This window comes from Methanofastidiosum sp. (assembly GCA_013178285.1).
In the GTDB taxonomy this organism is placed as follows: Archaea; Methanobacteriota_B; Thermococci; order Methanofastidiosales; family Methanofastidiosaceae; genus Methanofastidiosum.
Window position 1 is genome coordinate 1 of record JABLXD010000015.1, and the last position, 45,104, is coordinate 45,104.

Genomic DNA, 45,104 nt, shown 5'->3' on the forward strand with positions numbered 1-45,104 from the left:
GATCATTGAAATTATTTCTTGTGATAAGACCGCATCGAGTGAGCTCATAAATCATTTGTTTTATTCCTTGCAGACTTCTATCATATCCCGTCTTATTAAAAAGGTCCAGCAGTCCGTTATCGTCCTAAATATACTTATTTTGAATGATAATATCCAATGCGACGTGTGTATTAGTATTTTTAAATAAAAATGACATGAATAAGCTTTTACTTTTCACATATTTAAGGATATGGAAAAAAATATGGAAAATAGGGAAAAATAATTCTTTTCCATTTTACCCTAAAAATAATGCCAACATTATTGTTTAATAGTAATCTTTTGGATTAATAGTAAATTTTATATTATTTCTTATCTCTTTTTATGCATGTCCTTAGAATTAAGGCAATGGCAAATTGAAGCATATGAGAAATTTATTGAAAATGATTGTCGGGGCATAATCAAAGTTGCAACAGGAAAAGGTAAAACACGATTTGCCATACATTGTATTCAAGAATTGAAGAAAATACAAGAAAACTTACGGACATGCATTGTTGTTCCTACAATTGATTTGATGTACCAATGGAGAAGGGAACTTGTAAGTCAAGGAGTCTATTTTCACGAAATAGGATTTTATTACGGCGAAGAGAAACAAGCAGATAGGAATATAGTTATTTTTGTTCAAAATTCTGCATCTACTTATCTTAATGATGTGCATTTTTTTAATAGTTTTAATTTCATGATAGCAGACGAGTGCCACCATTACGGAACAACAAATGCAAATGAAATTTTTAAAAATAATATCCCTTTTAGATTAGGACTTAGTGCAACACCTGAAAGACATAACGATCCTGACGGAACAAAAAGAATTGAAGATGGAATTGGTCCAATTATCTACAAAAGAAGTCATTTTGATGACCCGGATGAAGTTCCGCCTTTGATTATTAATAGTATATTTGTAGAATTAATGCCTAAAGAATTAGATGAGCATAAGAAATTAACTACAAATATTAACGATCTTAATTATAGAATTGAAAAAATAACTAGAGGTAGAATAAAAAGAACCCATAAAGATTATTTGGAGAAAATACAGAAACTTGCAAAATCTGAAGAATCTCCAGGACATAGTAAAGCAAATGCATTGATGTGTTTGTGGACAAAAAGATTGGACATCTTATACAAAGCAGCGAACAAGAAGCCGTTGATAAAAAATTTAGTGGATATGGAATTAGATAATAAAATTATAATATTCAATGAAAGAATTGATTTTTGTGAAGATCTAAAAGAAATGCTTGAAATCGCTTATAGTCATATACCTGATTTTAAGGTATTTATGCTTCATAGTAAATTAAGTGGCCGGGATTGGATTCTAAGTCAATTTAATAAAGCAAGTAGAGGAGTATTAATAGCACCAAGATTGATAGATGAGGGAGTTGATGTTCCTGATGCATCCACTGCCATAATTTCTGCGTTCTCCGGATCACCTCGACAAACAATTCAAAGATTTGGGAGGATACTGCGCAACTCTCCAGGTAAGGATTTGGCAACTATCTATTATTTAGTTATCGATGACATAGAAGAAAAAAAATATTTTTATGTATTAAAAAAATCTGATTATCTTGATCTTGCCAAAAGAGGAGAGTGGCTAACTTATAAAAATGGAAAACTAAATAAAAATCCTTTTTATAAGATGTCAATAAACAAAGACCCTAATTATAACGAAACGCCTAGAGACCAATCTTTCGAACAGATAGATAAATTTGATGAAGAAGAATTAGACAAAAAATATATTTTGTATATAGAATTAAAAGAAAAGGAACCTAACTTTAAAGGTAATAAATATCTAAAAAGTATATACGAAACTATTCTAAATTTTATTGAAACTAATCAGCTAGATTTGTCAAACGACGAGGGGAACAAAAATACATTTGATTACTTAACAAAACTTACTGACCCAAAGTATCCAAAGCACAATTTTTCTAAGGAACTATATAATTTTTTAAAAGAGGAATTATTGAAAAATAATCTTAAACCATACTATGGTCATTTTCAGAATGAAGGGTTAGATGAATTATTAGATAATCCAGAAGAGGATGAAAGCAGATCTGAGGAGTATGATGGCCGGGGATTTGATAAAGAAGGAATTCATAAAATAACAAAAACAAAATATGATGAATATGGTTACGATAAGAATTGGATAGATAAAAAAGGTTTTGATTGGAAGGGCATTCATGTAAAAACAGGAACAAAATATGATCTAGAAGGATATGACAAAGAAGAGTATGATAGATACGGTTTCAATAAAGAAAATAAGCATAAACATACTAATGAAAGTTATGACTCGTTATATAAATCAAGAGAACAATGTATTGAAGATGAAGAGAAACTATTACATGAGTATAATCTAAAAAAGAATAATCAATAGAAATCTGAATTAGAAAGAATTATGGCCCTAATTTTAAGGTCAAACGAATTGGCCCTATCTTTTAATAGAAGTTGGGAATGTTAAAGGATTGTATAATGGTACAAGTGAGTTATTATACCTCACCTTTTCTCTGTAACTCAAATATCTTTTGTTTCATTTCAGGATTTGAATTAATAATTTCCATCATTTCCATGAACATGTTTACTCCCTTCAGCATTTCGGGGTTTTCCGCTGCTAGTTCAAAGAATTCTTTTCTTAATTCCTTACTATGTTTTTCCAACTCAAAGATTTTTTCTTCTTTTAGAGGCATTCCACAACGATAACAATACTCCGAAGTTGGGCCGCAGGCCTCCTTGCATCGAGGGCATGCTACCGGTTTTATAGTGTCGTCTTTATTGGCGTCCTCAATTTTAAGGCCATAGACCTTGTTGTAGATGGCATTGTCTATGTCTCTCCCGGATAAATGAACATAAACTCGGGGCATATCCGAGCCAAGCTGCCAGCCAAGGTAATGGCACATCTCAGATTCGGTCAATTTTGAGGCCAGATGAGTTGCCCTGGTATGCCTTAGAATGTGGGGCGTTACCTTCTTTTCAATCCCGGATTTTTTTATCGCCCTTTTGATAAGATTCTGATATGATTCGTAAAACAGGGGTTTGCCAAAGTTCTTGTTTCCAGTTCCAACAAACAATGGCTCATTAACATTTGGATTAGGGTGAATTTGAATCCAGTTTTTGATGTATGGCTCGGCCATTACAAATGGCACCAATCTTTCCCCGGTTTTTCCCCTGACCTTGACCTTGCCACCATAGTCGTTAAATGTCAGGTCTTTGAAGGTGATTGATGCAAGCTCACCAATTCTAAGGCCACAGTCATACAAAAGAGCAATAGCAGCCTTATCTCTGGGGTGTTTGGCACCTTCAAGTAGCTTAAGCACCTCTTCTTTTGTTAAGACCTGTGGTTTTCTTGAATGCTTTCTATCGCCTTTCAATGCTTTGAGGTCTGCCCAATTCTCCCCTTTCAGCCACTTGAAGAATTTATTAAAAGTTCTCCTGTACTCATTCTTGGACGAATCAGATAGATCTTCAATCTCTATTTTCTCCAAAACTTCAATTATGTCTTTGGAAGTCCAAGTAGTGAAATCTTTATCCTTGTATTTTTGGCAGATTATCCTTAAATCAATCATGTAGCGGACTGTCCTCAATATTCCGATTCTGCTGGCAATTAGATATCTTTTGAATTCTCTTATTATATTGACATTGGATTCAGATATGTCAGACTTTATCAAACGCCCTTCTTCGTTTGAAAGCAAAACCTTTTCTTTGTAAATTCCCATAAATTGAGAATAGGTAGTTGTGATATATACATTATCCATGCGCATTAGTAATAAAAAAATACGCCCAGCTCCCGCACCATTTGGATTTCTTGGACTGTTTTTGTTGGGGTTTTGGCGTAGATTTGATTGAATAATAAAATTAAAAGATTATTGAGATTCAATTTTTCCAATAATCAAGAAAGCCAAGAAAGAAACAGCTAGAGTTATTATAGGTATTGGAATGCCAAAAGGTGTTATTTTTAGAAAGGTCAAAGCTACAGAGACAACGAAACCACTTATAATTGTCAATACTCCAGTTAGATCCTTTCCAATTTTAAAGTGGAATAGTCCAAATACGAGAGGAAGTAGACATAAAAGTATTGTAGAAGACAGAACTGACAATTCTACAATATAACTTACCTTTCTAACTGCAAACAGCGCAATTATAACAGTAAGCAAGACTATGGCAATTCTGCCGTAAAAAATGCCTTTCTCCTTTACAATATCTCTTGAGACCATCGATGATAGGGTCAAAACTATTGAATTAGCAGTTGTAACTGCAGCAGCAAGTATGCTCAAAGCCAATAACAGGGATAGCCATTCCGGCATTATCGAAAGAAGAGTTGGGGTGACGTTGTCTCTGTATTCTACCAAGGGGAAGAGTCCTTTAATTGTTAAAATTTTTAATTCAATTCCGATCAATGTGACTATTACTGCGTATAATACTCCAAAGAAGCCAAAATATACTATCATCTTTCTAAGTGCAGAAATGTCCTTTGAAATAAACATTCTTTGAAACACTTGTGGATTTGTAAGGGCAAAGAAAAACCAAGGTATTGTTAGCGATAGAAAGAACTTTGGGGTCCATACAGAATTTGGAACGTACATCGACTGGCCCAATAAAGAAACTGCAGAAAAATCAACCCTCAGAGATACCCAAACTAAAGCAATTATTGAAACAGAAATCATCAAAATTCCTTGAATTGAATCTGTCAATGCTACGCCTCTAAGACCTCCTAGAAAAGCCCAAAGAGATACTAGAATTGCAACGATTAGTATACCAGTTGAGAAATTAAGATTGGCATTCTTTTCGATTATTAAGGCCACGCCTGTAAGTTGAACTGATGTGTATGGTACAAGTGCAACAAGAGACATTATGGCAGCTGCTTTAGATGTTTTTAACCCAAACCTGTGCTCTAAAAGACCAAATGGGGAAACAACACCCTTTTCCTTAGCAATCTTCCAGACTTTTGGACCGTAAAAGGATAGGAAGAATAATGTTCCCACAAGGTATACCAATTCAAATCCCAATGCACCCACGCCAGTTGCATATGCCAGTCCCACCAAACCTACCATCATGAATGCCGAGTAGGTAGTAGCTGCGTAAGTGAGAGCGGAAACTATTCCACCTATATTTCTATCTCCAATAAAGAAGCTCTCTTGAGTCTTTGCACCTCTTGAATATAATGCTATGATAGTTCCTATTACCGCATATATTCCAATTAATATGATCATGTTATTCATTTGCCCACGCCCTTGTAGAATATGCGATGTAAATAAGATAGCCGATTGTTACAACAGTCCAGTATATGTAAGTCGTGAAATCAATGCTTCTAATCAAGAAAAACGGCAAAGCCATTAAAACAACAATTATTATTAATTCAATATTTTTCATCAATGCACCCCATCGACTGTTAAAAAACGCTTTATAAAGCTAATGGTGATATTTATAAAAAAATCAGATGAAAAATGTCTGAAACAGAACATCTTTAATCTTAATGTTTTTCTTACCAATAGTATTATATTTGAGAAGGCCCATTATTAATTGATTATTATGGGATTTGAGTTGCCTGAAATATTAAAGATATCAAAACAGATGGGAGATATTTTAATTGGTAAGAAAATTAATAATATTGTTTTAACAGAATATTCAAGCTCTATAATAAAACAGGGTATGTCAAATCTTGACACTAGGCAGAAAGATATTTTGAATAGTACTATACAGAAAATTACACCAAAAGGTAAATGGATATTCTTTGAATTTGAAAATAATAATTTTTTAATGTTTGGAGAAATTATAGGTAAATTCCTATACTTTGAAAACGAAAAATCTTTACCTCAAAAATTCCATGTCCTTTTTCAGTTTGATGATGGAACCAAGATGAGTTTTCAATCTTCACTTTATGCATTTTTAACAGTTGCAACAGAAGAAGAGAAAAATTTACATAAATATGCAGGAAGTATTGGTCACTCACCAAATGAGGAAGAGTTTACCTCTGATTATTTTAATAGTATACTTTTACAAAACGAAAAAAAGCCAATCAAAGCATTACTTAATATCCAAGAACAAATATCGGGACTTGGAAATGTTTATATAAATGATATTTTATTTGAAGCTCAAATTCATCCAAAAAGAAAAGTTTCTAATCTTACCCAATTAGAAAAAGATAATCTTTACAATTCAATTATTAAAATAACCACTACTGCAATTGAACTTGGTGGTAGTGCAGACGAATATGACCTTTATGGAAATCCCGGAAAATATGCTAGAATAATGGATAAAAATAGCCCCATCTGCAGAAAATGTGGGGATAAAATTGTAAAAGAAAATGTGCTCGGCTCTTCTTCATATTACTGCCCAAAATGCCAAAAGATATAATTATACAGCTCTATCTTTAATCCCAAATAGTCTGAGAATCATGTCGAGTATTCCAATTCTTCTTTCGACAGAATACCCTTTATTTTCTACCATCTCTTGATTGGGAATATTCTTATTTGAATTTTCTTCTTCATTTAGGTAATATTTGGAGATGTCAAATTCTTTTTTTTCACCTGTACTAAATAGAAATACCTTTTCTCTTGAAGTTGTGACTACACTAGAACTATCTAAGGATAAAACTAAGGAATTAATTGAATACATATAATTTGGGTCATTAAATGTTTGGTAACTCCATAATTCTTTTCCTTTGTTGGATAGCGCATAGATTTTGTCCATAGAACCTGCGGCAATGATACTCCCATCGCTATTAATAGAAACTGAGTATATTCCTTTATCCTCAAGAGCTTTCCATAATTGTTGCCCTTCATTTGAAATAAGATAAGTTCCTCCTTCTCTTGATCCCGCAACAATAAAATTCCCCTCAGGATTTATTTTAACATTAATTACTCCATCATTCCTTTTTGATTGATATATAATTCTTCCTGAATTTGAGAGGATATATATCCAACCATTTTTTGTACCTGCAGCAATATACTTTCCTTCATAACATATATCAACTGAAGTAACCTCTCCTAAAGTTTTTACACTCCAAACTATTTTTCCATCTTTAGACATGAGATAAATATTTTGATTATTTGAACCAACAACAATATATGCCCCTTCAGGAGTAATAGCTACCGTCGTGACAGGAGAATTAGTTTCAAGTTTCCAATTAAGATCTCCACTTTTTGATAAATAATATGCTGAGCCGTCATCTGATCCTGCAATTATACCAGAGCCATCGAACGAAATTGCAACTGCTTCAACCGTATCCAAAGTTTGATATTTCCATAAAAGCTCTCCCTCTTTTGAAAATAAGTAAACGTTTTTATCTCTTGATCCTCCGGCAATATAGTTTCCATTAGGGGTCATATCAACTGCCAAGGCTCTATCTCCTGAGTTATATTTCCATAAAAGCTCTCCCTCTTTTGAAAAAAGATAAAAATTATTATCAAGAGAACCTACGGCAATGAAGTTACCCTCTTGACTTATTTCTACTGAATATACTGTCTTTTCAGTATTAACGTTCCACAAAACATTGGAAGACATTACTGCCCCAATTAATAAAAAAAACAAAGCAAAAAATGTACCTACAACTAATTTTCTCATAGAATAAATAATAAAATCCTTTTTTTAAAGTTAATTCAATTAATAATAATTTAAGATAAATTATTGCGTATTTTTTATTTATTTATTTTCTGTTATATTATAATTAAAATATTATGTCAATAAAGATGCGATATTCGCAATATTTTATTTTTTAGAATAATATTGAATATTATTTTTATCTTAGTATTATTAAATTATTTTTTCCATATTTCTGTTTAGTTATTAGCCCATTTTTCTCCATCTCTGTAATTATCTGACTTATTTTAGATTTTGACATGCGAGATCTAGAAACAATATCGTTTTGGAAAGATTTACCTCCAGAAGATTTTAATAAATTTATTACTTTTTCTTGGTCAGACAGTAATATTGGTACATTTTTGTTTTTTCTAAGAATACAATAAACGATAAGTCCTAATATAATAAAAACTGCAATTATCCCAAATATCAAGGGATTAATAGAGCTTATTAATGAATTTTTTTCCAAAACAATTTTTGGCTCGTTTTCTAGTAATATTTTGGGGCCATGCCAAAATAATATATTCTCTCTTTTTTCAGTAGGCTCTGGATTAATACTATTTATTGAATAGTCCTCAGGGAATTCTATTACTAGAACCTCCCCATCTTTTATATGACTACCGTCCTTAAATGAATCTCCGATTATAATATGATCTTTATCCTTTAGGCCAAAGCCTTTCCACAAGAATTTAAAATTAACAACACCATACTTTTTATTAATAGAATCTACAATTTGATAGTTCAAAGAAATATTTTCAATATTCATTTCTCTTCCTGAAGAGTAGGCTACAGTATTGATTATGTTTTGAAGGGATTCTTTCTTTCTTTGGATGGTGAACTCTTTGTCCATATCTAATGCTTCCATATATTCATTGAAGAAATCAATATCCTCTTGAGTTTTTAGTTCAAATCTTGTTTCAAGATTCCATAATGCACTTCCATCTTCATAAACTTTAATGTAAATACTATTTGTTTCCTCGGAAAATGCGCAACTTACGGTAGATAAAAATAAAATTGCGAAAATCCCAAATATTAGCACGAATTTATTTTGCATAGTATCTTTTTGTTGAAGAATATTTTAAACTTTACTATAAAGCTATGTTCAAAAGGTATATAAATGATTTTTTTATTCTCAATCTGATGGTAAACTATAACATATCATTCAGAAAACCTTTTTCTGACTTCAGAAAACTCCTTATTGGGATAGTAATTAACATAATCCCTATTGTGAACTTAATTTCGTATGGATACATACTTGAAAGTTCGGATATAAAAAAAGGAGAACAAAGTGAAAAAATGGAAGAATGGGAGGATTTTGGAGGATTCTTTGTCAAAGGTCTCTTAGGCCTAATAATATCATTCATATATGCAATACCTGCTTTGATCGTAGGAATAATTGCTTTCGTCGTTGCACTTGGTCCATTATTTGGAAAACTTGCTTTTATGGGCCCTCAAAGAGTTCAAACCATGAATCCAGAAGAATTTTTTCCTATGTTTCTTCCATATTTAGTTGCAGCTTTGCCGTTAGTCGTTGTCTTTGCCATATTAATACTAATAGCCACATATGTGGCGCCAGTTGCAGTTTTGAAGTACATTAAAACAGATAAATTCTCTGAAGCTTTTAATCTCAATGATATTGCCAAATACATTTTCACTGGAGATTACATTGTAGCCTGGGTATTGGTCTTAGTCTTAAACTTGGCCTTAGTTGGAATATTATCAAATGTACCTTTCATTGGAACTGCTATCGCGTCTTTCATAACTGGGATGATAGGCTTCTCTCTTTACGCTGGAGTCATGATAGGAATAGATAAAAAGAATTAATTTTTTATTTTATCTTTTTTAACCGAAAATTATCTATATTAGAATAATTAGTGACTTTAAGGTGTAGTTTTGATTCAAAGCGAAAGAATAAAATATTTGAACAATAATAATGAAAAAAATGGAGATTACGTTCTATACTGGATGCAATCTTCTCAAAGAACAGAGTACAATCACGCTTTAGAATATTCAATTTTAAAAGCAAATTCTCTAAATAAACCCTTAATCGTATTTTTCGGATTAAATGAAAATTTTCCAAATGCAAATACAAGAAATATTTCTTTTATGCTTGAAGGATTATACGAAGTTGAAAAATCTTTAGGGGATAGAGAAATTAAATTTGTTACATGGAAAAAAAAGGCCGAAATTGGGGCAACTGAAATTTCAAATGGCGCCTCAGTTGTAGTTGTCGATAAAGGGTATCAAAGATTTGAACAAGATTGGAGAAAATATGTAGCAAAAAATATTGAGTGCCCCCTAATTGAAATTGAAACTAATACCGTTGTTCCAGTAGAAGAAGCATCAAAAAAAGAAGAATACGCAGCTGCAACCATAAGGCCAAAAATAAATAAACTCTTAAATTATTACCTTTCACCGTTGAAATTAAGCAAACCTACTATAAGTTCCCTCTCCTTTAGAATAGATTCTTTAAATATGGATGAAATAGAAGACATAACTAAATCCCTTAAGATCGATAAAAGTGTACAACAATCACCTTATTTATTTGGAGGAACTTCAGAAGCTAAAAATAATCTTGAATATTTTATCAAACATAAACTTGATAGATATGAAGATTTAAGAAATAATCCAAACCTTGACTATTTATCAAATATGAGTCCGTATCTTCATTTTGGTCAGATATCTCCTTTGTACATTGCCTTGAAAATTCAGCAAACTGATAGTCCTGGAAAGGAAGCATTCTTAGAAGAACTAATTGTTCGAAGAGAACTTTCAATGAACTACGTTTATTATAATACTCAATATTCCTCCTTTGGGGGGTTACCTGATTGGTGTAAAAAAACTTTAGAGTTACATGAAAAAGACTCAAGAGAGCATACCTATTCTCTCAAGGATTTTGAAAATTCAAATACCCATGACCCTTACTGGAATGCCGCTCAAAACGAAATGATCTATACCGGTAAAATGCATGGATATATGAGGATGTACTGGGGGAAGAAAGTCATTGAATGGACTAATTCCCCAAAAGATGCTTATGAAATATTGATCTACCTGAACGATAAATACGAATTGGATGGCCGCGATCCAAATGGATATACTGGGATTGCATGGTGTTTTGGAAAGCATGATAGGCCTTGGGTAGAAAGGAAAATTTTTGGCAATATACGTTATATGAATGATAAAGGGCTTAGGAGAAAATTTGATGCTGATGCCTATGCGAAAAAGATAAATGATTATACTTCTAATATTTAGTCATGGAATCAAAAAAAGCGATAGGAAAAAAATTTCCAAAAATTGCCGCCTATTCTTTAGCAAAAACAGAAGTGATACTTCCAGATATGGTAAATGGAAAAGTAACTTTAATTGCTATTGCATTTGTTCGTGAAGCTCAAGAAATAATTGATTCTTGGTCAATACCATTTGAAAATAAATTTTCCAATATAGAGGGATACTCCTATTTTGAAGTTCCAATGTTGGATGGGCTCTGGAAGTTTTTTAGAGGTTCAATCGACGGAGGAATGAGGTCAGGTATTCCACTTGAAAAACATAAGAATGTAGTAACCTACTACGGTAATTACAAAAATTATACTAATTACCTTTTCATTGAAGATATAAAAAACGGTTATGTTTTTCTTTTAGATAAAGAAGGCATAATAAGATTTATAGGATGGGCTTAGCATCTGATAAAGATGTAGAAAAAATGATAGAGATTGCAAAAAATCTTGGTGAATGATTTGAAAGACTTTTTGAAACCCAAAATTGTTGTAAGTAAATGTATAGAGTATGACAGCTGCAGGTATAATGGTCAAATGATATCAAGTGATTTTGTAGAAAAGTTAAAATCATTTGTAGAATTTGTTCCAGTTTGTCCAGAATTTGAAATAGGTCTTGGGGTTCCAAGAGATCCAATAAGAATTGTTTCATTCAGTGGAGATTTAAAGTTAATACAACCAAAAACAGAAAAAGATGTCACTAAACAAATGATTGATTTTTCTAATTCCTTTTTGGATAATCTTATTGATATTGATGGATTTATCTTAAAATCAAAATCACCTTCTTGTGGCATCAAAGATGTTAAGAGATATTCTGGATCCGGAAAACCACCAAAAGAATCAAAAGGACCGGGATTTTTTGGTAAAGTAGTCCTAGATAGATATCCCAATCTTGCAATAGAAGATGAAGGAAGATTGACTAATTCTAGGATAAAACAGCATTTTCTTACTAAGATATATGCTTTAAGAAGTTTTAGAGAAGTTAAAAAATCAATGTCAAAGAAAGATTTAGTCGAATACCAATCGTACAATAAACTGCTATTTAGTGCTTATAGTCAAAAAGAAACAAAAGAACTTGGGAGGATTGTTGCACATATGGACAAAGCTTCTCTTGAAAACATATTTCAAAATTATGAAAAACATCTATATGCTCTTTTTTCAAAGCCTCCTAAATGTTCTCCTAACATAAATACGCTTTCACATGGATTTGGATACATATCCAAAAATCTAAATAAAAAAGAGAAAGAATTTTTCTTAGAGATAATAGATAAGTATAGAAAAGGAAACGTATCCTTAAGTGTTCCTACAAATATTTTAAAATCTTGGATTTTGAGATTTGATGAAAAATATTTAGAAAATCAAAGTTTCTTTGAGCCATATCCGGATGGGCTGTTATCTGTTGAAGATATTAATGCGTGTGAAGTCAGGGACTATTGGGAATAAATTAACTCTTTTTAAATGCTTTAATCTCTTTAACATCAATCAATTTCCAAACTATACTTCTTTTTTCATCAACAAGGGATTCCAGGGGATCTTCAGGTGAATGGCCAAGAGCAATCATTATATTTTTAGAAAGCCTTCTTTTCTTGATCATATCAACAAAATCTTTCCTTATATTCTCATCCTTTTTTTCATCATTGATTTCAATAAGTTTTCCAGAAAGAACCACGAAACTAAAGTCAGAGAAATCCTTCTCATATTCTTCTATTTCCACTAGGACATATGGATACTCTCTAAAATAAGAGATTTTCTTTCCATAATTAGTTGATAAAAAAAACATATGCCCTTCTTTAAAAATATATAGGAGCGGTGCAATATAAGGATATTTATTTCCTCTAAAAGCAACTCTGCAGAGGTATTGTCTTGAGATTAGTTTATCGTATTCTGGCTTTTCCATTTTAGGAAGTTTAACTATACTGTCGTTATTCATAATTATTTTTAAAATTAAAACTATTAAAATCTTTTCATAAAATGTAGTATAAACTATTTAATTTTTTGCTTCATAATTATGGATAGATTTATAAAAACAATTTAGATTTGGAAGTCTATTAATTCTATAGGTCGGACTATGTCTAATGAAATTGTTAATGATCAAGAAATAAAACATACTGAAGGAATAAAGACACTTTTAGGGGATCCCAAAAAGGCCATACTCAAACTATCAATGCCAATGATAATTGCAATGCTTGTTCAAACGCTATATAATTTTGCAGATGCATTGTGGGTTTCTTTCCTGGGTCCTGATGCCCTTTCAGCTGTTGGATTTTTCTTCCCTTTCTTTTTCATGATTATGTCCGTAGGATCTGGCATAGGTATGGGAGGTAGTGCTGCAATATCAAGATTTATTGGCGCCCATAAGAAAGAAGAAGCCGATAATGTTGCAGCCCATACTATCGTATTAATGGCCATTCTTGGAATTATTATTACTATACCTTTTTTTGTATTCTCAAGAAATATATTTGAACTAATGGGCGCAGGAAATGTAATTGAAGATGCAACAATATATGCCCAGATTATGTTTGCTGGAACCTTACTCATCTTCTTTTCAAATGTCGCGAATTCAATTCTTAGAGGAGAAGGTGATGCAAAGAGGTCAATGTATGCCATGGCGTTTGGCTCTATTTTGAATATAATTCTTGACCCTATATTCATATATCCTTTAAAGATGGGCGTTGCAGGAGCTGCCTGGGCATCAATTATATCACTCGCAATATCTTCAGGGATACTTTTCTATTGGCTTTTCATCAAAAAGAGTAGCTATGTATCAATTAATCTTTCTAATTTTAGATTTCATAAATATATTTTGATAGATATTCTAAGAGTTGGCATACCATTTTCATTATCTCAATTATTAATGTCATTTTCTTTTTTGGGATTAAATCTAATAGTGGTCTCTGTTGGTGGAACTGACGGTATAGCAGTTTATACTACTGGTTGGCGAATAGTAATGTTTGGAACATTACCTTTAGTGGGGATGGCCACGGCCGTCACTGCCGTTTCAGGTGCTGCATACGGCGCAAATCAAATAAAGAAGTTAGACATCGCATACATCTATTCTGTAAAGTTAGGACTCTTAATTGAAGTTTTTGTTTCAATATTTGTTTTTTTATTTGCGCCACAAATCGCTGCCATATTTACTCAATCTGAAGGGGGAATTAGAATCTTTAGTGATATTGTAAGCTTCTTGAGGATTTCAGCAATCTTTTATCCTTTAGTTTCATTTGGGATGTTCTCTTCAGCAATGTTTCAAGGAACTGCAAAAGGAATTAATTCTCTTATAGTTACACTCTTTAGGACACTAATATTCATAGTTCCATTTTCCTATTTATTTGCTCTAACTTTCAAAATAGGTCTTAATGGTGTTTGGTGGGGTCTTGTAGCAGGTAATATTCTTGGTTCTGTTATTGCATTTATTTGGGCAAGAGTATATATTAAGGGATTACTTAAGAAATATTCTAACTAAGAATATTTAATAAAATTCTAAGTATCTTTAATTTCTTTAGTTACAAATGTTTCTATAGAAAGACACTTAAATTATAAAATTTAAAATATATTGGTGTTTCTTAATGAAAAAAATATTGGTTAGCTCAATTGGGCTTGTAATGGCCCTAATAATGACTTTGGCTATTACAACTGTTTATTCTGAAGATGAAACAGAAAGTACTTTTTGTTATCAAGTGCCAGACACAGTAAGAAGTCTATCTTTAGTTACGAATGGTTACTACACTGCAGCAGCAGGAGTTGGAGAGCAGCCAGAGATATTCATTTGTGATAAAGACGGAGTTAGATGGGGTTGTTTAAAACGTGCTTTAGCAATACTTCTCACACCTGATGGAAGATATACTTTGGTAGGAATGAATGATGGCGTAGAGCTTTATGATAACGCTCAAGCAGTTGATATAACAAAGAGCAGTTCTAGAGAACTTGTAGGTGGCCACTGGGAGCCATATCTACCCGGAGATCCCGATACCAGATACAGGTGGGTATGGGACTACCATTCAACGGAAAGCACAAGTTATACATGTAATCCTCTTTGGAAATACACTACGAAAATGGAAACAAGAATCCTTGCAATTAATGAAACTGCATCATATATTCCTGTAGGTGCCGAAGACAAGTTATTTGTATTAAACAAACAGGGAAAATTGGCTTGGGAATACCAAACCGATAGCGCAGTGAATTTTATTAGCATTGTTGAAAATTATATTGCAGTAGGATCACAAAAAACTGTTTATCTATTTAAAACAAATGGGGATTTAATTTGGACTTATTCAGTTAGTGGAGTGCCTGCAACAATAGACATAAGTAGAACTGGGCCATACGTTAGCGTTGGAACAAGCACTGGTAATATATATTTATTTGACGGAGAAGGTAATGTTAAATGGAGCTATAAAAATAAATCGGCCGTCAATACAATATCAATGACAGGATTGGGAACTTACATAGTTGCAGGTAGTACAGACGGTTCAATACTCTACTTTAATAGAGAAGGAACTAAACTTTGGGCATACAAGACTGGCGGGGCTGTAAATCAGATAGATATTTCTTCACAAGGGCAATATGTTGCAGCAGGTGCAGATAAAGATGGATATTATCTATTTGATTGGAATGGAAAGAAACTTTGGAATCGAGTAAATAGAGAAATATATTTCTGGGCCATTCACGTAGCAGATGATGGAAAGTGGCTTCTTGGCGGATCTGGGAAATTCATGGGAGGCAGCACGGAAATGAGAATCAGTAACAACGTATGTTTTTTCAATACCGTTAATTTTGCCAATGCAGGAGACCAACCAGATAAAAATACTGAAGTCACAACAATCCCAACAGAACCTACAACTCCAACTCAAACTTCAAACAAATTCCCAAATGCCAACGCCGGAAGTGACTTCGAAACAAAAGTTGGAGAAGCCATTCATTTTGACGGAACAAAATCTACTGATGAAGATGGAAACATCGTTAGTTACAAATGGGACTTTGGAGATGGTAAATCTTCAATAGATCCAGAACCGCTTCATCAATACACAACTACTGGCGTTTACAAAGTAACTTTGACTGTTACAGATGATAAAGGCGATACCGGAGAAGATATAATGTATGTCACAGTAAAAGACTCACAGCCCGAATCTCCAGTCAAAGGTGTTCCGGGATTTGAGTTGCCTGCATTACTTGGTGGTTCTGCAGTTGCATACTATATATTATCACGAAGAAAAAGAAAATAATAGTTAACTTTATATTTTTTCTTTTATTTTAAATTTTAGGTGATGCAATGTACCCAAAGATGGATCAAAGAAAGATGCAGAAAATGATGAAGCAGATGGGAGTATCAACTAAAGATATCCCTGCAGAGAAAGTTATTATTCTCACTAAAGATAAAAAAATAATATTTGATAAGCCCCAAGTCACTGAAACTACAATGATGGGCCAGAAAACATATCAACTTGCAGGTAACTACATAGAAGAAACAAAAGAAATTGAGATAAAAATAAATGAAGATGACATTGAATTAGTAGTTGCCCAAACAGGCGTAGATAAAGAAAAAGCAAAAAATCTTTTAGAAAAAAATAAAGGAGATATCGCTGCAACTATTCTTGAGCTACAGAAATAATTAAATTGATTTTTTCATTATTTCTAAAGCTTCGTCAATCTCATTTTTTGAAACAATTAATGGCGGAACAAGTCTAATTACTTTATCCCTTGTGCAATTAATTAGTAGATTGTTATCAAAGCATTTTTTTACAAAATCACTACACAAATCTTCAAACTCAATTCCTACCATTAGACCTATGCCTCGTATGTCTTTAACATTTTGCAAGTCTAACATAAACTCAAGATTTTTAATCAGATATTCTCCCATTTTTTTTGCATTATCAATCAATTTCTCCGATTCAATTGTATTCATTACTGTTAATCCAACAGAGGTTGCAAGAGGATTTCCTCCAAAAGTAGTTCCATGATCTCCTGGCTTTAAAACATCAGAAACTTCTTTTTTAGCAACAATTGCACCTATTGGTACTCCACTACCAAGAGCTTTAGCTAAAGTCATAATGTCGGGCATAATATCATAGTGTTGGAATGCAAACCATTTTCCTGTTCTTCCCATGCCACATTGTACTTCATCAAAAATTATCAATATTCCCTTATCTTCCCTAAGGTCCGAAAGCGTTTTCATAAAATCTTTTGAGGCTATATTAATTCCGCCTTCTCCTTGTATAGGCTCAACTAAGAATGCAGCTGTTTTGCTATTTACTTTCTCAACAATGTCATTTACATCGTTAAACTCTGCCTTAACAAAACCTGGGGGAAATGGACCAAAGCCAGCCCTATATTTGTCTTTATCTGTAGTCATTAAAGTTGCGATAGTTCTCCCGTGGAATGAATGTGAAAAGTATATTATTTCATCTTTACCTTTCTGAGATTGAAAACGTCTAGTTAGTTTTATTGCACCTTCATTTGCTTCAGCACCACTATTACAAAAGAAAGCCCTATCAAGTTCAGATGCCTCACATAATTTTTTCCCTAAAAGATATTGAGAAGGGATATGGTAAAAGTTACTGACATGAATCACCTTTTTTGCCTGTTCAGATATACATTTTACTATTTGTGGGTGGGCATGGCCAAGTGAATTAACAGCAATACCTGCCAAAAAGTCAAGATATTTTTTACCATCTGTACCGTATAAGTAACATCCTTCCCCTTTTTCAACAACCAATGGGAATCTTCCATAAGTATTGAATACATAATTACTTTCCATATTTTTTGCTTCTTCCAAATTCATTTTTATCCCTCTAAGTGTGATATTGAGCATTTATCTTAACATAATCATAGGAGAGGTCACAACCCCATGCTTTTGAAGAAAACTCTCCCAAGTTCATATCGATTTTAATTTTTATAAATTCTTTTTGTAACTCTTTTCTAGATTCTTCTTTGGAAACTCCTTCACCCTTACCTTTATTTACTATTCTCAACTCCCCTAGATAAACTTCTATTTTGTCTAACTCCATATCTGCTCCAGAATACCCGGCAGCGGCCACAATTCTTCCCCAATTGGGGTCTTCACCAAATATGGCAGATTTGACCAAGCTTGATGAAATAATTGATTTAGAAATTGCATCTGCATCAATTTGGCTCTTTGCACCTATGCATTCACATTCAATTAGTTTTGTTGCGCCTTCTCCATCCCTTGCAATTTTTTTGGCAAGTTCAATGCAAACTAAGTCTAGTGCTTTCTTGAAACTATCTAATTTTTCTGCCGTATCAATTTTAACTTTTGAAAGTCCATTAGCTAAAATGACAACAGAATCGTTTGTGCTTGTATCACCATCAACAGATATTCTATTAAATGATTTGGCAACTGAGGCTTTTAAACAATCATTTAAAATATTTGAATTTACATCCGCATCAGTAAAAATAAAACAAAGCATTGTAGCCATATTGGGATGTATCATCCCACTGCCTTTTGTAATCCCTGATATTATATATCCTTCATTTTCAACAGTAATTTCTTTTTTTACTAAATCGGTAGTTAGTATGGCGTTTGCTATATTTTCAGATGTACTAGTAGAATTATCTAATATTGGGATAGTCTTTTCAATGGCACTTTTCATAATATCCATGGGTATAGGTATTCCTATAACTCCTGTAGAGAATACAAGACAATTTTCTTTTTTAATGCCAAGTTTTTCGCTTGTGTATTCTGCAGTAAATAAAGCATCTTTTATACCCTCTTCACCAGTACAAGCATTTGCATACCCGCTATTACAAACAATTGCCTGTGCTTTTCCATCAGAAAGGAACTCCCGATCAACAATAACTGGGGCTGCAGCAGCCTTGTTTTTTGTGAAAACTCCTGCTGCATTAGACAATTGTTCCGAATAAATAATCGTGAAGTCTAATTTTTCTTTTTTAAATCCTGCATGAACTCCTTGGCCTTTAATTCCTTTAACTTTTGTGATACCACCATCAATAATATTCATTAAATCCCCTTTAATAAAGTGTAATGAAAGATATATAAGATTAATGTTAATTTACTAACATTTTGAATATAAAAAATAAAAAAATGGCCTTAATTGAAATAATTTCTATGAATTAGTTTGTTAAATGTTTTATTTTATACGAAATACTGTTTTATAAAATAAAAATATAACAAATATGGGTATAAAATGAATTGTATTAGTAGGATACTTTTAGTAATATTATTTTCTTTAATAATATTTGCAGCAGGGTGTGCAACTCAAGATAAGATTAAAGAACTGCAGTCTGTTGAAATAAGAGAATACGAAGGAGAAAATCTTTCTTCTTTTATAGAAGTAAGAGACGTTTCAATTAAAGGGCCGCAGAAGATAGAAATATCGGATTACAAATTAGAAATATCTGGATTAGTTAAAGAACAAAAATATTATACATATGATCAAATTATTAATACCCATCAAAAGTACCAGAAAGTCGTGCAAATAAATTGTGTTGAAGGCTGGAATTCAAAAAACCTTTGGGAAGGGATATTACTAAATGATATTTTTGAAGAGGTAGGTCTTGACCCAAAAGCAACAACAGTTATTTTTTATGCATATGACGGATATTCAACCTCTCTTCCCTTAGATTATATTGTAAAAAATAATATCTTAATTGGTTATAAAATAAACGGGATAACTTTGACTCAAGCAACAGGCTATCCTTTTATTTTAGTGGCCGAAGATAAATGGGGTTACAAATGGATTAAATGGATTACTAAAATTGAATTATCTGAAAACGAAGATTTTAGAGGATACTGGGAAAGCAGAGGTTATAGCAATATTGCAGATTTAAATAGATCCTTTTTTGACTAGATAATTATTGGAAACCTTTATATTTCTATAAATTTATTAAATAATATGGCAGAATATAAAAATAAATCCTTATTCCAAATTCTTAATATATTGGCTGTAATAGGAACACTTTTTGTTAATTATCTTTCTAACGCTTTACCTTTAAATGGGAAGACTGCAGGTCAGCTTTCTGATGAAATTCCAAATCTTTTCGTGCCTGCTGGATTAACCTTTTCCATTTGGGGAGTAATATATATTTTGATAATTCTTTTTGCGGCTTATCAAGCGAGAGATCTATTTAGTAAGAAAAAAATTGAAATGCCATTCTTAAAGAAAACGTCTTACTATTTCTTCTTAGCTGGTCTTGCAAACATGGGGTGGATATTTGCATGGCATTACCAACAAGTACTTTTATCTTTGATTATAATGCTAGTTCTCTTGTTCTCCCTCATTAAATTGTACTTAAATCTTGAAATAGGTAAAGAAAAGATACCTAGGAAAGAGAGGTTATTTGTCCAGATACCAATTAGCGTTTATCTTGGCTGGATAACAGTAGCAACAATTGCGAACATTACTGCATTTCTTGTTACAATTAACTGGGATGGCTTTGGTATAAGTGAAGTAATCTGGGCAATGTTTGTGATTATCGCTGCATTAGCGATTACATTAATAATGTTAATAACAAGAAAAGATGTAGCATACAGTCTTGTTGTAGTATGGGCTCTATTAGGAATTTACATTAAGAGGACAGATATAACATATGGACTTCAAAATGAAGTTGCATTAACTGCTATAGCTTGTGCAGCAATAATAGTATTGGCTATAATTGTTGAAGTCGGGATGGATTTATTTATTCGCAAATAAATCTTAATTTTATTCTTTTTTCCTGGCCTATTGGTACAATATATAAGAGTATTTCATTATTTTATCTATCAAACATTTACCTATTCAATATAGCTTAATAAGGAGTAAAAAGCTCCGTCCGACAGAACTGTTTATATGGGCCATTATTCTAAGTCTGTATGAACCAAAAAGAAGATTATCTCTTGTTGTAAAGATCTTTTGGAAGAATCAAAATTCCTTAATGATTTTTCTCTATAATAGAACTCAAAAGATTTTCACAGTCAATTTGGTAATTAAGTTTTATCATAGTAATTTTCCCAAGTGTAAAGAGAATTATCTTGTACTTTTTTCTTTTTTCCACCAAACAGTTTTATTAAAACTACCCCCGCTCCAAATCCGCCAAGGTGGGCCATATATGCAACTCCACCATAAGGATCAGTGAAACTAAATAGTAGTTGTATAACAAACCAAATGATAAGATAGTAAAGCGCCTCTACTTTATAGATTCTAATAAATCCAAAAGGGATTATTGTGCTAATTTTATTTTTTGGATAAAGAACTATGTAAGCACCTAAAACTCCAGATATGGCACCTGATGCACCAACAGTAGGTATAATTGAATCAAGATTAAAAGCCATATGTGAAAGTGCTGCAATAACACCACACAATAAATAAAAAATAAGATATTTTCCTTTTCCAAGGGTAGCTTCGATATTGTCTCCGAATATTATTAGAAACCACATATTCCCTAGTAGATGCCCCCATCCACCGTGCATAAATTGATGGGTTATAATTGTCCAAGGCTCAATCCCCATAAGGAAATCTTTCGGAACAAATGCAAATATGGTGTTCAATGAATCAGATGTAAAAAAATTAATTGCATAAAGGACAATATTTGTGATTATTAAACTATATGTAATATAGGGCCTTTCTACTGAAAAATTTTCATCTGCAATAGGGAACATATTACTCTTGTCGTTTCTTAATATTTATAAGGTTTTAGAATATTTTAATATAATAATTTTATTTAATTTTAAAGAGTCAAATTAAGCTTAAAATTTCAATTAAAGTTAAATTATAGGTTTATTTTGAATTTAAGACTTAAATTAAGATTTTTTAATTTTTTAATTAAGTTATTAGTAATCAATTTCATTAAAACTTTCTATTAAAGGATTAAAGGGGCATTTGTCTATTAATAGCGTTCCAAAACGCTTAAATATCAATTTAATAGTTTTAAATCATGGTGCCTAAAAGGGTGTTCTTTGTTAAAGGAAAAGGAGTTCATAAAGATAAACTTCAATCTTTTGAACTTGCACTAAGAGAAGCTGGAATAGAAAAATGTAATCTTGTTTATGTTTCAAGCATTCTTCCCCCATATTGTGAGATTATACCTCGGGAAGAAGGACTTAAATGCATGAAAGCGGGTCAAATTACTTTTTGTGTAATGGCACGGAATGCAACAGATGAACCAAATAGGCAGTTATCTGCTGCAGTAGGACTTGCAGTCCCGGCTGAAAAAGGTAACTATGGATACTTAAGTGAAGTGCATATGTTTGGTTACGATGAAAAGTTTTCTGGTGACTATGCCGAAGATCTTGCTGCAACAATGTTAGCAACTACTTTAGGTATAGATTTTAATCCAGATACTGCTTGGGATGAGAGAAACGAGATATACAAAGCAAGCGGTAAAATAATTGACAGTGAAAGTATTGCTATTGCAACCAAAGGGGATTCCTGTGGGAAATGGACAACTGTCATAGCTGCTGCTATATTCTTGTTGGATTAATATTTTTTCATAATTATTATTTTTATAAATTATATACTATTCTTTGATTTTTGTTTTATTTTTTTTACATTAACTATTTAAAATTCTACCCCCTATAATATTTTATTATTGGAGGTGTCAAAATTCCCAAAGAATCAGATCTAATGGAGTTTTATGGCGCAGAATGTCCAACTTGTAAAGAAATGGAAAAACATCTGCTAAAATTAAAAGAAGTAGAAGGAATTGAAGTAACTCAATTTGAGGTCTGGCACAATTCTATAAATCAGTCAATAATGATGAAATATGCAAAATCAAGGTGTATGGGCGTGCCATTTTTGTTCAATAAAAAAAATGAAACTTTTCTCTGTGGATTGCACGATTACGAATCTGTAAAAAACTGGGCCAAAGGAGTTAAAGAATAATATTATTTGAGGTGTTTAGATTATATTAGAAAAATATAACCCAATCAAAGGAGAAATGTTCCAAATACTTGACATTAAGGGGGGTCTAGTAAGTGAAGATCCAGATTTAGATAAAGAATTGTTAAAAGAAATGTATTGGTGGATGGTATATGCCCGAATGGCCGATGATAAGGCTTTGAAGCTTCAACGTCAAGGAAGAATGGGGACTTTTCCACCAACAACAGGTCAAGAGGCGGCACAAGTTGGGAGCGGTTTAGCGCTAGATAAAGAAGATTGGGTATTCCCCGCTTTTAGAGAACTTGGAACTTATTTATTACGCGGAATACCTTTAGAAAATATGTATCTATATTTTATGGGGGATGTAAGAGGGAATATTATTCCTAAAAATATAAATAATTTACCTATGTATGTTCCAGTAAGTACTCAAATTCCTCAAGCGGTAGGCGCGGCATATGGGATGAAATTGAGAAATAAAAAAAACGCAGCAGTTTGTTATTTTGGTGACGGAGCTACTTCTAAAGGAGATTTTAGTGAAGGCCTAAATTTTGCAGGCGTATTTAATACACCAAATATATTCATTTGCCAAAATAATCAATGGGCCATCAGCGTTCCAAGAAAAAAACAAACAGCATCAAAAACAATAGCACAAAAAGCTATCGCATATGGGATTTCAGGTATTCTTGTTGATGGAAATGATGTTTTAGCAATGCATGTTGCAACAAAAGAAGCTCTTGAAAAAGCAAAAAAAGGAGAAGGTCCTACTTTAATTGAGGCATTTACATACCGATTGAGGATGCACACTACTGCAGATGATCCAACTAGGTACCGAAGTGACGAGGAATTAAAGGAATGGGAGTCAAGAGACCCCTTAATTAGATTTAAAAATTATCTAAAAAACAAAGGGATTTGGTCTGAAGACTGGCAAAAGGAATTAGAAACAAAAGCAGAAGAAATGATAAAAAAAGCTATAGAAAAAGCAGAAAATATAGATCCTCCTAATCCAGAAGATATGTTTATCTATATGTACTCAGATATTAATCCCGTTTTAAAAGAGCAACTGGAGTATCTTAAGAAGATGATTTCTACCAAGGAGATAGAAGAAGATTCAGAAAAGATAGAGGGGGGATTCCCATAACTCAGATGAACATGGTAGAAGCAATTAACAGTGCATTGAAAGCCGAAATGGAAAAAGATGAAAGCGTATTGATTTTAGGAGAGGATGTCGGTAAAGATGGGGGAGTTTTCAGAGTCACTGATGGCCTAATTCAAAAATTTGGCGAAGAAAGAGTTATAGACAGCCCTCTTGCAGAATCTGGCATCGTTGGATTTGCAATAGGTCTAGCATTATATGGATTTAAGCCTATTGCAGAAATACAATTTATGGGATTTTTATGGCCTTGTCTAGACCAACTTTCTTCCCATGCTTCTAGAATCCGAAATAGAACTTGGGGGCGATATTCTGTACCCCTTGTTTTAAGAGCACCATACGGAGGGGGTGTCAGGGCTTTGGAGCATCACGCCGAAAGTTTTGAATCTATCCTTGCGCACATACCAGGACTTAAAGTGGCAATACCCTCAAATCCTTATGATGCAAAAGGTCTTTTGATTGCATCAATTAGAGATCCAGACCCAGTAGTATTCCTAGAACCAAAAAGGCTCTATAGGGGAATTAAAGAAGAAGTTCCAGAAGAAGACTACGTTGAAGAAATAGGTAAAGCCAAAGTAGTAGTTGAAGGGGAAGATCTGACATTAGTTGGATGGGGATCTATGATTCCAAAGATTCTCAAGGCTAGAGACTTAATGTTTGAAAAAGGGATAAGGGCTGAAGTTATTGATATAAGATCTATTTCACCTTATGACTATGCAACTGTTCACAGCTCTGTTGAAAAAACTGGGAGGGCAGTTGTGATTCAAGAAGCCCCTAGAACTTTAGGATTTGCATCAGAGATAATTGCAAGATTAAACGATAACGAAATGCTTAATTTAAAAGCTCCAGCTTTTAGAGTCACTGGCTTTGATATTCCCTTCCCTTACTATAAAATGGAGCACTGGGCAATGCCAGACGTTGATAGAATAATAAAAGCTTCTAGGCAGGTTTTAAAATGGTAACAGAGTTTAAGTTCCCTGATGTTGGGGAGGGTATAAAAGAAGGAACCATAAAAAAATGGCTTGTAAAAGAAGGAGATTATGTAAACGAGGATCAAGTTTTGGGAAACGTTGAAACTGATAAAGCAATAGTTGAAATCCCCTCTCCGGTCGCTGGCAAAATTCTTAAATTAGTGATGCCAGAAGGAAGCAAAGTTAACGTTGGAGAAACAATGGTAGTAATCGGTGATGAAGGGGAAAAAATACCCACAATAGAAAAGAAAGCTCAAATCAAGGAAAAAGAAGTTAAAGAAACAAAAAAAGAAGAATTAATCCAAACAATTAATGAAAAGAAAATCCAGGCCCCACCTTGGATTAGAAAACTTGCTTCAGATAGGGGCGTCGATTTATCCTTAGTAGCTCCAACAGGACCGCATGGTAGAATTACAGAACAAGACGTGCTTAATTCTGTTAAATCAGAACCAAAAATTAAAGTCAAACTTAATTACGATTTCTATGGCCATATAGAGCATATTCCCTTTGGAGGCGTAAGAGAAGTAATAGCTAATAGATTATCTGAGTCACTATATACGGCCCCTCATGCAGTTGCTATTGATGAAGCAGATGTAACTGAGCTCTGGAATCTTAGAAAAAGTATGAATGAAAAAAAACAAGAAGATGGAATAAAACTTACATTCTTGCCATTTATAATGAAAGCAGTAGTTCATTCTTTAGAAAAACACCCCCTTATAAATTCAGAATTGGACCTTGAAAATAAAGACATTATAGTAAAGAAGTACTATAATTTAGGTGTTGCAGTTGATACAAATGACGGTCTTAAGGTATTGGTTATAAAGAAATGCGAAGACAAAAACTTATTACAAATTCAAAAAGAGCTAGTTGACTTATCTGAAAAAGCAAGAAATGGAACAATAGACCTTGCTGAATTAAAAGGAAGTACTTTTTCAATAACAAACTATGGATCAATAGGAGGTATGTATGGTATGCCTATTATTAATCCTCCAGAAGCCGCAATTTTGGGTATAGGAAAAATAAAAGAATTGCCTAGAGTCATTGATAATAAAATAGTTCCAAGAAGGATAATGGGCCTGACAGTTTCTTTTGATCACAGGGTTTTAGACGGTGCCGAAGTAGCAAGATTTATTAACACACTGACAGAATTTCTTGAAAATCCTTGGATGATCATTATTGATTAAAAATCCACTCTTTTTTTATATATTTTTTTTCAACTAAGTCTCTAGCCTTTTTTATTTCGTTTATGGTCCAATAATTAGCTTCAAATTGCTTATTTTTAAGAAAAGAGTTTTTTAGTTCATTATATGCATCACAGTATGATATGTTTGCATGTTCTTTTATGCATGTAACTGGATTATAAATAGATTTTATACCTCCAGACGAACCACTATTATTAACAGTTAAATATGAGAACATTTCGTTTTGATCAATTTTATATAAAATAGTTCCATGTTGAATGCTAAGACTAACTTTATTCAGTTTACTATTACCCGATATTTTTTTTCCATTTACTTGAATATTGCTCGGAGGATCTATAGAAGAATTTATTCCTATTGATTTTAATCCCTCCATAATCCAAGTAAAAATAACCTCGTAAGATTTTTTAATATCTTTTGGCATTATTCCATAAGGCGTAATGACACTGTATACAATCTCTCCAGGGGAATTAAATACTGCCCCCCCTCCAGATATTCTACGTAGCATAATGATTTTATTTTCTATGCACTTGTCAACATCAATTTCATCTTCAAGAACTTGAAAACGTCCTATAGAAACAGCCTTTTTATCCCATCTCCAAAATCTAATTAGGGGTATGTTTGTCCGTTGCACATATTCAAGAGCAACTTCTTCAAAAGCCATGGCCATAAGAGGATCTAACTTTTTTAATTCTATAAATCTCCAAATCATTAAATCCCTAATTTTTTATTTCACATGAAACTATTCAAAAACTCTTTTGTATCCTCTGTATCTATCCATCCCTTGTCCAATCCTTCTATCAAACTTTCGATTTTATCTACTTGATTTAATATTTTTCTATTCATTTTTTCATCTTCTATTTTTAATTCAGCATAGCCACTTATAATAGAAAGAGGATTTCTAATATTATCAATTAAAAAAGCAATATATTGTATATTTTCTTGAAGTTGTGTATATGCCTTTTTCTTATCTGTAATATCCATAATTGTTATAATGTTGCCCCTTTCGGGATTTGAAACGTTTAACGGGCTGCCCCTTAGGTGGCAATCAAAGATAGTTCCATCTTTTCTTTTCCATCTAGTTTCTATGTCTAAAATTTTATTTTCTTGATTGCTAAGGTCAAATTCTCTCCCTATTCGACCATATTCTTTTTCATCATCGTAAAATATTTTTGTATCATTTTTTAAAAGTTCTTCATGAGAATATCCTGTCATTTCACACATTCTTGGATTGCACCACTGTATCCTTCTCCCATTTAAAAGTCCAATACCTACTGGAGCCGCTGCAAATATCCCATTCAAAGTATTTTCTCTTGTTTGAAGTTCTTCTTGAATTTTTTTTCTATCTGTTATATCAATACCCATCTCGACAGTAAGCATTGTTCCATCGTAATCTTTGAAAGGGAAATCATAGATTTGATAGATTTTACCGTTTACTTGAGTTCTTTCATTAATATTTATTTTTTTAGTTGAAAATACTTCTAGTACCGGGCATGATAAACAAGGTTCTCTGTTTCTATCTTCAAATCCATGGAATATTTTGTAACAACTTCTTCCATCGGCCAAATCAAAATTATCCCTTAAATAACGATTAACAAATTTTATTGAAAGGTCTGAACCAAAAACACAAACATATGCTGGCAATTCTTCCAACAATGAATATAATCTTTTTCTACTGGCAGTAATAGCTTCTAAGACTGCTCTTTTTTCTTTAATATCATTTAAAATAAAATGGCCTTTAACGTAATGACCTTTACTATCATATACTATTTTACCGTTAATAGAAAACAATGCCCTAGTTTTATCTTTCTTTATGATTTCAAATTCTACGTCTTTTGCAATACCCTTTTCTAGAAAATCTTCAAAAAAATAATTAAAATCTTCACGGTATTCTGGCGGGATATAATTTATAAAAAAATCCCCTATGATATCCTCTTCTGAATATTTTAAATAATCAAGGCAAGTTTTATTTAATTTAAGTATTTTCCCATTCTTATCTATAGAAATATAACTAAGTGGAGCATTATCAAAGAGGAACTTATAGCACTGATAATTTTCTCTGAGTTGAGATATTTCTTCTAGTAGCTGTTCTTTTGATTTTTCTTTGTCATCCATCCGTCTTCCTCATTTTTATCAAAATAGTTGAAATTATCCTTAAATTCAATATTTGTTCAAAAGACTAATATCATTATATATTTATTTTATTTAATTTAACTATTTATTAATTTTTCCCCAAGGGCAAACTTTTAAGCATATTCCACAGACCATTACCCCTATATCTGGATCTTCTGAAAATTCCTGGAGTTTTGAAACGCACTTAGTAATGTCAAGAGAAGTTTCTCTATCTTCTGGATAATCTTTGAAATTAGCATTTTTTAATGCACCAACAATACACTCATCAATACATTTTTGGCATTCCCCACATTTATTTTCAAGAGGCGTTCCTGTCTTTAAAGGTGCATCAGTAAGTATTGAAGCAAAACGAATACGCGGGCCATAATCTTCAGTTATTAAATTTAAAGATTTACCAATCCATCCAATCCCTGCTGCCCTTGCAATTGCCCGGTGAGATATAAAACTTCGCCAAATTTTATCTTTAAGAGGTTTGGACGCAAGTATTGGAAAAGCTTTATATTTTTTTGATTCTAAAAATTTTGTAATTTCATAAGCTATAAAATCTAATCTATCATTTATCATGATATAATGTTTAGCATAAATTGGTCTACTTCCAGGAAGTTTCTCAAGGATTTCATCCGGTACCTTTAACCCTATGCTAATGCCTCGTGAGTAATTATCAAGAAGATCTTTTGGATAAGTTTCATATTCTCTTAGTAAATCAAGATCTGCAACCCCAAAAGTATCCACCCCAAGATTATATGACTTTTCTATTAATTCACAAGTTAAATCAGATTCAATTTCCTTTGAATCATTTATTTTTTTCATGTTTTAAATTAATAATGATTTTTTATAAATATATTGTAAAATTAGTTTACTCTTTTATTGCCAAATAGTTTGATACAAGAATCAACCCTCCGCCTAAAAAAATACTTGAACTGAGATATTGGCTGAATAAAACAATTCCCAAAATTGAAGCCACAACTGGTTCTAAAATCAGAATAACTCCTGCTTTTGACGCTTCTACGTTTGTAATTCCTTTATAGAAGAAATAATTGGGCAAGAATGCACCAACAAGAGAGAATAAAACAAAGAACGCCCAATATTCAATTGGAAATTGATACGATAATCTTGTCAATGAACCATTTTGATAAATTAATTTAGCCGCTGGCCATAAAATTATCAGCCAAAGAAATGATATAAGTGAATAAGCCGATAATGTATTTATGTAATAGACTTTATTGATGCTAGTTTTCCTAGCAAAAACAACCCACAAAGATAAGAATATGCCTGCAATCAAAGAGGAAACTATTCCTTTTGAACTGCCGATATTACTAATATTCCAAGGAGACAGAAGGAAGATTACTCCAAGAAATGCAATAGATACAGGCAATAATTTTTTTCTAGATATCTCTTCATTAAGGAAAACACTGCCAAATAATGTAGTCCAAATTGGTTGAGTATAGAGAAGAAGAGCAACTATTGCCACAGGAGTTCCAAATACGACACCCCCAAATTGAGTCAATTGCAATAATGCACCAATAAAGCCATATACTATAAAAAAAACAAGGGTGTTCTTGGATAGGGGCATTGTTTTTTTAATGGCCAGAATAGGCAACGTTATTAAGAAAAGAAATAATAAGGAGTAAGCAGATATTTCATATAAAGAAAATCCTAAATTTGAAAAAAACTGTCCCCCAGGGATTATTAGACCACAGAATATTGCAGAAATGATTATGTTCCAATATTCCTTCTTCATGAATTCCTGTGCTGTATTTTACTTATTAATCTATTTATCATCTAAAGTAAAGTATATCCTTCTATTATTCTTTCCCTTATTTACAGCCTCAAGAAAAGTAATCTTACCTATTTCTTTTAAACTTTTGATGTGGCATCCACCATCTGCCTGAGCATCGAATCCTTTGATATCTACAATTCTTAATTCTTTTAACTCATGGGGAAAATCCATGGCAAGTTTGAATAGCGATGGATCTTTTTTGGCCTCTTCGAGGTCTTTGTAGTAAATATCTACCGGAAGATCTCTCTCAATAATCTCATTGGCTTCTTCAATTATTTTTTTGATAAAATCGACATCAAATTTATCCATATTGAGATCTATTCTACCTTTTTCAGGGGTCAATTGATTTCCAGTTATTAACAAATTGTAATTTCTATTAAATACTCCTGATATTAGGTGGGCGGCAGTGTGATATCTCATTAACTTGTATCTCCTATCCCAATTTATAACACAATTAACTTCATCGCCTTCCTTTAGACCCTCTTTATCAATTTCGTGACTTATACTTCCTTCGAATTTACCCACATATATGACATTGTATTCTTTCCCATCTTTTTTATTAATAATTTTACCAGTATCCCACTCAACTCCGCCACTATTTGGATAGAATGATGTTTTATCTAATATTATATATTTGCCTTTAGCAGATACGACATTGGCATCAAATTCTTTTAGATATGAATCTTTCATATACAAACAGTCTTCCATTCAATCACCAGAAGTTTAAATATAAAAAATAAAAAAATTAAATTTTTTTATTATAGGCCTATTGAGCTAATTAATGCCCTGACGGCATTAACTAATATAATGAATATTACAATAGGAGCTACAACTCTAAGGATCCAGATCCAAACTGGCTCAAGTTTGAATGCTCCTTCTGAAGTTGTTTCTTTCTTTGCAACATCCACTATTAACCATCCGACAAATAGTGCAATTAGCATACCGCCTAGTGGAAGCATTATATCTGATAGAAGACTCATAGCATCTAAGAATGGCAGGCCTGCAATGTTTATTGGCACCGCCCCTTGAGACAAAGCTGATGGTATACCCAACAAAAAGATTGCCCCACCTATTACTAGAGCTGCTTTATGTCTTGCCCATTTAACATTATCAATCATGTATGCTACCACTACTTCTAACAATGAAATAGCAGAAGTAATCGCTGCCACCAATAGAAGTACGAAGAATAATCCTGACCATACTGTACCTGCTGGCATTAGTGCAAAGACTTTAGGCAATGTTATAAAAGTAAGCCCTGGCCCTGCTCCGGGTTCGACTCCAAATGCAAAAACTGCTGGGAATATAACAAAGCCTGCTAAGATAGCTACTAATGTATCCAGTAATGTGACTGTAGCTGCTGACTGTGGTAAAGATGCCTTTTTTGAACCTAAGTAGCTTCCATAGGTTATCATAGCTCCCATTCCAAGAGAAAGTGAGAAAAATGCCTGTCCTAACGCGGCTAGTAAAGTTTTACTAGTTATCTTTGAGAAATCAGGATATAGATAGAAGCTGATCCCTGCCCCTGCTCCTGGTAAGGTTACAGCCCTTACAATGAGCAATAATAATATTAAGAAAAGTGCGGGCATCAGTATTTTGCACCAATCTTCTATTCCTTTACCAACCCCTCTATAGACAACATAAATTGTAATAGCCATGAATATAGCATGGAACAACACAGTTTGTGGACCATTGCCTATAAACCCTAAGAAGTAACTAGTAGCATCTGTAGAAGGATTGATTAATCCTGTAAATGAACTTATTACATACTTTATTGTCCACCCTCCAATTACAGAGTAAAATGACAATATTATAAATCCAGATGCAACACCTAGCCACCCTACAATGGGCCATGCCCCTCCTTTGAGCTTTTGGAATGCCCCAACGGGATTAAGTTTTGTAGATCGACCGATTACAAATTCGGCGAGCATTACAGAAACACCAATAGTGAAAACTATTAGTAGATATATCAATACGAATGCAGCTCCACCGTTTGCACCGGTAAGATATGGGAAACGCCAGATATTTCCTAAGCCAATTGCTGAACCAGCAGCAGCTAACCAGAAACCTGTCTTACTACCCCATGTTTCTCTTTCCATTTTTTAACCTCCTTAATTATTAAGTCCCTTAAACCAAGTTTAGCTTAGTTTATCAAGACATTGTCTAATTGTTTGTTAACTAATATATAAGTTTTACCGATTAAATTTTACTTTATCTAATATTTTCCAAAAATTAATAGTATTTTCTTTGCCGATTAATTACGCCATTCTATTTAATTTTATTATTTAGTATAATCATATTTTCATTATATTTTTATTAAATAATAGTAAAACTTAAGTAATTATATGTCATTTTTAGTAGGGGATAAAAATGAAAAATATAGTTGAAACTGCCATTGCAGCAGGAAATTTTAAAACGTTAGTTGAAGCAGTAAAAGCTGCAGGTTTAGTAGATGCATTAAGTGGTTCCGGACCCTTTACCGTTTTTGCTCCTCAAGATAGTGCATTCGCTGCACTACCCCCTGGTACGGTCGAGGGATTGTTAAAAGACAAAGCAAAATTATCAGATATTTTGAAGTATCATGTAGTATCTGGGAAATATGACCTTTCAGAACTTAGAAAGAGATCTGGAATGCAAAGTCAAATGACGAAACTAAAAACATTGCAAGGTAAAGAGCTTAAAATATCTTCTGCCAAATCAACTTCAGGGTCTGATGAAATAGAAACTGTAATGCTTGAAAGTTCAGTCGTTATTAAACCCGATATACTATGTTCTAATGGAATATGTCACATGATTGACAGAGTTTTAATACCTAAATAAAATTAATTTTTATTTTTTCGTGAGTAAATGAAAGATTTTTTTAAACCTGTTTACTTATCTATGAGTAAAGAAGATTTTGAATTTAAATTAAATAAATCTATCGGGATATTATCAAAATGTAACTTATGTCCTAGAAAATGTAATGTAAATAGATGTGAAGGTGAGTTAGGAGTTTGTAATTCTGGGATTAATTTAAGAATCTCAAGCTATGGCCCTCATTATGGCGAAGAGAAAGAGCTTGTAGGAAAATATGGATCAGGAACTATTTTTTTTACTAATTGCAATTTAAAATGTATATTTTGCCAAAATTATGATATAAGTCATTTGGGCCAAGGATATGAAGTTACTAATGAACAACTTTCAAAAATAATGCTCTATCTTCAAAATAAAGGATGTCACAATATCAATCTTGTAACTCCAACTCATTTCATGCCTCAAATATTACAATCGGTATATTTGGCAATAAAAGACGGATTAAAAATACCCTTAGTGTATAATTGTGGTGGGTATGAGAGTTTAGATTCCATTAAAATATTAGAGGGTATAATAGACATCTATATGCCCGATTTTAAATTTGGAGATAATAAATCGGCATTAAAGTATATTGGAGTCAAAGATTATTTTAATCGAGCAAAGGAGGCTATAAAAGAAATGCACAAACAAGTAGGGGATTTGAAACTAGATAATGATAGAATTGCAAGGAGTGGATTAATCATAAGACACCTTGTAATGCCAAACAATTCTTCTAATTCTGAAAAAGTTATTGAATTCATTTCAAATGAGATATCTAAAAAATCATATTTTAATCTCATGGAACAATACAGACCTTGTTACAAAGCAATTGATTATCCAGAGATTAATAGAAAATTAAAAAGACAAGAATATTTGGATTGTTTAAAGATTGCAAAAAGATTAATTAATTATTAGAACTACAAATCTTCTTTATTTACAGTTTTTAGCCGTTCAATCTTTTCTCTATTAAACATGTATAATCCAACTTTATCTTCATCTATTTTTAAGAACGTATTGTGGATTAATTCATCTTTTCTCCAACTTCCAATATTTATTACCTCATTCCCATTTGTAATAAATGGTCTATGCGTATGGCCAAAAACTAAATTGGCTGAATTTTCAATTGGAATAAATATATTCAAAAAAGTAGATACTGAAAATCTTTCAATTTTTCCTACGGTAAGCCTCAAAGAAGGACTTTTTGAAAGTTTATCTTGTAAATCTTCCACTAAAGGAAGTGGTAGCTGTTCAAAATCTCTAAATAATTTTCCTATTTTCCATAAGAAATCTTTAATTGAGCCTTTAAGTTCCCCCTCGTAACATGATTTTTTAAAGAATTCCTCATATAGAGTAATGTCTTTATTTAGGCTAGTCAATACATCAAGCTCATACCCATGGGTAAAAAAGTACTTTGAACTACCTTCTTTGAGAGTAATATTTTTTAATATATTGAAAGGAAACATCGAATTCTTATTGGCCAGTTCTTCAACTATTATATCATGATTCCCGAATAAATAGTAAATATTTGCCACTTCTTCTATTTGTTTTATTTTGGAGATTATATCTTCATTTTCAATTATCGCTTTTACAGGATCCCTCATTGAAAATTCTATTATGTCTCCTAATAAAATAAAATGATTGTTTCTTCTTTTATTTCTTGAGAATTCACTTTTTAAGTATTCAAGAAATAATTCAAAAGTTTCTTTCTCAAATTCCTTTAATCCAATATGTAAATCAGAAACTGCTATTATCACAATTTGAATTATGCTATACTATATTTAAAATTTGGGATTAGAATAGAAGAATAAAAATTTTAAAATAATTTATGCAATATCTTGTGCCGATCGTGCCATCCCTTTATTAGCTTCAGATTTTGCAAGTTCTCTTCCCGCTAGCACATCGTCTATCCTAAGTATCATTACAGTTGCTTCAGCAGCACTCTTTATGGCCTGTTCTTTTATTTTTAAGGGTTCAACGACTCCTGCTTTTGACATATCTTCTATCTTTCCATTTTTGACATTTATTCCCATTGACTTTCCATTTTCTTTGTTATGGCTAGCTCTTAAATTTACTAAAATATCAATCATGTCAAGTCCAGAGTTTTCTGCAATAGTTTTTGGGATTCCTTCTAAAGCTTCTGCAAAAGCTTTCACTGCAAGTTGTTCTCTACCCTTTAAAGAATTTGAAAAAGTAGATAATTTTTTTGCAATCTCCATTTCAGATGCTCCAGCTCCAGTGCAAATAATGCCTTCTTTTACAACTGCAAGTAATACACCGATAGCATCGTCCAAGGCCCTTTCAACTGTTTCAACAAATTGTTTTGTTCCGCCTCTTATGAGTATACTGGCAGCTTTTGGATCGGTACAGCCTTCAATAAAAGTCATGTATTCGTCGCTAACTTTTCTTTCTTGTACTAATTCAGCTTTTCCTAAATCATTTGGTTCAAGATCTAATGCCATATTGACTATTCTTGCCCCAGTAGCTTTTGATATCTTCTTTATCTCTTTTTCACTTACACTCTTAAGGGCATAAACTCCTGCGTTTGAAAGGAAACTTAGCGCAGATTCGTCTATACCTTTTTGGCAAATTAATACATTCGCACCGGCATTAACGATTCTGTCGACCATTCTTTTTAACATAAATTCTTCTTGATCAAGAAATGCTTGTACATTTTCAGGTGATGTTATTCTTATTTTTGCATCTATTCCAGTTTTTTTGACTTCTATTGGGCTTGTAAGTATCGCTATTTTAGCATTTTTAATTTTTTCAGGCATTGAATCATAAGCTCTGTTTTCATCTACAAGGAGCCCCTTTATAATTTTAGAATCCTCTAGACCTCCTCCTTCCTTTACAGTTATTTTTATATCTTTTTTAGAAGCAGAACTTAAGCCATCCACTGTGCTTGTCACTATTTTTACTGCATCGACTGCTATTTTTGCTAATTTATCTACAGATTTTTCTGCAGCTTTTCCAGTCATAGATGTTTTTGCAATTTGAAGAAGTACTTTCTCATCATCTAATGAAATTTTATCTCCTATTTCATTTAACATGTTTAGAGCTTTTTCTGTAGCTATATTATAACCGCTTATTATTGTAGATACATGAAGGTCTTGATCAAGTAAGGATTCTGCTTTTTTAAGTAGTTCTCCTGCCAATACAACGGCAGTTGTAGTTCCATCTCCTACTTCTTGATCTTGAGTTCTTGCTACTTCGACAATCATTTTAGCAGCCGGGTGTGATATGTCTATTTTGTTTAGAATAGTTGCACCATCATTAGTAATCATTACATCTCCAGAATACTCTACGAGCATTTTGTCCATTCCTCTTGGACCTAAAGTAGTTTTTATTATTTCGGCAACTATTCTGCCGGCCATAATATTCATTCTAAGGGCATCTTTTCCCGTATATCTTTGGGATCCTTCAGGCTGAATTCCCATAGGTTGTTTTATATTTGCCATATTCTCACCTTTTATTTTTAATTAAATAATCTATGTCTAAATTACAGGTTATCTAAATAAAAACACTAGTATTGGTTTTAAGTAATTAAATCCCATTTAAAAAATTAACGGCGTATTTGTTTATTAGTTTTTAATATTTTGATAACATGGAATGGCCTAGTTATTTTAGATTCTAAAGGACATCCTGCACAAGGTATTTCTCTTGAAACATAAAGTCCAATATAGTCTTCAAATTCATATACTTCCTTTATTTCAATATCATAGCCTGTCGTTTGATTTTCTCCCATTGTTACGGCAATGAAGGTATATTTATCTTCATCAAAAGCAATATTTTCAACTTTAATGTTCTGAGCACCATTTTTTAGGTCTTTTGAAAAAATTTCCCAATCTTCTTTTGTATTTATAACAAATGTTTTTCTTTCAGCTATTCCTGAATATTCTGCTTTTAGAACTGTTTCAAAATCTAGGGTATCTGCATTTCTAGGGGGTAACATAGAGATATAGGTAATGCCTATTAAAATAGCTATTACTGATAATGAAATTAGTATCTTTTCTTTCATATATTTCCTATCATTTATTCATTTTAATCATTATTTAACTATTTATGTAAATTATAATTCGTTATTTTTATAAATTGTTATTTAATAAAACATTTATCTAGGATAATCATATTTTTTATTTGTTTATAACCATTTCTTTTCTATTGTTTCAAATATGGCGTAATTTGGGAATAAATCTGGAATATCTTTTTATAATGAACACTAAATCCTGTTTCAGTGAGTACATGAATAAAACGTCAGTTTTTTTATTTACTTTGTTATTAATGAGTATAATAAATATAAATCATGTTTATTCGTGGGATGATTGTCCTTTTGGAGAAACAAATTCCAGTTGTGTTTATCCAGGTGATTGTGGAAAATACATTGATACTAATAATAATAGGATTTGTGATAGATCTGAGCCTTCACCAAGCATAACCCAAAATCAATCTAAAGTAATTCCCGTGGAGATAAGCCTTCCTGAGATTAAGGGTAGCACAGTTAAAACAATGACTCTCGAAGAAGTTGCTAAAGCTTATTCGATTGATACAAAAGATTTGATGGAAAGTCTAAGAATAAATGTTTCACCTAAAACGAGAGTTGAAAACTTGAGATCATATGGAATTACCAATAGTATGGTAAAAGAAAAGGCCGAGTTATTATTTATAGAATCTAGTAAGAATTTATATGGTAATGAAACAATAATTAATTCAAATCATTCTTCTGAAGAATCTGAATCGGGGAATAGTTTAGAAAAAATAATGAAAGAAGATCTTTTAGTTACATTAGGTTTAATGATATTAGGTTCACTCTATTTTTTCAAATTCAAAAGAAAAGAGATTCGATATTTTGCATTAGCAGTATCCTTAATCTATCTTGGATTTATTCGTGGTGGGTGCCTCTGCGTAGTAGGATCTTTACAACAACTTTCTTTATATGCCATAGGCGCCATAAAAGGAAATTATCTTTACTGGTTGATGCTCTTCTTTTTACCCATTGGATTCTCCATTTTATTCGGAAGAATATTTTGTGGATATGCTTGTCCCATAGGGGCGTGGCAACAACTTATGTCTGGAATTGGTAGTAGACTAATAAAATTTAGAATGCCACAAAGATTAGATAAATTTCTAAAATATATCAAATACATATTTGCTGCTTTAATTGTAATAGTTGCTATCTCTACTAGGTATCCTTTTTTCCAAAAAATTGATCCATTTTCTTATTTATTTGGATTCAATTTTACATTATATGGAATAATTTCTGTTGCTATTGTATCTTTGGCATCAATAATTATCTCAAGACCATTTTGTAGGTATATATGCCCATACGGTGCAGTTTTGGCAATTTTATCAAGATTTTCAATATACAAAATAAAGACTAATAATGGATGTAAAAACTGCACTCTATGTGATCGTGTTTGTGAAACAGATGCAATTGAAAAGGGAATTGTAGACCAGTCAGAATGTATAAGATGCAAAAAATGCATTGATTCCTGTAAATTTGGCTTTCTTAAATAAATAGGCATCATTATGTTAGGATGCAATAATCCCAAAACATTATTATTTTAATATAAATTAATATTATTTTTTAAATTTAATTTAAGGAAAAACTTTAAATATCGAAAGTTTTAATTAGAGAATGAATTTAATTGCGAAATTCTCAAAGGTGGATTAAATGGACATAAATGTGAAATTGAAATATACAAGCACAATCATGAACGCTTGGCTTTATGGGGTTGAAAACACTGCGAATATTTTCTTCGATAAACCAAAGCTTTTTTACAGGAGATGGGGAACTATTGCGATTAGACCTTTTATAGAATCATGGAATGATCTTGGTATGGACTTCCAGAAAGGACTAAGCCCCTACAATACGGCAAAAATGTTTGTAGATGCACTTGTCAAAGCAGAATTTTTTAATAGTGCTGATTTTGAAATGGATGGTGATGACAATAATTTTACTTTTAAAGCAATTAATTGCCCTTACAAATCTCACTGTTCAAGGTTAATAGAAGAAGGAAAAGAAATTGCATGCCTAAGAGCTATAACGTTGCTAGGGGCAATGGAATATAATAAAGAAGGAGAATCTCTTAAGTACATGTATAAATTCGAATTTAATAAAGAAACTCCTTGTTTAGTTTCGTTTGAGAAATTTAAAGATTAATGTGGTGATCTAATGGCCAGTAGAATAGAAAAATTAACTGAAATGTTGAAAGATCTTGGTGGAACATCTCCTGATATCGAAGCTTCTGCCATAGTTTCGACAGATGGATTGGTAATAGCTAGCGCTTTACCAAAAGACGTTGAAGAGGACAGAGTAGCTGCTATGTCTGCAGCTATGCTTTCATTAGGTGAAAGAACTTCTAAAGAACTTATGAAGGGAAGTCTTGAAGAAGTCTTTGTTAAGGGGCAGAATGGTTACATTCTTTTAATGGGTGCGGGAGAAGAAGCTGTCTTAACTACATTAGCAAGAAAAGATGCAAAATTGGGATTAGTTTTCTTAGACATGAAAAGAGCTGCTGAAGAAATAGCTAAAGTTATTTAATAATTACAAAAGGCCATATTGATTAATTATTGCTAATAATAATTGGATTTATCAATTCAAGGATAATGTTCAATAAGCTTTTTGTATATTATATTTATCTCTTTTAATTTTTCTTCCGCTTTTTTTATAGTCGCATCACTTTTATTAATATTCTTATCGGGGTGTAAAAGGTCAACCCAGTACCTATACTGCTCTTTAATTAGTTCTTTTGTAATATCGCCATTATCTTCAAGTTCAAATTTAATAAGTAGTTCTTTAATTGATATTTCATCAACAACACTTTTTTTCTTTTGTTCTCTTTCTTTTTTATCCTCTTTTTCACGTTCTTGATATCTTTCGTAAGTTCTTTTTTGACCTTCCTCTGTTTTTTGATTTCTTATTCTTTCAAAATATAGCCTTATAGTATTTTCATCAAAATTTATAGAGTTATATCCACTTCTAATAAGATTCAAAGCAATATCAAGTATTTCTTTCATCTTTTGAGAATTATAATTTTTCGATGCAGACTCATATTCATTTTTTAATATTAAGAATAATTTATCCGTTACATAATTAATTCTTATTTTGTTGACTTGATATTTTGTCGCTATCTTTAATGCTTTTTCTAAATTAAGAATGGCTTCTTCATACTTTCCATATTCTTCATAGGCCCCTGATTTTTGAAAGTATGCTTTTATTATCCCGTCAATAGAATCATTAAAATGTTTAGAATAATTTTTTTCATCTTTTCCTAATTCAACAGATTTCTCAAATGCAGAAATAGCATCATCATACCTACTTTTTTCAAGAAGATTTTTTCCTTTTGAGTTGTAGCCTTTAATCAAATTATTTCTAGCTTCTATATATTCTCCAGAATCATTTCCATATATTTGTAATGCCATATCTAAGATTTTCTTAAGGTTTGATATGGCAGAATCGTATAATCCCTTGTTAATCTGATTAAAAGCAAATAAAGATTGTATTTTTGCTATATTCTTTTTAGCAGATTTCGCTGTTTCTGTTTCAATACCCATGTCATTAGTAATTTCTATAGCTTTGTCTATTGTATTGATTGCATCTTCAAATCTATCTCTTTTTGCATAATATTCTCCCTTTTGATTGTAACATATTACCAGATTGTTTAATGCTTCTTTAGTTTCATCAGATTTTTTTCCACTATTTTCTACACAGAAATCTAAGATTTTCTTAAATGAAGTTATAGCTTCATCAAATCTTTCTTGTTTTAAATTAAAAGAACCTTTTTCGAAATAAGCCTTTTTTAAACTTTCTTTAATATTCTTAATTTCTTCGGGCTTTATGGTGGGTATACTTAAAGATTTTTCTAAGGCTATTTTAAAATATGAAATCGCTTCATCAAATGAAGAATTTTGTAAGTAATCAAGAGCTTTTTTTTCGAATAACCAAACTACTTCTTCTTTTGAACTATCATCTAATTGTTTCTTTAGTTCGTGAATTTTATCATTAATCTCGTTTGTTTTTTTATAATTTCCTTTGGATAAAAACTTTTCATAAAGGGCGGTATATTCTGAAATAAGTACATTCCTGATAAACTTTACTTTTTCAGGATCTTTATTTTCTTTTTTCTCTTTTTCAAGTTGTTCTTCCCAAAATGATACTGGAACTTTTTTTTTCCTTACCACTGATTAGCCTCCAAAGGTATAATTGGAACAATGCAATCTCTATATAAAGAAGATTAAAAAACTAAGTTTTAAATCTTATTGAATTATTTGTTTTTTTCTGTTGTAGTGCCTTCATACATTATGATTTTTACCTTTTCTTGGGTAATCAATCCTTGTTTGATTATATTATCTAACTTGGGTTTTATCTTTTCAATTCTTTCAGGAAGGTCTACTAATTCTATTATTATTGGTAAATCTGTAGATAATCTCAATATAGACATAGTTTGCATTTTGCTAGTTTTTCCATATCCTTCTATACCTCTTAATACTGTAGTTCCAGATAAGCCCTCTTTCCTAAACATTTCTACAAGATATTTATACAAAGGTTTACCTTCATATCTATCTGATTCTCCTATGAAGATTCTTAAAAGGATTGCTTCTGATTCTTTTTTCATCTATGACCTCCATAATGAAAGCACAAATATTTTTCCCAATAGAACTGCAAATAAAGTTAATAAGACTGTAGCAATTATATTAATTGAAAGATATAAAGTTTCCTTACTTTCCAATAATCTAAAAGATTCATAACTGAAAGTAGACATAGTTGTGAATGCACCCAATATTCCAATCGTTAAGAAAATTCTTGTTTCTTCGCTAAATAATCCTTTATTTTCAGTGAGGTATAATATGACACTAAGGAAGAAACTTCCTATAACATTTACACTCAGAGTTCCTAATGGAAAATAAGATATTCCATTTTGTACCCATCCACTTACTAGGTATCTTAATACTGCACCTATAAATCCACCAATGCCTATTATAAATAAAAGATGCATAGCTAATCTGAAATTTACAAATAAAAATTGCTTATAAAATTATCTTTATTTAAGCCGGATTTGGCATGACGTGGAATCGAGTACTTTTTGATTATAAATTAGTAAAATCATCAATTTAATATGATAATAAAAATCAAGGAGCGACTTTGTTGATCTAAATATTTTTCATGAAACTATATGAATAGCATCCAAAGCCCAATAAGCATTATTGCCACTCCTAAAAGTCTTTCTTTTATATTCTCTTTTAGTATTCTCCCTGCTAAAACTACTGTAATAATCATAGCGGTCATTGAAGCAGGCTCAGCAATACTTACTTCTATCCCAGTGAATGCTATTAATAAGAATAAATAAGAGTATGCATTCAATCCCCCGCTCAAAGTTGCAACTTTTCTTTTTTCATTAAATAATTTAATTGTCGTTGATATATTACTCTTAGTTAAGATATATAATAATAAGAAGAGTGATATGCCTACATTCAGATAAAAAGCATAAAGCAATGGGCTTGCAAATCTAATTGCATTACCGTCAATAGTTCTTCCAATTGCTATTAATAGCGAAGCTCCTATCATATATTGACAAGATTTATCTAAAAAAATTGCTTTGAATGATTCTAATATATTACTTTTTCTGTTAAGGAAAGAAACTCCATAAAATAAGAACATTAGCCCAAGTATCTTGAACAGAGTTAATTTTTCTTCTAAAAAAGTTACGGCTAATATCAATAGAAAGAAGACATTGAAATTGTACAAAGGGCTCACTAAAGAAGCCTCTCCCTCGGATAGTGATTTTACATATAGCATAAATGCAATTGAATACACAAAACTACTCAACGTAACAAACAACAGGATTGAAGTATTCAGAACGATATCTACAAAAAAAAGTGTGGGAATTAAGAATATTGTCCCTATTCCAAAAAATAAAAATGTTCCACTAATACTATCTGATTTTTGCCCTAGTTTTTTTACAAGAATTCTTTCCCACCCTAAGAGAATAATTCTTCCCATTAGGGCAAGATAAGGTATTAGCATGAGATGTGGTATGACAATGAATTTATAAGCTTTTAATTAATTATGCGCAAAATTTATATATATATCGTTCTTATTTTTATTCATGCTTGAAGATTACTTGATGGAACTGGAACTTCGAGGCCAATCTAAAAACACTATCAGAAATTATGGCTATACACTTTCCAATTTTTTCGATTATACTAATAAGGATCCTAAAGACATAACAGAACAAGATATCAAAAGATATATGATATACCTCAAGAATGATAAAAATGCCACCAATAGAACTATACATAGACACCTCAATGCTTTACGTTCTTTTTTTAGATACCAAAATATCGACATTGCAGACAAAGTAATGCTTCCAAAATTGTCTAAGCCGCTTCCCAAGTTTTTGACTAAAGAAGAGATAAAAATTTTACTTGAAAAACCTAATAAATTACGTGATAAATGCCTTATCAGATTATTATATTCTACTGGTTTAAGAGTTTCAGAGCTAGTCAAACTTAATAAAAACGACATTAAGACAGAATCAATCCATGTTGTTTCTGGTAAAGGATCTAAGGATAGGATTGTATTTGTTGACTCTAAAACAAGAGAAATGTTGGAACAATATATTTTAGAGAGAAATGATTCAAACGAAGCTCTATTCTTAAGTACACATGGAGACAGAATTTCGGCAAGAACAATTCAGTGGTTAATAAAGAAGTACTCTATAGACTCGGGGATAGAAAAAAAGGTAACACCTCATGTATTAAGACATTCATTTGCAACACATATGCTTGAAGGTGATGCTGATATAGTAGTTATTAAGGAATTACTAGGGCATTCTAATCTATCAACTACACAAATCTATACTCATATAACAGATGAACGAAGAAAGAAAGTTTATGATAAAGCGCATCCTTTATCAAAAGAATAACTTTAAAAACAATTATAAAAGTCTCTAATTGGTGTTTTAATGAGAATAATTCTTTTAGGTCCGCCAGGCTGCGGTAAAGGGACTCAGGCTGAAGTCATCTGTAAGAATTTTAACATACCTCATATTTCTACAGGGGATATACTTAGAAACAATGTTAAAAGAGGGACGGAGATAGGAAGGGCTGCAAAGGAATATATGGATTCTGGTCGCCTTGTTCCTGACAATATTATTATCAGCATGATGAAAGACAGATTTTTAGAAGATGATTGTAAAAGGGGATTTTTACTTGATGGCTTTCCTAGGACGATTGCTCAGGCCGAAGCTTTGGATGACTTGTTGGAAAAAATGGACATATCTTTAGATCATATCATAAACATCGATGTACCGGATGAAGACATAATCAATAGAATATCCAAAAGATTATCATGTTCAAATTGCGGAGAAGTCTATAATCTAATGTTTAAGAAACCTAAGAAAGAAATGACTTGTGATTCTTGTGATTTAAAGCTCCATCAAAGAGACGATGATAAAGAAGAAGTCGTAAGGAACAGGCTTGAAGTATATAGAAAACAAACTGCTCCACTTATAGAATACTATAAGAAAAAAATAAAAAATGTCGACGGCAAGAAAAATATAAGTGAAGTCACTAAAGATATTCTTAATATTTTAAATTCTTAATTTTATCTAATTTTTTAATCAGATAAATATTCGTCCAAAGTTTTAGTGTTTAATCTTAATTCTATGTTGTTCCCTGCCGATTTCAGATATTTTTTCGGCATGTTTTTATAGAATAGTTTGTGGTTTTCTCTTTCTTGGATATATTGTGAATCATAGTAAACTTGCCATATTCTTGATATGTCTAATTCTTGATTTGATCCGATTAAAGTCTTTATTTCTTCTAAGGTTTCCTTTAGACTTTTTGAGTTTTCATATTTTTTGTATGATTTTTCAGAGTAGTACGATACCCAGACTTTATGATCATTACCCAGGATAATAATATTTTTTTGGAATCTTTTAGCGAAAATATCTGCAATTAATCCACCTATTTCATGTTCAGGTTTAATGTAACCAAAAAGTATCTTATCGTTAATTGAATTGAATCTGACAAAACCCCTCATTCTATGTATTTCTGATCTTACCTCTCCAACTTTTCTTCTGATTTTTACTATATCTGGATCAGCCGAAATATTCAATTCGTACCACGATACTTTTGTTGATTTTTCTATAAGAATTGGAGAAACATTCTTATTCATTGAAAGATATTCTGATACACTTAGTGACTTTTGCATTCGATCCACCTGTCAATTCTAAAGTATTCGCCCCCATTGATTTTTAAAAAAGGCGTGGCATTTTTGACCCTAACTCCCAAATTATGAAGTTGCTCCCTTTTGTAAATTTTACTCTTTTTTCTATAGTTG

At 32.0% G+C, this 45,104-nt stretch carries 45 protein-coding genes; 23 read left to right on the forward strand and 22 right to left on the reverse strand.

Annotated elements, in window-relative coordinates; translation table 11 throughout:
* Window positions 1–364 precede the first annotated feature (364 nt).
* Window positions 365–2,401: a DEAD/DEAH box helicase family protein gene (locus HPY60_06085; protein ID NPV50750.1), complete on the forward strand. Its 2,037-nt coding sequence runs from the start codon at window positions 365–367 to the stop codon at window positions 2,399–2,401.
* A 112-nt stretch (window positions 2,402–2,513) separates the two neighbouring features.
* Here the strand turns inward: HPY60_06085 and HPY60_06090 are convergent, their stop codons facing one another.
* Together HPY60_06090 and HPY60_06095 are read right to left on the reverse strand one after the other, a co-directional pair.
* The gene (locus HPY60_06090; GenBank protein NPV50751.1) at window positions 2,514–3,737 is read right to left on the reverse strand and encodes a tyrosine-type recombinase/integrase; all 1,224 of its coding nucleotides are present in this window, start codon (window positions 3,735–3,737) and stop codon (window positions 2,514–2,516) included.
* 147 nt (window positions 3,738–3,884) lie between these two features.
* On the reverse strand, window positions 3,885–5,231 hold the full coding sequence (locus HPY60_06095) for a sodium:solute symporter family protein (GenBank protein NPV50752.1): 1,347 nt from the start codon (window positions 5,229–5,231) through the stop codon (window positions 3,885–3,887).
* A 319-nt stretch (window positions 5,232–5,550) separates the two neighbouring features.
* Between HPY60_06095 and HPY60_06100 the strand changes: the two genes are divergently transcribed.
* On the forward strand, window positions 5,551–6,375 hold the full coding sequence (locus HPY60_06100; protein NPV50753.1) for a hypothetical protein: 825 nt from the start codon (window positions 5,551–5,553) through the stop codon (window positions 6,373–6,375).
* On the opposite strand, the gene HPY60_06105 is transcribed toward HPY60_06100, so the two are convergent.
* Window positions 6,376–7,584: a PQQ-binding-like beta-propeller repeat protein gene (locus HPY60_06105; protein ID NPV50754.1), complete on the reverse strand. Its 1,209-nt coding sequence runs from the start codon at window positions 7,582–7,584 to the stop codon at window positions 6,376–6,378.
* 175 nt (window positions 7,585–7,759) lie between these two features.
* Window positions 7,760–8,653 (reverse strand): DUF4897 domain-containing protein, encoded by an 894-nt coding sequence (locus HPY60_06110; GenBank protein NPV50755.1) that lies wholly within the window; start codon window positions 8,651–8,653, stop codon window positions 7,760–7,762.
* An 86-nt stretch (window positions 8,654–8,739) separates the two neighbouring features.
* Here HPY60_06110 and HPY60_06115 point away from each other — a divergent pair, with 86 nt between their 5' ends.
* The 4 genes from HPY60_06115 (at window position 8,740) to HPY60_06130 (ending at window position 12,314) form a co-directional block, all read left to right on the forward strand.
* A complete protein-coding gene (locus tag HPY60_06115) occupies window positions 8,740–9,423 on the forward strand; it encodes a DUF4013 domain-containing protein (GenBank protein ID NPV50756.1) in 684 nt (227 codons plus the stop codon).
* A gap of 69 nt (window positions 9,424–9,492) precedes the next feature.
* Window positions 9,493–10,851, forward strand: coding sequence for a deoxyribodipyrimidine photolyase (locus HPY60_06120; protein NPV50757.1), 1,359 nt, complete (start codon window positions 9,493–9,495; stop codon window positions 10,849–10,851).
* Between the two features lie 2 nt (window positions 10,852–10,853).
* Window positions 10,854–11,276 carry a hypothetical protein gene (locus HPY60_06125; protein ID NPV50758.1) on the forward strand — a complete coding sequence of 141 codons (423 nt, stop codon included), beginning with the start codon at window positions 10,854–10,856 and terminating at the stop codon, window positions 11,274–11,276.
* Between the two features lie 57 nt (window positions 11,277–11,333).
* Window positions 11,334–12,314, forward strand: a complete 981-nt coding sequence (locus tag HPY60_06130; protein ID NPV50759.1) for a DUF1722 domain-containing protein — start codon at window positions 11,334–11,336, stop codon at window positions 12,312–12,314.
* 1 nt (window position 12,315) lies between these two features.
* Here HPY60_06130 and HPY60_06135 read toward each other — a convergent pair whose 3' ends face one another.
* Window positions 12,316–12,801, reverse strand: coding sequence for a pyridoxamine 5'-phosphate oxidase family protein (locus HPY60_06135; GenBank protein NPV50760.1), 486 nt, complete (start codon window positions 12,799–12,801; stop codon window positions 12,316–12,318).
* A gap of 138 nt (window positions 12,802–12,939) precedes the next feature.
* Here HPY60_06135 and HPY60_06140 point away from each other — a divergent pair, with 138 nt between their 5' ends.
* The 3 genes from HPY60_06140 to HPY60_06150 all read left to right on the forward strand — a co-directional run bounded on the left by HPY60_06140 (window position 12,940) and on the right by HPY60_06150 (window position 16,476).
* A complete protein-coding gene (locus HPY60_06140; protein ID NPV50761.1) occupies window positions 12,940–14,334 on the forward strand; it encodes an MATE family efflux transporter in 1,395 nt (464 codons plus the stop codon).
* A 103-nt stretch (window positions 14,335–14,437) separates the two neighbouring features.
* Entirely contained in the window at window positions 14,438–16,090 is a 1,653-nt protein-coding gene (locus HPY60_06145; GenBank protein ID NPV50762.1) for a PKD domain-containing protein, read from the forward strand.
* Between the two features lie 47 nt (window positions 16,091–16,137).
* Complete coding sequence (locus tag HPY60_06150; protein ID NPV50763.1) at window positions 16,138–16,476, forward strand: nascent polypeptide-associated complex protein; 339 nt, start codon at window positions 16,138–16,140, stop codon at window positions 16,474–16,476.
* Here HPY60_06150 and HPY60_06155 read toward each other — a convergent pair whose 3' ends face one another.
* A complete protein-coding gene (locus HPY60_06155) occupies window positions 16,477–17,646 on the reverse strand; it encodes an aspartate aminotransferase family protein (protein ID NPV50764.1) in 1,170 nt (389 codons plus the stop codon).
* A 10-nt stretch (window positions 17,647–17,656) separates the two neighbouring features.
* Window positions 17,657–18,844: a bifunctional glutamate N-acetyltransferase/amino-acid acetyltransferase ArgJ gene (argJ, locus tag HPY60_06160; GenBank protein NPV50765.1), complete on the reverse strand. Its 1,188-nt coding sequence runs from the start codon at window positions 18,842–18,844 to the stop codon at window positions 17,657–17,659.
* A 186-nt stretch (window positions 18,845–19,030) separates the two neighbouring features.
* Between argJ and HPY60_06165 the strand changes: the two genes are divergently transcribed.
* Window positions 19,031–19,693, forward strand: a complete 663-nt coding sequence (locus HPY60_06165) for a molybdopterin-dependent oxidoreductase (protein ID NPV50766.1) — start codon at window positions 19,031–19,033, stop codon at window positions 19,691–19,693.
* 45 nt (window positions 19,694–19,738) lie between these two features.
* The gene (locus HPY60_06170; protein NPV50767.1) at window positions 19,739–20,536 is read left to right on the forward strand and encodes a hypothetical protein; all 798 of its coding nucleotides are present in this window, start codon (window positions 19,739–19,741) and stop codon (window positions 20,534–20,536) included.
* A 272-nt stretch (window positions 20,537–20,808) separates the two neighbouring features.
* On the opposite strand, the gene HPY60_06175 is transcribed toward HPY60_06170, so the two are convergent.
* Window positions 20,809–21,480, reverse strand: a complete 672-nt coding sequence (locus HPY60_06175; protein ID NPV50768.1) for a rhomboid family intramembrane serine protease — start codon at window positions 21,478–21,480, stop codon at window positions 20,809–20,811.
* A gap of 275 nt (window positions 21,481–21,755) precedes the next feature.
* On the opposite strand from HPY60_06175, the gene HPY60_06180 reads away from it, so the two are divergent.
* The 5 genes from HPY60_06180 (at window position 21,756) to HPY60_06200 (ending at window position 26,004) form a co-directional block, all read left to right on the forward strand.
* Window positions 21,756–22,301 (forward strand): arginine decarboxylase, pyruvoyl-dependent, encoded by a 546-nt coding sequence (locus tag HPY60_06180; protein NPV50769.1) that lies wholly within the window; start codon window positions 21,756–21,758, stop codon window positions 22,299–22,301.
* 143 nt (window positions 22,302–22,444) lie between these two features.
* On the forward strand, window positions 22,445–22,702 hold the full coding sequence (locus HPY60_06185) for a hypothetical protein (protein NPV50770.1): 258 nt from the start codon (window positions 22,445–22,447) through the stop codon (window positions 22,700–22,702).
* A 55-nt stretch (window positions 22,703–22,757) separates the two neighbouring features.
* Entirely contained in the window at window positions 22,758–23,837 is a 1,080-nt protein-coding gene (gene pdhA, locus HPY60_06190; protein ID NPV50771.1) for a pyruvate dehydrogenase (acetyl-transferring) E1 component subunit alpha, read from the forward strand.
* Window positions 23,834–24,811 carry an alpha-ketoacid dehydrogenase subunit beta gene (locus HPY60_06195; protein NPV50772.1) on the forward strand — a complete coding sequence of 326 codons (978 nt, stop codon included), beginning with the start codon at window positions 23,834–23,836 and terminating at the stop codon, window positions 24,809–24,811. The genes pdhA and HPY60_06195 overlap by 4 nt, the downstream gene beginning before the upstream one ends.
* Window positions 24,805–26,004 carry a 2-oxo acid dehydrogenase subunit E2 gene (locus HPY60_06200; protein ID NPV50773.1) on the forward strand — a complete coding sequence of 400 codons (1,200 nt, stop codon included), beginning with the start codon at window positions 24,805–24,807 and terminating at the stop codon, window positions 26,002–26,004. Before HPY60_06195 ends, HPY60_06200 begins: the two co-directional genes overlap by 7 nt.
* On the opposite strand, the gene HPY60_06205 is transcribed toward HPY60_06200, so the two are convergent.
* From HPY60_06205 to HPY60_06230, 6 genes are all read right to left on the reverse strand, one after another.
* On the reverse strand, window positions 25,994–26,731 hold the full coding sequence (locus HPY60_06205; protein NPV50774.1) for a lipoate--protein ligase family protein: 738 nt from the start codon (window positions 26,729–26,731) through the stop codon (window positions 25,994–25,996). The genes HPY60_06200 and HPY60_06205 overlap by 11 nt on opposite strands.
* Before the next feature lie 20 nt (window positions 26,732–26,751).
* Complete coding sequence (locus HPY60_06210; GenBank protein NPV50775.1) at window positions 26,752–28,134, reverse strand: PAS domain S-box protein; 1,383 nt, start codon at window positions 28,132–28,134, stop codon at window positions 26,752–26,754.
* A 99-nt stretch (window positions 28,135–28,233) separates the two neighbouring features.
* Window positions 28,234–28,962 (reverse strand): epoxyqueuosine reductase, encoded by a 729-nt coding sequence (locus tag HPY60_06215; GenBank protein ID NPV50776.1) that lies wholly within the window; start codon window positions 28,960–28,962, stop codon window positions 28,234–28,236.
* A 46-nt stretch (window positions 28,963–29,008) separates the two neighbouring features.
* Window positions 29,009–29,893, reverse strand: coding sequence for an EamA family transporter (locus tag HPY60_06220; GenBank protein NPV50777.1), 885 nt, complete (start codon window positions 29,891–29,893; stop codon window positions 29,009–29,011).
* A gap of 30 nt (window positions 29,894–29,923) precedes the next feature.
* On the reverse strand, window positions 29,924–30,640 hold the full coding sequence (locus HPY60_06225; protein ID NPV50778.1) for an alanyl-tRNA editing protein: 717 nt from the start codon (window positions 30,638–30,640) through the stop codon (window positions 29,924–29,926).
* Between the two features lie 50 nt (window positions 30,641–30,690).
* A complete protein-coding gene (locus HPY60_06230; GenBank protein NPV50779.1) occupies window positions 30,691–32,028 on the reverse strand; it encodes a sodium-dependent transporter in 1,338 nt (445 codons plus the stop codon).
* Window positions 32,029–32,299: 271 nt separating this feature from the next.
* Here HPY60_06230 and HPY60_06235 point away from each other — a divergent pair, with 271 nt between their 5' ends.
* Complete coding sequence (locus HPY60_06235) at window positions 32,300–32,749, forward strand: fasciclin domain-containing protein (GenBank protein NPV50780.1); 450 nt, start codon at window positions 32,300–32,302, stop codon at window positions 32,747–32,749.
* Between the two features lie 27 nt (window positions 32,750–32,776).
* On the forward strand, window positions 32,777–33,676 hold the full coding sequence (locus HPY60_06240; GenBank protein NPV50781.1) for a radical SAM protein: 900 nt from the start codon (window positions 32,777–32,779) through the stop codon (window positions 33,674–33,676).
* A 2-nt stretch (window positions 33,677–33,678) separates the two neighbouring features.
* Here HPY60_06240 and HPY60_06245 read toward each other — a convergent pair whose 3' ends face one another.
* From HPY60_06245 to HPY60_06255, 3 genes are all read right to left on the reverse strand, one after another.
* Window positions 33,679–34,515: a hypothetical protein gene (locus HPY60_06245; protein NPV50782.1), complete on the reverse strand. Its 837-nt coding sequence runs from the start codon at window positions 34,513–34,515 to the stop codon at window positions 33,679–33,681.
* Between the two features lie 69 nt (window positions 34,516–34,584).
* A complete protein-coding gene (locus HPY60_06250) occupies window positions 34,585–36,219 on the reverse strand; it encodes a thermosome subunit (GenBank protein ID NPV50783.1) in 1,635 nt (544 codons plus the stop codon).
* Window positions 36,220–36,323: 104 nt separating this feature from the next.
* Window positions 36,324–36,779, reverse strand: a complete 456-nt coding sequence (locus HPY60_06255) for a protease complex subunit PrcB family protein (protein NPV50784.1) — start codon at window positions 36,777–36,779, stop codon at window positions 36,324–36,326.
* A gap of 224 nt (window positions 36,780–37,003) precedes the next feature.
* Here HPY60_06255 and HPY60_06260 point away from each other — a divergent pair, with 224 nt between their 5' ends.
* The 3 genes from HPY60_06260 (at window position 37,004) to HPY60_06270 (ending at window position 39,302) form a co-directional block, all read left to right on the forward strand.
* Window positions 37,004–38,275, forward strand: coding sequence for a 4Fe-4S binding protein (locus tag HPY60_06260; protein ID NPV50785.1), 1,272 nt, complete (start codon window positions 37,004–37,006; stop codon window positions 38,273–38,275).
* A gap of 157 nt (window positions 38,276–38,432) precedes the next feature.
* Complete coding sequence (locus HPY60_06265) at window positions 38,433–38,921, forward strand: hypothetical protein (GenBank protein NPV50786.1); 489 nt, start codon at window positions 38,433–38,435, stop codon at window positions 38,919–38,921.
* A gap of 12 nt (window positions 38,922–38,933) precedes the next feature.
* Complete coding sequence (locus HPY60_06270) at window positions 38,934–39,302, forward strand: hypothetical protein (protein ID NPV50787.1); 369 nt, start codon at window positions 38,934–38,936, stop codon at window positions 39,300–39,302.
* Between the two features lie 56 nt (window positions 39,303–39,358).
* Here the strand turns inward: HPY60_06270 and HPY60_06275 are convergent, their stop codons facing one another.
* The 4 genes from HPY60_06275 to HPY60_06290 form a co-directional block, all read right to left on the reverse strand.
* A complete protein-coding gene (locus HPY60_06275) occupies window positions 39,359–40,942 on the reverse strand; it encodes a hypothetical protein (protein ID NPV50788.1) in 1,584 nt (527 codons plus the stop codon).
* Between the two features lie 83 nt (window positions 40,943–41,025).
* Window positions 41,026–41,376 carry a DUF190 domain-containing protein gene (locus HPY60_06280; GenBank protein NPV50789.1) on the reverse strand — a complete coding sequence of 117 codons (351 nt, stop codon included), beginning with the start codon at window positions 41,374–41,376 and terminating at the stop codon, window positions 41,026–41,028.
* Complete coding sequence (gene crcB, locus HPY60_06285) at window positions 41,377–41,757, reverse strand: fluoride efflux transporter CrcB (GenBank protein NPV50790.1); 381 nt, start codon at window positions 41,755–41,757, stop codon at window positions 41,377–41,379. It lies immediately after the preceding gene.
* 173 nt (window positions 41,758–41,930) lie between these two features.
* A complete protein-coding gene (locus HPY60_06290; protein NPV50791.1) occupies window positions 41,931–42,785 on the reverse strand; it encodes a DMT family transporter in 855 nt (284 codons plus the stop codon).
* An 82-nt stretch (window positions 42,786–42,867) separates the two neighbouring features.
* On the opposite strand from HPY60_06290, the gene HPY60_06295 reads away from it, so the two are divergent.
* A complete protein-coding gene (locus HPY60_06295) occupies window positions 42,868–43,686 on the forward strand; it encodes a tyrosine recombinase XerC (GenBank protein ID NPV50792.1) in 819 nt (272 codons plus the stop codon).
* Between the two features lie 39 nt (window positions 43,687–43,725).
* A complete protein-coding gene (locus HPY60_06300; GenBank protein NPV50793.1) occupies window positions 43,726–44,364 on the forward strand; it encodes an adenylate kinase in 639 nt (212 codons plus the stop codon).
* A 14-nt stretch (window positions 44,365–44,378) separates the two neighbouring features.
* On the opposite strand, the gene HPY60_06305 is transcribed toward HPY60_06300, so the two are convergent.
* Complete coding sequence (locus tag HPY60_06305; GenBank protein NPV50794.1) at window positions 44,379–44,975, reverse strand: DUF4130 domain-containing protein; 597 nt, start codon at window positions 44,973–44,975, stop codon at window positions 44,379–44,381.
* Window positions 44,976–45,104 lie beyond the last annotated feature (129 nt).

Bases quoted from the DNA above. Each gene is read 5' to 3' on its own strand.
- HPY60_06085 (NPV50750.1), top strand. From the start codon at position 365: ATGTCCTTAGAATTAAGGCAATGGCAAATTGAAGCATATGAGAAATTT.
- HPY60_06200 (NPV50773.1), top strand. From the start codon at position 24,805: ATGGTAACAGAGTTTAAGTTCCCTGATGTTGGGGAGGGTATAAAAGAA.
- HPY60_06215 (NPV50776.1), bottom strand. From the start codon at position 28,962: ATGAAAAAAATAAATGATTCAAAGGAAATTGAATCTGATTTAACTTGT.
- HPY60_06300 (NPV50793.1), top strand. From the start codon at position 43,726: ATGAGAATAATTCTTTTAGGTCCGCCAGGCTGCGGTAAAGGGACTCAG.
- HPY60_06180 (NPV50769.1), top strand. From the start codon at position 21,756: ATGGTGCCTAAAAGGGTGTTCTTTGTTAAAGGAAAAGGAGTTCATAAA.
- HPY60_06260 (NPV50785.1), top strand. From the start codon at position 37,004: ATGAATAAAACGTCAGTTTTTTTATTTACTTTGTTATTAATGAGTATA.
- crcB (NPV50790.1), bottom strand. From the start codon at position 41,757: ATGCATCTTTTATTTATAATAGGCATTGGTGGATTTATAGGTGCAGTA.
- HPY60_06250 (NPV50783.1), bottom strand. From the start codon at position 36,219: ATGGCAAATATAAAACAACCTATGGGAATTCAGCCTGAAGGATCCCAA.
- HPY60_06265 (NPV50786.1), top strand. From the start codon at position 38,433: ATGGACATAAATGTGAAATTGAAATATACAAGCACAATCATGAACGCT.
- HPY60_06205 (NPV50774.1), bottom strand. From the start codon at position 26,731: ATGATTTGGAGATTTATAGAATTAAAAAAGTTAGATCCTCTTATGGCC.
- HPY60_06240 (NPV50781.1), top strand. From the start codon at position 32,777: ATGAAAGATTTTTTTAAACCTGTTTACTTATCTATGAGTAAAGAAGAT.
- HPY60_06230 (NPV50779.1), bottom strand. From the start codon at position 32,028: ATGGAAAGAGAAACATGGGGTAGTAAGACAGGTTTCTGGTTAGCTGCT.
- HPY60_06305 (NPV50794.1), bottom strand. From the start codon at position 44,975: ATGCAAAAGTCACTAAGTGTATCAGAATATCTTTCAATGAATAAGAAT.
- HPY60_06255 (NPV50784.1), bottom strand. From the start codon at position 36,779: ATGAAAGAAAAGATACTAATTTCATTATCAGTAATAGCTATTTTAATA.
- HPY60_06210 (NPV50775.1), bottom strand. From the start codon at position 28,134: ATGGATGACAAAGAAAAATCAAAAGAACAGCTACTAGAAGAAATATCT.
- HPY60_06220 (NPV50777.1), bottom strand. From the start codon at position 29,893: ATGAAGAAGGAATATTGGAACATAATCATTTCTGCAATATTCTGTGGT.
- HPY60_06165 (NPV50766.1), top strand. From the start codon at position 19,031: ATGAATTGTATTAGTAGGATACTTTTAGTAATATTATTTTCTTTAATA.
- HPY60_06135 (NPV50760.1), bottom strand. From the start codon at position 12,801: ATGAATAACGACAGTATAGTTAAACTTCCTAAAATGGAAAAGCCAGAA.
- HPY60_06110 (NPV50755.1), bottom strand. From the start codon at position 8,653: ATGCAAAATAAATTCGTGCTAATATTTGGGATTTTCGCAATTTTATTT.
- HPY60_06155 (NPV50764.1), bottom strand. From the start codon at position 17,646: ATGAATTTGGAAGAAGCAAAAAATATGGAAAGTAATTATGTATTCAAT.
- argJ (NPV50765.1), bottom strand. From the start codon at position 18,844: ATGAATATTATTGATGGTGGTATCACAAAAGTTAAAGGAATTAAAGGC.
- pdhA (NPV50771.1), top strand. From the start codon at position 22,758: ATGTTCCAAATACTTGACATTAAGGGGGGTCTAGTAAGTGAAGATCCA.
- HPY60_06140 (NPV50761.1), top strand. From the start codon at position 12,940: ATGTCTAATGAAATTGTTAATGATCAAGAAATAAAACATACTGAAGGA.
- HPY60_06170 (NPV50767.1), top strand. From the start codon at position 19,739: ATGGCAGAATATAAAAATAAATCCTTATTCCAAATTCTTAATATATTG.
- HPY60_06185 (NPV50770.1), top strand. From the start codon at position 22,445: ATGGAGTTTTATGGCGCAGAATGTCCAACTTGTAAAGAAATGGAAAAA.
- HPY60_06290 (NPV50791.1), bottom strand. From the start codon at position 42,785: ATGCTAATACCTTATCTTGCCCTAATGGGAAGAATTATTCTCTTAGGG.
- HPY60_06090 (NPV50751.1), bottom strand. From the start codon at position 3,737: ATGGGAATTTACAAAGAAAAGGTTTTGCTTTCAAACGAAGAAGGGCGT.
- HPY60_06150 (NPV50763.1), top strand. From the start codon at position 16,138: ATGTACCCAAAGATGGATCAAAGAAAGATGCAGAAAATGATGAAGCAG.
- HPY60_06125 (NPV50758.1), top strand. From the start codon at position 10,854: ATGGAATCAAAAAAAGCGATAGGAAAAAAATTTCCAAAAATTGCCGCC.
- HPY60_06270 (NPV50787.1), top strand. From the start codon at position 38,934: ATGGCCAGTAGAATAGAAAAATTAACTGAAATGTTGAAAGATCTTGGT.
- HPY60_06225 (NPV50778.1), bottom strand. From the start codon at position 30,640: ATGGAAGACTGTTTGTATATGAAAGATTCATATCTAAAAGAATTTGAT.
- HPY60_06280 (NPV50789.1), bottom strand. From the start codon at position 41,376: ATGAAAAAAGAATCAGAAGCAATCCTTTTAAGAATCTTCATAGGAGAA.
- HPY60_06175 (NPV50768.1), bottom strand. From the start codon at position 21,480: ATGTTCCCTATTGCAGATGAAAATTTTTCAGTAGAAAGGCCCTATATT.
- HPY60_06235 (NPV50780.1), top strand. From the start codon at position 32,300: ATGAAAAATATAGTTGAAACTGCCATTGCAGCAGGAAATTTTAAAACG.
- HPY60_06105 (NPV50754.1), bottom strand. From the start codon at position 7,584: ATGAGAAAATTAGTTGTAGGTACATTTTTTGCTTTGTTTTTTTTATTA.
- HPY60_06095 (NPV50752.1), bottom strand. From the start codon at position 5,231: ATGATCATATTAATTGGAATATATGCGGTAATAGGAACTATCATAGCA.
- HPY60_06100 (NPV50753.1), top strand. From the start codon at position 5,551: ATGGGATTTGAGTTGCCTGAAATATTAAAGATATCAAAACAGATGGGA.
- HPY60_06115 (NPV50756.1), top strand. From the start codon at position 8,740: ATGGTAAACTATAACATATCATTCAGAAAACCTTTTTCTGACTTCAGA.
- HPY60_06145 (NPV50762.1), top strand. From the start codon at position 14,438: ATGAAAAAAATATTGGTTAGCTCAATTGGGCTTGTAATGGCCCTAATA.
- HPY60_06295 (NPV50792.1), top strand. From the start codon at position 42,868: ATGCTTGAAGATTACTTGATGGAACTGGAACTTCGAGGCCAATCTAAA.